Below are 57,671 nucleotides of genomic sequence, written 5' to 3' on the forward strand. Positions count from 1 at the left end.
GCACCGGAATGGAACCGCCGCGTTCCATTTCCACCTCGCGCGTAGTGACCGGCCCGCTTGCCACATCGGCCTGGCCCGCCGCGATGCCTTGCGTCATGGTCCAGGTGCCGGCCACCACGTTCCAGGTGCCCATATCGGCCAGCTGTTCGCGCGCGGTGGTGTTGTGGGCCAGCACGGTAAAGCCTTCGGGCGTGGCATCGCGCACCAGGATCGCCACCTGTACCGCTGCCTCGGGATCGGCAAAACGCCAGCTCACCGCATTGCCCGGCCAGGTCTGGTTGCGCTTGAGCGCAATGCCGCCCAGCCGCTCGCGCTGGAGCAGTTCGTTGGGCGCTTCCACCCGATCGGTCCACCAATGGCCCTGGGTATACATATACATGTGCTGCGCCTTGTCGGCGATGCCGGCGGCGTTGAGCGCTTCGAGCCAGGCGCGATCCCCGGTGGCATTCCACGCCTCGAACCGGGCGATATCGTTGCCGGCCTGCGCGGCTTTCAGCGTCGCCTCCTGCCATTCGCGGCGCTTGCCCAGCACGGTCAGCGCGTTTTCGTTGAGCTCTCCCAACGCCGAGAAATTGCCGGGCGTCAGGCGGCCCAGCACCGGGCGCAGGTATTTGTCATCGCCGGTAAAGCGCCAGGCCGCCCAGGCCGATTGCATCGGCAGGCTGGCGCCGCCGCCATCGCCGGCCCGCTCCGCATCGCTGTTCCAGCTGATATCGTTGGGAAAGCGCCACAGCCCATCGGCGCCCTGCTTGCCATGGGCGAGCAGACCATCGATCAACCCGGTAACCAAATGGCGCGCGGTGGGATCGGCATTGTACAGCCCGAGCAGCACCGGCGTGTGCATGATGACAAAGCCATAGGGTTTCTGCCAGGCCCAGGGCTCGTCGCGATAGATGTGCCGCCCGCCATACCAGCTTGACGAGATGTGCATGTGCCCGGCCGGATTGGTGCGGATCAGGCCGCCCAGCGCCTTGACCGTGGCCATCATCCGCTCGACCGCCTTGGGTTCTCCCCAATTGAGGTAGAGCCGCTCGGCATCGGAATTGATGCCTTCTTCATAGACGTGCAGTTCGTCGCTGGTGATATAGCTCAAGCCGTTGACGATCATGCCGTTCTTGTAGACCGCATCAGACAGCGCGCGCAGCGAGGCGTTGATCTTGTCGGGATCGACCCCCATCAGCGCCAGCCCCGGCCATTGCTGCGTCAGGTCGGTATCGTCGGAAATGCCGCCGCCGAAATCGCCATAGGGCACCTGGCGGTTGTCGATCCACCAATTGACGAACTGCCGCGCCAGCTTGAGGTCTTCGAGCTGGCGGAACGCCCACAGCGGCATGCCAGCGGGTGGCGTGGGCTGGACGAAGGGGGGCAACTGGTTGGCCGAATAGCCGATATCGGCCCAATAGCGCCGCGCCTCCAGGTTATCGGGATCGACCCGTAGCAGATCGCTGATATCGCCATAGAGCCGGCGATAGAGCGCGGCGCGTTTCGACGCGGTGTGCTCCTCCACCAGGAAGGCCCAGTTGTCTTTCACCTGGTTGAAGCGATCGGCCACGTGTTCCTTGAGCGCCGCGGCGCGATCCTTGAACACCAGCCGCACGCCCATGCCATCGAGCGTATCCGCCCCGAAATCGGGCGCGGCAGAGGCGATGGTGAGGTAGAGGCTGTCACCAGTGAGGATGCGATCGCGCAGATCGAGCCACAGCGTGCGCGCCTCTCCCGGCTTTACCGACACCTGCACGTCGATCATGTCGCGCTCGGGCCAGATCGGGTCTTTGACGCGGATATCGAGCGGGATCAGCCCCTGCGCGTTGGGCGTGGCGTGCAGCGCCGGCAGATCGAGTGCCACGCCATCCAGGCCATCGTGGCTGTTTTCCCAGCCATAGTTCCAGGCGCGCGCCAGCGGGCGCCCCGGCGGCGCATCGCCAAAGTTGGATGGGATCAGCACGTGCACCAGCGGCAGATGTGCGCCCGCCTCGCGCCGTGCCTCCGTGCCGCCAGCGGCACTGCCCGCACCCACTGCCGCACGCACGCCTTCGCTCGGCAAGGCAACCACCGTGGCCCGCTCTGCCAAGGGATAGCGCCCGGCGATGAAGGCATTGAGCGGCGCCAGCGCGCCCAGATCGGTGGCGGCCTGGCTGCGCACGGTATAGCGCAACTGGAACGTGCCATCCGGCACCGCGCCGGGCTTGATGTCATAGGCCCAGATTTCCTGGATCGGCTGTTCCTGCATCACATTGGTAAAGCGCAGCACGCCGCCCTGGCGCGGCGCCGTGTCGGTGAGCGAGCGCACCACGCCCTGTGGCCGGGCCGCCAGTTTCTGCCAGTTGCCCTGGCCATCGGCCGACCATTCCAGCGCGCCATAGGCCGCGCCGCGAATTTCCACGCGGTTGAAGGCGGCATCGGCCGGCACCGTCAGGCTATAGGCCTTGCCCCCTTCGACATAGACGTTCCAATCGGGCAGTTCGAAATAATCATCACGGCCGGGCAGGCGCGATCGGTTGTAAACGCCCGGCCAGGTGGTTTCGGCGATGCCGTCCACCCCTTTCCACATCCATTCCTTGAGATCCTTGGCATCGGCAAATTCCACCTTGCGCACGGTGGTGACCGGCGCGGCCAGCGGCGGCGGAGTCTGGCTGTCCCACCCGAAGCGGTGCAGCCAGGCGGTGCGCGGCGCGGAAACCGCCGGAGACGGGGCAGATGGCGGCGCATCGCCATGCGCGGCCAGCGCGGCCACGCCAGCGCCATCGAGCATGTGGTCATAGACGCGGATATCGTCGAGATCAGACCCGCGCATGAAGTTGTAGCGGCTTTGCACCTGGTGCGGGGCGATCACCCGGCCCGCCAGGCCGAACTGATCGAGCCCCATATCGAGATCGGCGGCCTGCGTCTTGGCCGCCACTTCGCGCCCGTCCCAGAACAGCTTGATGCCGCGCGCCTCGTCCCAGGCAAAGGCGATGTGGTGCCAGGCATCAGGCGCCGGAGCTTGCGGGATCGTCCAGCTGACGCGCACGCGCGAGAGATTGGCATCGGTGACGAAGGCGTCAAACCCATGGCCGTTCCAATCGATGCGCAGGAACGCCATGTCCCAGCTGGAATGATCGGCGGCGCCGGCGCGAAAGATCACGAACGGCGCTTCGCCCACCGGGGTATGGCTGCGCCAGAAGAATGCCAGCGTGCCGCGCTGGGCATCGATATTGCCCGGCGCATTCCACGCGACATAGCCGCCATCAGCCCAGCGCCCCGCCCCGCCCTGCGCGCCATCGGGCACGATCGCCACGTCGCTCTGGAAATTGGGCACGGCATCGCCGCCGGCCTGGGCAGCGGTGAAATCGCGATCGAGCGGGGCATGGAACAGCAGGCCATCGGCCGGTGCCGCACGCGCGGCGGTGGTGTTCGCTAGGCAAGCCAGGGCCAGCAACGAGGCACCACGCAAGAGCGGATGGGACACGGCAATTCTCCCAAGCAAATCCATATTCAATTTCACCGTCACCCCGGACTTGATCCGGGGTCCCGCTTCTTCGTGCGACCGAGCAGAAGCAAAGCGGGACCCCGGGTCAAGCCCGGGGTGACGAGAGCGGCAAGTGACTGTTTTTCTTCATCACGGCAGCACACGAAACCGGAAATCGCGAAAACGCGCCTCGCCCTTGCCTGCGGCATAGAGGCCGGGGCGCAGCATCAGGAAGCCGCCGCGCACGTTGTGGTGATAGCCCGAAACCTCCATCCCCCGGTCAAAGCGCTGCCAGGTCTGGCCATCGTCGCCGCTGGTGTGCAGCGAGACGATATGCCGATCGTTGCGCAAGCGCATGCGCAGGCGGCGGCCGTGCGGATTGGCGGGGCGGCCGCGCTCCATACCATATTGGTGGGTGACGAACGCCTTAGCGTCAAAGCCCAGCCCGCAATAGAGCGCCTGGTCATAAAACAGCAGCAGGCCGGCGGTGGTTTCGGGATCGATCTCGATCGTGCAGGCAAATTCATAGGCCTGGTCCCCGGCGATGAGCAGCAGCGGCGAGGAATCCGCCGGCGCCGTGCCGCGCGCGGCCAGATGCAGGCAGCAGTCGGCCACGCGAACCCGGCCCGCTTCGTCCGGCGCGGGTTTGAAGAAGTTCCACCGCTTGCCCAGCGCCAGCGTGGCGAAATCGTCTGACAGCGGCAGGCCGTGCGGTCCCGATGGGTGCCCGCCGCGTGGGCTGGGCAAGGGCATGGAGAGATCACCACCCTTCATGCGGAACCAGCCATCGGCGGTCCATTCCACCGGATCGAGCAGGGTCTGGCGGCCCAGCGTCCAGTAATCGCGTTCAAACCCGTGATAGACCGACCACCAATCGCCACCCGGCCCCGAAAACAGCGTGGCATGGCCGCGTGACCACCACGCCTCTTCCCGGCTGCGCGTGCGCACGATCGGGTTGTGCGGGCAGTTTTCCCAAGGCCCGTGGATGGAGCGGGAGCGCGCGGCGATAACCATGTGCCCGGTCGGCGGGCCGGCCGTGCCGCCCACTGCCGTAATCAGGTAGAACCAGCCACCATGGGCAACGATCTTGGGCCCCTCGGGCGAAAAGCCTTCGACTGGCCAGCGCTCTGCCGAGGCATCGGAATAGCGCCAGGGATCATAGACATGCTGTACCGCGCCGATCGTCGACAGGCCATCGGCAGCCAGCGCCACGCGGTCTCCGCCCGACAGGAACAGCCAGCGCGAGCCGTCTTCGCCCACGGCATGGCCAGGGTCGATATGGTCGGGCAGGCCCAGATTGATCGGCGCGCTCCATGGCCCGGCGACATGGTCCGCCCAGATCACATAAGTGGCGTTGGGCCGCGCCTTGGCGGCGAAATAGATGAAATAGCGCCCGGCGTGGCGGCACAGATCCGGCGCCCACACCGCGCCGACATTCTGCGTCAATGCGGCGGTGACCGGCTGCCAGTTGAGCAGGTCGCGCGAATGCCAAATGACCAGGCCCGGATAGGAATCGAAAGTGGAGAAGGTCATGTAGTAATCATCGCCATCCTTCAGGATCGAAGGATCGGGATGATCGCCGGCCATGATCGGATTGCGATAGGTACCATTGCCCTGATCGGCGACGCGCTGGCCATCGAACCCACGCGGGCGCGCGGCGGGCGCGGCCGTGGCGGGAAGGCTGGCAAGACCGGCGAGCCCCGCCGCACCCACCAGCGCGCCGCGCCGATCGACGCCGCCGCTCATGCTTCGATCCGCACCGGCGCCAGGCGCGGGCTGAGCGCGTGGACCACGGCCAGCGCCACCAGATAGGCGCTGGCGCAGATCGCGAAGAGCACTTCATAACTGTGCGTGGCATCGAGGATATAGCCGGCGAACAGCGCCATGCCCATGCCGCCGAATGCGCCCACGGTGCCACCGATACCCACGACAGACCCCACGGCGCCGCGCGGAAACACGTCTGACGGCAGGGTGTAGAGGTTGGCGGAAAAAGCCTGATGTGCGGCCGTGGCCAGGCCGATGATCAAGACCGCCCACCACATGCTGTCCACCCCTTGCACGAACCAAATCGGCAGGACGCAGATCGCGCAGATCAGCATGGTCAGCTTGCGCGCCACATTGGGCGTGCGCCCGGCCTTGATCAGGCGCGATGACAGCCAGCCACCTGCGATGCTGCCGAGATCGGAAATGAGGTAGATCGCCGCAAGCGGCAGGCCAAAGCTTTTGAGATCAAGGTTATAGCGCGTGAACAGATAGCCCGGTAGCCAGAACAGGAAGAACCACCAGATCGGGTCGATCAGGAACTTGCCCAGGGCATAGGCCCAGGTCTCCCGCACGGTCAGCAACCGCGCCCAGCCGATCGGCTGCACCGGATCGGCCGGATCCTGGCGAATCCAGGCGAGTTCGGCGGCGCTGAGCCGGCCGTGCTGTTCCGGGTGGCGATAGAGCAGCCACCACGCCACCATCCAGGCGATGCCGAACAGGCCGGTGACGAAAAACGCCATGCGCCAATCGAACCACAGCACCAGCAAGGGCACCAGCAGCGGCGTGATGATCGCGCCAACATTGGCGCCGGCATTGAACACGCCGATGGCAAAGGCCCGCTCGCGCTGGGGAAACCAATCGGTGACGGCGCGGATGCCGGCGGGGAAATTGCCGGATTCGCCAATGCCCAGGCCAAACCTGGCCAGCGCGAACGATACCAGGCCGGTGGCAAAGCCATGGGCCATGTGGCTGACCGTCCAGATAATGATGGCGATGGTATAGCCCAGCCGCGCGCCCAGCGCATCGACCACTTTGCCGAACGAGAGATAGCCGATCGCATAGGCAACCTGGAACCAGAACACGATCGCGGCAAAATCGGTTTCCGACCAATGGAAATTGGCGGCCAGCGTGGGCTTGAGCACGCCGATCATCTGCCGGTCGATATAGTTGATCGCCGTGGCGGCGAACAGCAGTGCCACCACCACCCAGCGAACGCGGCCCACCTTGGCCCCGACCTGGATATGCCCGGCCTGGTGTGGCCCAGTCTGCGCTTCCATTGCTTCAACTCCCGATAACGGCGGGCTTTTTGCCCTGCCGGTCTTGCCGCAGCGATCAGGCCCCGAAGGGCTCAGGCCGCCACGATCGTGCAGGCCACGTCGCCATGGCCAACAAAGCTGGCGCGCACCTGCTGCCCCGGCACGACCGGATGCACGCCGGTGACCGCGCCAGTGGAAATCCACAGCCCCCCTGCCGCCGCGATGCCACGGGACGCCAGGTTGCCCAGCAGGAACCGCACCGCGCCCAGCGGGCCATCGAGCATGGTGGCGGTGGTCGCCGCGCCAACGCCGACGCCATCGATCGCCATGCCCACGGGGATAGAGGCAAAATCAATATCTTGCCACCCAACCAACGGCGCACCCACGACCAGCCCATAGTTGTTGCCATAGTCTGACACGGTGACCGGCGGGCCATCATCGTTGATGCCGGGATAGGGAGAGGACGCAACCTCGATCCCGATGTGCACGCGATCGAGCAGGGCCCGGGTGGCCGCGTCATCGTCCGGCACCATGCCGTTCCAGCCTGCTGCCACATGCAGCAGGAATTCCGCCTCGGCCGCGGCAAAACCCTCGGCAAAGACCGGCATGGCGGGCACCTGGCCCGCGCCGGGCAGGACCACGCTATCGGCAAAGATCGGCCCGGCGAGGCGGTTGCTGGCCAGGCGCGCATCATCGGGCGGGTTGATCCGGCCCACTTTCCACCCCGCCACCGTGCGGCCATCGATGGCCAGCGCTGCGTCCTGGATGGCATAGGCCGTGGCCAGATCGGCCGGCATCTGCCCCGGATAGGTGGCCAGCGCGCGCTTTTCACGCCTGGCGGCCACGAATGCTGCGGCTACGGCGCCCGCCTGCGCCGGATCAGCCTGTGCCGCATCTGCCTGTTTCGTCAAACCCATCCCCAACCCATCCCGGGCGGATCGGGCCTTTCACGCGGCTGGAAACCGGTGTCAAAACCCGATACAACGCAATTGAACATGATCCGCCGCGCCCCGTTTATGGCGGGGCAGCATCAGCCTTGCGGCAAGGTAACCGGTGTCATCTTGCCTTTTGTCCCAGCCGAAGGCAAGTCTGAAAAATCGGCGCAGAGCGAGAGACAAGAAGGACACCGGATGGCCAAAGCGCAGAAACCCACGATCAACGATGTGGCGCGCCTGTCAGGGGTGTCGAAAAAGACCGTCAGCCGGGTGATCAACAAGTCTCCGCTGCTCAATCAGGCCACCCGCGAAAAGGTGGAAGCGGTGATCGCGCAGCTCGATTACGTGCCCAACCCACAGGCGCGGGCACTGGCGCTGCGGCGCAATTTCCTGATCGGCCTGATCCATGACAACCCCAACGCGCAGATGGTGCTGGGGGTGCAGGAAGGCATTCTCGATACGATTCGCAGCACCGAATTCGCGCTCGTGGTGCGCCCGGTGGATCGCCATTCGCCCACCCTGCTCGATGATATTCACCGCTTTATCGAGCAGCAGCGCCTCTATGGCGTGATGCTGCTGCCGCCGCTTTCGGAAAATGACGAGCTGGCCCGGCTGTGCCGTGATCTGGGCTGCACCGTAGTGCGCATGGGCTCGGCCCGGCTGGACGACGAGGCGCACCTGGTGGCGTCCAACGACCAGGAAGCGGTGAGCGAGGCCGTGGCCTGGCTCGCCGAATTGGGCCACACGCGAATCGGCTTCATCGCCGGGCCCGATGGCTTCCGCTCTGCCCGCGAGCGCGAACTGGGCTTCATCGCCGGCATGGGCCGCGCCGGCCTGACGATCGACCCCGCCCTGCTGGCGCGCGGCAACTATCAGTTCGAATCGGGGCATGCCGCCGGACAGCACCTGCTCGGCACCGCCACCCCGCCCACCGCGATCTTTGCCAGCAACGATGAAATGGCTGCCGGCGTCCTGCATGCGGCCTGCGAACGCGGCCTGCGCGTGCCGCACGACCTGTCGATCATCGGTTTCGACGATACCGCCATCGCCGCGCACATCTGGCCCCCGCTCACCACCGTGCGCTGGCCGATCCGGGCCATGGCGCGCACCGCCGCGCTCAAGCTGACACGCCCCGAAACCGCCGCGCGCGACGCTGCTTTCTTCCCGTCCGAACTGGTGCGCCGCGCCTCGGCCGTGCGCGCGCCGAGCTGATCATGCGATCGCGGCGCCGGGCGCAAAAGACGTTTGGCACCCTATTGACACCGGTTACCTAAAGCCGATACCACACCTCTCGGCAGCGAAAGGGAGAGTGCGCCATGTATGCCAAGACCTATCACGCGACGCATCCGGACATGATGGATGGCGTTTCGAACGACGCGCTGCGGGATCGCTATCTGGTTTCGGGCATGTTCGTGGCCGGAGAGATCAATCTCAACTATTCGCACAACGAACGCTTCGTGATCGGCGGCGCCGTGCCGGGCGCGCAACCCTTGCACCTGCCGCGCCAAACCGAGCCCAAGAGCGCGGCCGGACACACGCTGCTGGAACGGCGCGAGATGGGCGTGGTCAACATCGGCGGCCCCGGCTTCGTCACGGTGGACGGGCAGCGCTTTGCCATGGCCAACAAGGAATGCCTCTATGTGCCCATGGGCAGCGAAGAGGTGGTGTTCGAAGGCGAAGGCGCGCGGTTCTACCTGGCCTCCACCCCGGCGCACAAGGCCTTGCCGATCAAGCATATTCCGCTTGACCAGGCCAATCCGCTGGCGCGTGGCGACCTGGCCAATTCCAACCAGCGGACGATCTACCAGTTGGTGATCCCCGGCGTGTGCGACAGCGCCCAGCTGCTGCTCGGCCTGACCGTGCTGGAAGAAGGCAGCGTGTGGAACACGATGCCGCCGCACCTGCATGACCGCCGCAGCGAGATCTACCTCTACTTCGACCTGGCCGAAGAGAACGACCGCATCTTCCACTACATGGGCGAGCCTGACAGCATGCGCCACATCGTGATCGCCAACGAAGAGGCGGTGATCAGCCCGCCCTGGTCGATCCATATGGGTGCGGGCACCAAGAAGTATGCGTTCATCTGGGCCATGGGCGGGGAAAACCTCGACTATACCGACATGAACGCGCTCGATATCTGCCAACTGAAGTAAGCCACGATGGCGATTTCCTTCAGTCTTGCGGGCAAGACCGCGCTTGTTACCGGCGCCAACACCGGGATCGGCCAGGCGATTGCCGTGGGCCTGGCGCAGGCCGGGGCCGATGTCGCCCTGGCCGGGCGCTCTCATCCCGCCGAAACGCTGGACCTGATCGCCCAGGCCGGGCAGCGCGCGGTGAATATTACCGCTGATCTGGCCAGCACCGCGCCGGTGGCGCGCGTGGTGGACGAGGCCGTGGCGGCGCTGGGGCGGATCGATATCCTGGTCAACAACGCGGGGATCATTCGCCGCGACGATCTGCTGCAGTTCAGCGAGGCAGACTGGGACGCGGTGATCGATACCAATCTCAAGACGCTGTTTTTCCTGAGCCAGGCCGCGGCGCGCGGCATGGTGGCGCAGGGCGGCGGCAAGATCATCAACATTGCCTCGCTGCTGACTTTCCAGGGCGGCATCCGCGTGCCGAGCTATGCCGCGGCCAAATCCGGCGTGGGCGGCGTGACCAAGGCCATGGCCAACGAACTGGCGCCACACGGCGTGCAGGTCAACGCCATCGCGCCCGGCTATATCGCCACCAACAATACCGCCGCCTTGCAGGCTGACCCGACGCGCAACCGCCAGATTCTGGAGCGGATTCCGGCCGGGCGCTGGGGCGATCCCAGCGATATTGCCGGGGCTGCGGTGTTCCTCGCTTCGCCTGCATCCAACTATGTCACGGGCCACGTGCTGGCTGTTGATGGCGGGTGGCTGGCGCGGTGACCGGGCGTTCGGGCCATATCGTCTGCTTTGGCGAGGTCTTGCTGCGCCTGGCAACGCCTGGGCACCGCCTGATGACGCAGGCCGAAAGCCTGGACCTGGTGGTGGGCGGGGCAGAGGCCAATGTCGCCGCCGGCCTCGCTGCGCTGGGCCATCATGCCGTGCTGCTCACCCGCCTGCCCGCCAGCCCGCTGGGTGACAAGGCGCGCGCAGCGCTGGGCGCGGCGGGGGTGGATACCCGCCATGTCGGGCGGGGCACGGGGCGCATGGGCCTCTATTTCCTGGAAAGCGGCGCGGGGCTGCGCCCGGCGACGATCACCTATGATCGCGCCGGCAGTGTGTTTGCCCAGTCCGCGCCCGGCGATTTCGATTTTGCCCGCGCGCTCGATGGTGCCGCCTTGCTGCACCTGTCGGGCATCACGCCTGCGCTGGGGCCGGGCGGCGTGGCGCTGGCGCAAGCGGCGGTGGCTGCGGCCGATGCGGCGGGCGTGCCGATCTGCTTTGACGGCAATTACCGCGCGATGCTGTGGGACGCGTGGGACAGCGACCCGCGCGCGATCCTGACCGATCTGATGCAATCGGCCAGCATCATGATCGGCAACCACCGCGATATCGCGCTGTTGCTGGCCCAGCCCTTTTCCGGCGACGGGGCGGAGCGGCGGCGCGAGGCGGCCCAGGCCGCCTTTTCCGCGTTCCCGCGCCTGACCCTGATCGCCTCGACCGCGCGGCACATCGCCGGCCCCGATCACCACCGCATCGCCGCGCGGGTGGATGCGCGCGACGGCGCACACCAGACCGCCGAGGTGGACGTGACCGGCATCGTCGACCGGATCGGCACGGGCGATGCCTTTGCCGCCGGCGTGCTGCACCAGTGGCTCCAGGGCGGAAACGTGGCGGCGATGGCCCAAGCAGGCCTGGCCTATACCGCGCTCAAACACAGCCAGCCCGGCGATATGTGCACCATCGGCCGGGCCGAACTCGAAGCGTTTTCCGCCAGTGGTGGCGATGTCAGGCGCTGAACGCGCCAAAGCTTAGTAACGACAAAACAAGCGGGAGTGGCAGGATGGACCGGATGACCCGGCGCGGCCTGATGCATGGCGCGGGCGCCTTGGCGGTGATCACCGCGCCACTGGGCGCAGGCGCGCGGGCGCGCACTGCGCCGCTGGCCCAGCCCCGCGTGGGGCGCTATCGCGGTCTGCGCGAGGGCGGCGTCATGGCGTTCAAAGGCATCCGTTATGGCCGGGCGGCGCGCTTTGCCCGCGCCGTGCCCGAACCGTTTGACGGGCCAGAGCAAGACGCCACGCAATTTGGCCCGCTCTGCCCGCAGCGCGGCATGGCCGGGGCGCCGCAGAGCGAGGATTGCCTGTTCCTCAACCTGTGGACGCCCGATGCCCATCCGGCCGCGCGCCGCGCGGTGATGGTCTATTTCCACGGTGGTGCCTATGCCAATGGCTCGGTCACCGATCCGCTGACGCATGGTTCGCACCTGGCCGCTGGTGGCGATGTGGTGGTGGTGAGCGTCAACCATCGCCTGGGGCCACTCGGCTATGCCTGGCTGCGCCCGCTGGACGCGCAGGCGGCCGATAGCGGCAACCTGGGGCAGCTGGACCTGATCCTGGCGCTGCAATGGGTGCGCGATCACATTGCCGCGTTTGGCGGCGATCCCGCGCGGGTGATGGTGTTTGGCCAGTCGGGCGGGGGCGCCAAGATCGCCACGCTGATGGCGATGCCGGCCGCGCGCGGCCTGTTCCATGCCGCCGCGACGATGAGTGGACAGCAGGTGCAGGCCAGTGGCCCCGGCCATGCCCTGGCCCGCACGCGCGCATGGATGGCGCGCCTGGGATTGGGCGACGATGGGGTTGCGGCCCTGCGCGCCATGCCGATTGCGCGCCTGATCGACGCGCTCGACACCCCCGACCCGATCATGGGCGGAAGCCTCTATTTCGGGCCGGTGCTGGATATGACCAACCTGCCGCGCCATCCGTTCTGGCCCGATGCGGCGCCGCAATCGCTGGATATTCCGATGATCCTGGGCAACGTGCGCGATGAAACGCGCGCGTTTCTCGATCCGCGTGGGCCAAAGCTTGCTGGCCTGACCTGGGGCAACCTGCCGCAACGCATCGCGGCCGAGGTCAAGATCGATCTCGACCCGCAATGGGTGGTGGCGCAATACCGCGCGCACGCCCCGCAGTCGAGCGCAGAGCAGATCTATTACGCGGCCACCACCGCCGGGCGATCGTGGCCCGGCCAAGTGATCGAGGCCGACGCGCGCGCCGCCGCCAGCGCGCAGGCCACCTGGGTCTACCAGCTCGACCGCCCCTCTCCGCGCGATCCGCTGCGCGGCGCGGCGCATACCGATGATATCCCTTATGTGTTCGGCACGTTGGATGCGCCGGGCAGCTATTCCGGCACCGACGCGCAGGCCCGTGCGCTGAGCGCGACAATGATGGCGGCCTTTTCCGGGCTGGCACGCAACGGCCGGCCGGGCCTGGCAGACTGGGCGCCCTATCGCCTGCCGGCGCGCGCGACGATGGTGTTCGACGCGGCCCCGCACATGGCCGACGATCCGCGCGGCTGGCAACGCCGGCTATGGGCCACCGCGCCCTATGTGCAGCCGGGGTCATGACCGGCGAATCAGCGCCATGCTGCAGGCCCAAGCGCGCAGCATGATGCGGCAAAATGCGCCGCGAGGTGGGCGGAATTTCAGTTTATAACACTGATTTATATATGTATTTTTTGATCGTCTAGCAGGCAACCGGGTTCTTGACAGGGGAAAGATCGTGCTGCAAAACATATCGTAATGACACCGGTTACCTTTCGCGGCACATAAGGCCGGGAAGGTAGCAAAAGACAACAAGCCCGCCCGATGGCGCGGGCGATCCGCCGTGTGCGGATGGGAGTAGTGTTGCCGGATCGATGCAAGCCATTGCGTGCATTGTTGACACCGGTATCATCCAGCCTCACGGGCTGAGAGGGGATGTGACGATGCGCAAGAATATTTCCCGAGTTTCCACGCTCAAGATCGCCCTGTTCACCGGCAGCGCGCTGGCCCTGCCGCATGGCGCGATGGCCCAGGCCGCCCCGCAGGATACCGCCACACCGGCCACCGACGCGGCTGCTGCGGCCCCGGGCACCGGCGATGACCAGACCCCGGCCATCATCGTGACCGGCTTCCGCCAGTCGCTTCAGGCCGCGCTCAACGTCAAGCGCAACTCGGTTTCGGCAGTCGATGCCGTGGTGGCCGAAGACATTGCCAAGTTCCCCGACCAGAACATTGCCGAATCCCTGCAGCGCATTCCCGGCATCTCGATCCAGAAGGACGGCGGCGAAGGCCGCGCGATCACCGTGCGCGGCTTGGGCGCCCAGTTCACCCGCGTGCGCGTCAACGGCCTGGAAACGATCACGACCTCGTCCGACGGCGCCTCGGCCAACCGCGATCGCTCGTTCGATTTCAACGTCTTCGCCTCGGAACTGTTCAGCAGCCTGGTGGTCCACAAGACCGCCGAGGCGAGCCTGGACGAAGGCTCGCTGGGCGCAGTGGTCGATCTCAACACCGGCAATCCGCTGGCCGGCAAGACCGGGCTGACCGCCGTGCTCAACGTGCAGGGTTCGTATAACGACCTGTCGAAGAATGTCGGGCCGCGCGTTGCCGGGCTGCTGTCGTGGAAGAACGATGCCGGCACGCTGGGCGTCAATCTCTCGGCCGCCTATTCGCACACCGATACGCTGGAAACCGGCAACAATACGGTGCGCTGGTCGCAGGCCTATTTCAATTCGGTGGGCGGCACGCCGTGCTTCTATTCGGTCGCCGGCGCCAGCGGCGGCAATGCAGTGAACAGCGGCGGGTTCTATCGCCCCTCGGCCGCGTGCGATGCCGCTGCGCTCTCGTTCCACCCGCGCATTCCACGCTATGGCGTGGTCGAACACGATCGCCGCCGCTTGGGCCTGACCGGCTCGATCCAGTTCGAACCCAGCACCCACACCAAGATCTCGATCGACGCGCTCTATTCCTCGTTCAAGGAAGACCGCAAGGAAAAGTGGCTGGAAGTACTGGCCCGCTCCAACGAGCGCAGCTTCAACGTGGTCAACCCGGCGTACGACAGCAATGGCAACATGGTCAGCGGCACGTTCAACAATGCCTATGTCCGCACCGAAAGCTATCTGCGCCAGTCCAATACCAAGTTCTACCAGGTGGGCGCCACCTGGGACCAGGACGTATCGGACAGCCTGCGCTTCACCCTGCTGGGCGGCATTTCGCAGTCTGACGCGGATATCCCGGTGGAAAGCACGATCGCCTACGACAGCAAGGGCGCCAACGGCTTCGCGTTCGATTACAGCAACATGAAAGCGCCGGTGCTGAGCTATGGCATCGACGTGACCAACCCGGCCAATTTCCAGCTGGCCGAAATCCGCGATCGCCCGTCTTATGTCACCAACAAGTTCAAGACAGTGCAACTGCGCACCGAATGGGATGTGACCAAGGGCTTTACCGTCAAGCTGGGCGGCGTGTGGCGCCGCTACAACTTCCAGACCCAGCTGTGGACGCGCGACACGGTGGCCTGTTCGGGTAACGGCAAGCCCGACCTGATCCTGGGCACCACCACCTGCTCGTCCAGCGTCTATGGCCTGCCTGTCACGTCGAGCATTTCCGATCTCGTCAGCCTGGGCGATGCCGGGCAACCGGGTGGCACCACCTCGCAGTTCCTGGCGGCCAACATCGGCTCGGCCGCTGCCTATACCAATCTCTATGGCCGCACCCAGGTCGAAGATCTCGGCTCCAACCGCCAGGTGCAGGAAACCACGTCGGGCGGCTATCTGCAGTTTGACGTGAAGGGTGATCTGTTCGGGCTGGAATATGCCGGCAACGCGGGCATCCGCTATGCCCACACCGATCAGCGGTCCACCGGCTATACCGCCGGCGTCGCCGCCACGGTGGGCCGCACCTACAACGACTGGCTGCCCTCGTTCAACATCGCGTTCTATCCGCACCGCGACGTGATCCTGCGCGGCGCCATCGCCAAGGTCATCACCCGGCCTTCGCTGGGCAATCTCAATCCCGGCGGCTCGGTCGACGGGTTCAACTATCGCGTTACCTTCGGCAACCCGTTCCTCAACCCCTATCGTGCCACCAATTTCGACGTGTCGGCCGAATGGTATTTCGCGCCGCAGGCGCTGCTGTCGGTGGCCGGCTTCATCAAGCAGATCCAGAGCTTCCCGGTCTCGGGCACTTATACCGCCACGCTGCCGCAGCTCGGGCTCGATCGCTCGGTGCTCACGCCCAGCTCGCCCGCCTACATCAACTATGACCCGACGCAGGAATATATCGTGTCCTCGCAGGTCAACGGCGCGGGGGCCACGCTCAAGGGCATCGAAGTGGCTTTGCAGCTGCCCTTCACGTTCCTGCCCAGCTTCCTCAGCCACACCGGGTTCCAGGGCAATGCCACGCTGATCAAGAGCGACGCTGATTACACCATCACCGGCCCGGCGGTGAGCGCCTGCACCCGCAATGCGTCCGGTGCCTGCACGCTGGCAGGGGTTTCGGCGATCTATAACCAGACCCTGCTCAACGTCTCGAAGCGGGCGTGGAACGCCACGCTCTATTATGACGATGGCAAGTTCAGCATTCGCGGCTCGGTCAGCTATCGCGGGCCCTTCGTTGACGGCACCAGCGCCACGGGCAACGTGTTCGAAGGCTATGGCGCCTATACCAGCGTGGATGCGGCGGTGCGCTACAAGATCCGGCCGTGGCTGGAACTGTCGATCGATGGCAACAACCTGACCGACGCCTATCGCTATCGCTTCACCGACGAAACGGCGCAGCGCAATTACGAGAACAACCACTTTGGCCGCACCATCCTGTTTGGCGCCCGCGCCAAGCTGTGAGGGTTAGCCCGCGTGCCTGAACGACGCTTCCCCCCGCCCACGTCATCCCGGACTTGATCCGGGGTGGCGTGGGCATCCCACTTCTGAAACTGAGGAAACTCTGCCCATGACCCTTGATCGTCGCGCTCTGGTGGCCCGGACGCTGGCGATCGGGGCCTGGGCCGCAGCCCGGCCGGCGCTGGGGCAAACCCCGCCACCGGCCGGGCCGCGTGGCACGCCGCCCGGATTGCCGCAGCCGGCCGAAACGATCGACCTATGGCCGGGCGGCGCGCCTGGCCTGCCCAGCGGCACAGGGGCCCATGCGCTGGTGGAAACGGTCAACGAACGATCTACCGACAGCCTGGTCAACGACCGCGCCGTGCTCGGCATCACGCGGCCGCGCCTGGCGGTGTTCCGCCCCGATCGGCCTAATGGCGCGGCGGTAATGATCACGCCAGGCGGCGGCTATCGCTGGGTCGTGGTGGACAAGGAAGGCTATGAAATCGGCCGCTGGCTGGCCGCGCGCGGGTTTACCGCGTTCGTCCTGTTCTATCGCCTGCCCGGCGATGGCTGGGCATCGGGCGCCGATACCCCGCTGGCCGATGCGCAGCGGGCGATGCGCCTGATCCGCCACCGCGCGCGCGATTATGCGATCGATCCCGAACGCGTGGCGGCCATGGGCTTTTCCGCCGGCGGCCATGTCTGCGCCGACCTGGCCGCGCGCTTTGCCGTGCCGGTCTATACCCCGCGCGATGCCGCAGACGCGTTGTCGGCCCGGCCGCACAGCGCCGCGCCGATCTATCCCGTGGTCAGCATGGACCCGGCCATTGCCCATCCTGGATCGCGGCAGCTGCTGCTGGGTGATCATCCCTCCCTGGCCGCGCAGGTGGCGCATTCGCCCGATCGCTGCGTGCCGGCAGACGCCCCGCCGCATTTCCTCTGCCATGCCGAGGACGATGACGTGGTGCCGGTGGAAAACACCGTGCGCCTGCGGGCGGCGCTCAAGGCGCGGGGCATCCCGCTGGAAATGCATCTCTTTGCCAATGGCGGCCACGGCTTTGGCCTGAGCCGCGCGATCGGCAAGCCGGCGGCGGCCTGGCCCGATCTGTGGCGGGCCTGGGCGGCCACGGTGGGACTGGCGTGAGCGCGCCATATCTGCGCATAGAACAGGGGCATGACCGACCGCCCTGCCCCCTTTCCGGAAAGCGCGCCCGCCGCTGACCATCCGCGCCACGGCGAACCGACGATCGAGGACGTGGCCGCCGCCGCCGGGGTTTCGATCCGCACCGTCTCGCGCGTGCTCAACAAGTCACCCAAGGTCAACGCGCAGACGCGTGAACGGATCGAGGCGGCCATTGCCGCCCTGCAGTTTCGCCCCAGCCTGCGCGCCCGCGCCCTGGCGATGGGGCGCTCGTTCCTCATCGGGTTGATCCACAACGATCGCAACGCGCTGGTGCTCGATTCCATCCAGCGCGGCATCGTCTCGGTCAGTTCGGCACACGGCTACGAACTGATCGTCCATTCCACCCCGCGCGAGGGTGAGGCGGCGATTGCCGATACCCTGGCCTTTGCCGGGCGTTCGCGCGTCGACGGGTTGATCGTGCTGCCGCCGATCTCGGGCGTGGCGGGCCTGGCGCAGGCGCTGGACGCGGCCAAGGTGCCGGCCGTGGCGGTTTCGGCCGTGCCGCTCGATGGGTTTGCCGGGGTGGTGTTGAGCGACGAGCGCGGCGCCGGCGCGCAAGTGGCGCGCCATCTGCTGGGACTGGGCCATCGCCGCCTGGGCCTGGTCAACGGGCCGGAAGACATGGCCTCTGCCCGCGAGCGCCGCGCCGGTTTCCTGGCGGAAATCGCCACGGTGCCCGATGCGCGGGTGGCCGAAGCGGCAGGCGACTATGGCTTTGCCGCCGGCATCGCGGCGGCAGAGGCCCTGCTGGCCGCACCCGACGCGCCCACCGCGATCTTTGCCGCGAACGACATCATGGCCGCCGGTGTGCTCAAGGTGGCGGCGCGGCGCGGCATTGCCGTGCCGGGGCAGCTTTCCGTAGTGGGCTTTGACGGCAGCATGCTGGCGCAGATGGTCAGCCCCGCGCTCACCTCGGTCACCCGGCCGTTCGGCGCGATAGCTGCGGCGGCCACCGGCGACCTGATCGCGCGGATCGAGGGCGGCAGCCCGCCGCCCCCGTTTCATCCCGAACTCATGCTGACCCCGGCCGAGAGCAGCGGGCCGGTGCCAGGCTAAACAGGTTCCAGCTGGCCGGCGGCCAGCGCGGCATGCGCCTTGGCCACCGCATCGAAAAGCTGCGCATCCTGGCCCAGCGTGCCGAACACCGCTGGCATGGCCAGCACAGCGCGCCAATCGCTGGCCCGCGCCAGCAGGTCTGCCGCCAAGGGATCGGTGATCGCGGTGCCGCTGCGTGCGGCCCGCTCCAGAAAGCGCAGCCAGGCGGCAATCGGCACGGCCAGCCGGGTGATCGGCCGGCCTGCTTCCAGCGCCTCGCGCACTGTGCCAAGCAGGCGGTAGGGCAGCTTTTGCGAGCCATCCCAGGCGATCTGCGACAGCAGGTGGCGGATCGCCGGATTGGCAAAGCGCGCCAACACATCGGCAATATAGCGCGACAGGTCCAGCCCCGGCGGCGCCATGACCGATGGCGCGATATCCTCGCGCATCAGGCGTTCGACAAACCTGGCAAGGGCAGCGTCCTGCATCGCCTGGGCCACGGTTTCATGGCCGAGCCCCAGCCCGACATAGGCCAGCGTCGAATGCGCACCATTGAGCAGGCGCAGCTTGGCCATCTCGAACGGGCGCACATCGGCGGCGAACGTCACCCCGGCCAGATCGAGCGCCGGGCGCTCTCCGGCAAAGCGATCCTCGATCACCCACTGGGTAAAGCCTTCGCGCTGGATCGGCCAGGCATCCTCCAGACCGGTCGCGGCGGCCACTTGCGCGCGCAAGGCATCGTCGGTGGCCGGCGTGATCGAATCGACCATGGCATTGGGAAAGCACACCTGATCGACGATCCATGCCGCGGTCTGCGGGTCCACCTGCTGGGCCAGGGCCAAGGTGGCGGCCTCCAGCTTGCGGCCATTGTCGGTCAGGTTGTCGCACGACAGCACGGTCAGGCCAGGCAAGCCGGCGCGGCGCCGTGCGCCCAGGCCGCAGACCAGCCAGCCGATGAAGCTTTGCGGCACCCAGCTGTCGTTCCCGGCCCCGGTGAGGTCGGCAGCGATCGCGGGGTGGGTGGTATCGAGCGCGCCATCGGCGCCCAGGCAATAGCCCTTTTCGGTCACCGTGGCGCTGATGATCCGGGTATCGGCATGGGCCATGGCGCCAAGGATTGCCTGCGGCGCCTTGCCGGTCAGCACCTGGCCAATGCTGCCGATCACGCGATAGCGCGTCTGCCTATCCAGCAAGGCCAGCGTATAAAGCCCGCCCTGCGGCCCCAGCGCCTGGGCCACCCCTTGCGAATGCAGGCTGATGCCAGTGATGCCCCAGCGCGGATCGTGCGCCAGCAGCGTGTCGAACGCGGCGGCCTGGTGCGCGCGGTGAAACGCGCCGGGCCCGAAATGAACCACGCCAGCGCGCATGGCGCCGCGATCATAGGTGGGCCGCGCCACATCGCCGGGCAACAGCGCCAGCGTTTCGGGCGAAAGCCGCGTCATGCCGGCACCGGCAGGCCATAGGCGCGGCGCACCAGGCCCGTGGTCAATTCCACGATCAGATCGGCCGCTTCCCAATCGGCCAGGCGGTGTTCGGCCACCAGCCGGGCCAGGAAACCGCAATCGATCCGCCGGGCCACATCGTGCCGCGCCGGGATCGACAGGAAGGCGCGAGTGTCGTCGTTAAAGCCCACGGTATTGTAGAACCCGGCGGTTTCGGTCGTCATCTCGCGGAAGCGGCGCATCCCTTCGGGGCTGTCGTGGAACCACCAGGCCGGCCCCAGCTTGAGGCAGGGATAATGCCCAGCGAGCGGCGCCAGTTCGCGGGCATAGGTCGTTTCGTCCAGCGTGAAGAGGATGATCTTGAGCGCCGGCTCGTTGCCGAACAGGTCGAGCATCGGGCGCAGCGCCTCGACATATTCGGTGGCGCGGGGAATGTCGGCGCCCTTGTCGCGGCCGTGGCTGGCAAACAGCTGCGCATTGTGGTTGCGCGTGGCGCCGGGATGGATCTGCATCGTCATGCCATCGTCCAGGCTCATCCGCGCCATCTCGGTCAGCATCTGGGCCCGGAACAGCTCGGCCTCGGCCGCGTCGGCCTTGCCGCCGATCACCTTGGCAAACAGTGCCTCGCATTCCGCGCGCGAGAGGTTGGCCGTGCGCGGGGTGAGGAAGCCATGGTCGGTGGCGGTGGCACCCATCGCGCGGAAATCGGCGCGACGGCGGCGGTGCGCGGCCAGATAACCAGCCCACGTCGTCACGTCCTCGCCGCTCAGGTCGGCAAAGCGCACCATGTCGCGGGCAAAGGCATCATGTTCGGGGTCGATCACCGAGTCCGGGCGATAGGTCGTCACCACATTGCCCTGCCAGCCCGAGGCGCGGATCGCCTGGTGGTGGGCAAGATCGTCGGCCGCGCCTTCGGTGGTGGCGAGCAGTTCGATGTTGAACCGCTCGAACAGCGCACGCGGGCGGAACGCCGGGCTCGCCAGCGCCGCGCCAATTGCATCATAATAATGATCGGCACTCGTTTCATCGAGCGTCTGGTCGATACCGAACACCTCGGCAAAAACGTGGTTCAGCCACATCGCCGAAGGGGTGCCGCGGAACAGGTGCCAATGCGCGGCAAACGTGCGCCAGGCCTCGCGCGGATCGGTAGCGGGCAGCGCCCCGCCCTGGCGCGGCACGCCCAGCGCATCGAGCGGCACACCTTGCGAATAGAGCATGCGGAACAGGTAATGATCGGGCGCCAGCAGCAGCTGCGTGGCATTGTCCCACGGCGCATCGCTGGCAAACCATTCCGGGTCGGTATGGCCGTGCGGGCTGATGATCGGCGCCTGGGCAACCGTGGCATAGAGCGCGCGGGCAATTGCGCGGGTGTCCGGATCGGCGGGAAACAGGCGATCGGGATGAAGAACCAATCTGGGCATCGACAACAGGCCTCTTGCAGGATCGCTGGCGGGTCTAGTGGATTGTGCCAGCGCTGGCAACGGTGTATCGCAAGCCTATGACCGAGGCCATTTACACCCTTCCCGACGCGCTTAAGATCGCGCCCAACGACGATGTTGCCGTGGCCTTGCAGCTACTTGCCGCCGGGCAGCAGGTGATGATCGAGGGCAGCGCGGTCACGCTGCGCCAGGCGATCCCGGCCGGGCACAAGTTTGCCCTGGCCGCGCTGTCCCCGGGCGCTGCGGTGCATCGCTATGGCGCGCAGATCGGCCTGGCCACCGCGCCGATCGCGGCCGGTGATCACGTGCACAGCCACAACCTGCAGACCGCGCTGGGCGGCGAACTGGCCTATGCCTTTGCCGCGCCGGCCAAGCCGCAGCGCGCGCAGGATGATCAGGCGCCGCAGTTCATGGGCTATGCCCGCGCTGATGGCCGCGTGGGCACGCGCAACGAGGTGTGGATCCTGCCCACGGTGGGCTGCGTCGGCCGGTTGGGCGAGCGGCTGGCACAGCGCGGCCAGGCCATGGCCGCCGCCATACCGGGCGCGGCGATCGATGGCGTCCACGCGTTCAACCATCCATTCGGCTGCTCACAGCTTGGCGCCGATCTTGATGGCACGGCCGCGATCCTGGCCGCGCTGGCCTGCAATCCCAATGCGGGTGGCGTGCTGCTGCTTGGCCTGGGCTGCGAATCCAACCAACTCGATGCGCTGCTGGCGCGCATTCCCGCCAGCCGGCGCGATCGGCTGCGGGTGCTGCGCGCGCAATCGGAAAGTGATGAGTTCGCCGCCGGGGAAGCGCATCTGGCCGATCTGCTCGGCCTGATGGCCCAGGACCGGCGCAGCCCTGCGCCGCTGTCCGCGCTGCGCCTCGGCGTCAAATGCGGGGGATCGGATGCGATGAGCGGGCTGACTGCCAACCCGCTGATCGGGCGGATGACCGACGCGGTGACGCAAGCTGGCGGCACTGCCATCCTTACCGAAATTCCCGAGATATTCGGCGCGGAAACCCTGCTCCTTGGCCGCACCACCAGCCCCGAGGTGTTCGATCGGCTCTCTACCTTGGTCAACCGCTTCAAGCGCTATTTCCTCGACCATGGGGAGCCGGTTTCGGAAAACCCCAGCCCCGGCAACATCGCCGGCGGCATCACCACGCTGGAGGAAAAGTCGCTGGGCGCGGTGCAAAAGGGCGGCCAGGCCTTGGTGACCGACGTGATCGACTATGGCGGGCAGGTCAGCCAGGGCGGGCTCACCGTGCTGGAAGCGCCGGGCAACGACGCTGTTTCCACCACTGCGCTGGCGGCGGCGGGCGCCACGCTCACGCTGTTTTCCACCGGGCGCGGCACGCCGCTGGGCAGCCCGGTGCCCACGGTCAAGATCGCCTCGAACAGCGCGCTGGCGCGGCACAAACCGGGCTGGATCGATTTCGATGCCGGCCAGGCGCTCGATATCGGCATGGACACCGCAGCCCAGGCGCTGCTGACGCGCATCCTCGCCATTGCCAGTGGCACCCCGGCGCGCAACGAAGCCAATGACGAACGCGCCATCGGCATCTGGAAACGCGGCGTGACGCTTTAAAAGATCGGGCGAGTCAGCTTGAGCAGCGCCGCTGCATCACGCACGTGGCGTTCCCAGGTGCTGCCGGCATAGGGCGCACAGGCAAAGCTGACGGTCAGGCGGTCATCGCGCATACCATCGACCCAGCGCAGCGCAACGTTGCCGCCCGCATCGCCCGTGGCGGTGCAACCCTCGGTGCCGGAAATCGCCTTGACGCCCAGCGGGCGATCGCCGGCCAGCGCAGCGATGAACGCGTCGGCGTTCTGCCCCCGCGTCTTGGTCGGGGTGCGGCGATAGACCCATTTCTGGTGCACGATATCCCAGCTGCCACGCTCGATCAGCACTTCGCCAGTGGGCGACACCGACAGCCTGACCGTCTCGCAATCCTTGCAGGCGGTGGGCGGTGACACAGTGACGATCAGCGTGGAAATGGCGACCGGCGGGGGTGGCGGCGGCGGAGGTGGAGGCGGGGGCGGCGGCTCTGGCGCGTGGTTGACGACGATCGGCGGCGCCTCCGGCTCGGGCGCCGGGGGCGGAGGAGGAGGAGGCGGTGGTGGCGGAGCGACCGGCATGACCTTTGCTGGTGCCGGTGCAGGCGGCTCTTCGGTGTGGGGGATCACGTCGGCGATCGGGCCAGCGTCGGGCGCGGGCGCCGCCTCGCTCTGCGCTGGCGGAGTTGGGGCCGGCTGCGGCGTGGGTGTAACGGCGGGCGGCACCGGTGCAGGCTCGGCAACCGGTGCAGTCGCCGCGGGCGCAACCGGTTCGGCCGGCGCCGGGCGGCTGGGCGCAGCAGGCTTCTCCACCGGCCGGCCCAGGCGGGCGGCGGCGGCGTGGGGGTGAAGCAGCGCGGGGCCGCAACCCTCCAGCGTGAGCAGCGCGCCACAGGCCACACCAGCCAAGACGAGACGCCTCATCGAAACCTGCATCATCACCATCCCGACCAAGAACCACGCGTCAGGCGGAAAGCCCCTGTTCCCGCGCGCATGCTCTTATCCTGCCGGATCGGCGCAGAATATCCCCCTGATGCAATTTTTCAATGTGTGGCGAAGGCTTGCGCCGCCCGGGTTGGGCCAGTGCCGGCTCAGGCCGCCAGCCCGGCATAGCGATCGAGCTTGGCCAACGGCTCTTCCGGCCAGCGCGAGAGCAGGACCAGCCGCTTGTGCCCGTGGCCGATCGCCAGTTCGTCAGTCACGCCCATGCCGCCATGGAACTGGATCATGTCGTGCCCCAGGCTGAGCGACACATCGCTGATAAAGGCGCGGGCGCCGGCCACGGCCTGGGCGAAATCACGCTCTGCCCCGCCGACCAGCGCCAGGTTGAGCAGCGCGCGCGATTGCTCGAGCGCGCAATAGTGCGCCACCATGCGGTGCTGGATCGCCTGGAAGCGGCCCAGCGGCGTGTTGAACTGGCTGCGCGTGCGCAGGTATTCCAGCGTCTCGTCAAAAATCCGCTGCATCACCCCCACCGCCTCTGCCGCGCGGGCCAGATCGGCCAGCGGCATGATCTGGTCGAGCAGATCCAGCCCGCCCGCCAGGCGATGCGACGCTGGCACTACCACGTTATCGAGCGTCAGGTGCACCGCCACGCTGCCGTCGATCAAGCGCCAGGGGGTGATCGTCAGGCCCGGCGCATCGGCGGACACGAGGTAGAACGCGATGCCATCGGCGCCAGTGCCGCCATCATTGGCGCGCGCGCTCACCAGAAACGCGTCGGCGCCCTGCCCGGCTGGCACGCAGTGCTTCACGCCAGTCAGACGCACGCCCTCTGCCCCTGCCTGGCTGCGGGTTTCCACCCAGGCGCGGTTGCCGCGCTGCCCCGGCTCGGCATGGGCCAGGGCCACGCGCTGCGCCCCGCTCGCCAGTCCCTCGCGCCAGGCATCGGCCAGGCTGTCGGCCGCACCGGCCAGCAACAGCCGCGCGCCCACCAACACGCTTTCGGCCAGCGGCTCTACCACCAGGCCGCGCCCCAATGCGGCAAACAGCGCCACGATCGCGCCCGGCTCAAGCTCCATGCCGCCATCGGCTTGCGCCAGGGGCGCTGCCATCAGCCCGCACTCGGCGAGCAAATCCCAGTTTTCCCTAGAGAAACCCTGCGCCTCGGCCAGGTAGGCGCGGCGCCGTTCGATATCATAGCGATCGGCCACGAACCGGTCGGCCAGGCCCGCGAGCATGGTTTCTTCTTCGCTCAGCTCAAAATTCATGGGTGTTGCTCCCTCCCGGTTCGATCTAGCACTACCGACAGGCCAACCACGCTGCGAAAAAGGTTAGGATGGCCGCCAACGCCCGCTCAAAAGAAGGCACAAGCACATGGTCCTGGAGATGGATGCCCCAAGCCTGGAATGGGTCGATGCCGTTCGCATAACGGCGCCCGACGAGATTCGCCGCGCCGCCCAGGCGCTTGATGCCATTGCCCGCAATTGCGGCATGCAGGCCGCGCCCGCGCACAACATCGCCGACAAGCGCACGCCGATGGATGTGGATGGCAACGTGCTCGCGCGCGACGTGTTCGGGTGGACCAGCGAAAAGGCCTGGTGGCACAATCCGCGCATTGCGCTCGATTCGCCGATCACCACCGCCTGCCGCTTTGAAGCCGAACCGTTCTGGGTAAATGAAAAGGGCTGCCACACCCGCGCGCCCAACCGCTATCTGGCGGCAATCGACCTGACCAACTTTGAAGCCCGCGCGATGACCCGTGCGGCGATTGTCGTGCCGGTGCACCTGCCGTTCGGCCAGATCGGCGCGGTGTCGTTCAACCCGCTGGATCAGTCGCTGACCGACCTGGGCGCATTGTTTGCGCGCTATGGCGATATCTTCGGGTTGGTCGGGCGCACATTCATCACCAGCTATGTCAACACGATGGGCTCGGCCCAGGCGCTGCCGCCCGGATCGCGCCTGTCCAAGCGCGAGGTCGAGTGCCTGCGCTGGGCCGCGATCGGCAAGACCGACCTGGAAATCAGCATGATCATCGGGCGCAGCCGCGCCACGGTACGGTTCCACATCCACAACGCCTCGATCAAGCTGGACGCGGTCAACCGCAGCCAGACCGTGTTCAAGGCAGCCCAGCTTGGCTACATCTCGCTGCAGAAGTGATCCCGCGCAGCATGGCCGCAGCATTGGCGGCACCAGGCGCCTCTCCCAACGGGCAGGGGCGCCTTGCCGTGCGCGTGCAACCGCCAGGCACCAGCCCGTCTTTTGTGCAGGCCTAGCGTTTTGAAGAGTCGCCATGAGGGGGGTGGGCGCGCTTTATCGGGAACAGCGGAATCGCCAATGGTTCCGCGCCTGATATGGAAGAGGAAGACCTTGGCCCAAGCCGCTGCCCTGTTCATGCCTGATGCGCCCTTGCGGCTGATGGGCGGGCGCGCACGGGCAGAGCGGCCAGACGCCGGGCGCATCGTCTTCCCGCATCCCGGCACCAGCGATTTCGATACCGTTGCGCTCGGCACCCAGGGCACGCTGTGGTCTTATACCATCCAGCGTTTCCCCCCCAAGGCGCCGCCCTATGCCGGCCCGGCCGCGTTCAAGCCCTGGGCGCTGGGCTATGTCGATCTGCCCGGCGAAGTGATCGTGCAGGCGCGCCTGGTGGGCATGGCGTTTGATGCCATCCGCATTGGCATGCCGCTGCAACTCACCCGCGTGGCGCTGGATGACAGCGCCGACGATCCGCTGTGGCTGCCCGCCTTTGCCCCGGCAGAGGCCCCCTTGGCGGAGAACGCAGCATGAGCGCGGGCGTGCATATCGTCGGCATCGGCATCCACCCCTTCGGCCGCACGCCGGGGCTCTCTGGCCTGGAACAGGGCGTGCACGCGGTGCGCGCGGCGCTGGCCGATGCCGGGGTGAACTGGGGCGATATCCAGTTTGCCTATGGCGGATCGGACGCGGCGGGCAATCCTGACAGCATGGTATCGCACCTGGGGTTGACCGGCGTGCAGTTCATCAATGTGCGCAATGGCTGTGCCACCGGCGGTTCGGCACTGTTTTCCGCGCAGATGGCGATCCGTTCCGGCGAGTTCGAGCTGGGCCTGGCGCTGGGTTTCGACAAGCATCCGCGCGGTGCCTTCGATGCCAAGCCGGCGGAATACAACCTGCCCGAATGGTATGGCGCGGCCGGCTACATGGTCACCACCCAATTCTTTGCCGCCAAGATCATGCGCTACATGCACCTGCACGGCATTTCGCGCCGCACGCTGGGGCTGGTGGCGCAAAAGGCCTTTGCCAACGGCGTGCACGCGCCGCACGCCTGGCGGCGCGAGCCGGTGGCGCTCGACACCATTCTCAATGCGCCGATGGTCTCTGACCCCTTCACCAAGTTCATGTTCTGCTCGCCAGGCGAAGGCGCGGTGGCGCTGGTTCTGGCGAGCGAGCGCATGGCCCGCCGGCTGGGCGCCACGCCGATCCGCCTGGCCGCCGCCACGATGCGCACCCGCCCACCCGGCAGCTTCGAGGTTTTTGCCCCCAGCATCGACAGCGGCGGCGGCACGGCCACCGCCACACGGCTGGCCTCTGCCGCCGCGTTCGAGGCAGCCGGCATCGGCCCGGCCGATATTGCCGTGGCGCAATTGCAGGATACAGAAGCCGGCGCGGAAATCATGCACATGGCCGAAAACGGCTTTTGCGCCGATGGCGAGCAGGAAGCCTGGCTGGCGCAAGGACGCACGCAGATCGGCGGCGCGCTGCCGGTCAACACCGATGGCGGGTGCCTGGCCTGTGGCGAGCCCATCGGCGCTTCGGGCCTGCGCCAGGTCTATGAAAATGTCGTGCAGCTGCGGGGTGCCGGCGGCGGCCGCCAAGTGCCCGGCAATCCGCGCACGGCCTACAGCCACGTCTATGGCGCGCCCGGCGTTTCGGCCGTCACCATCCTTCAGAAATAGCCCGATATGGACCTCGATCTCTCTCCCCAAGACCTGGCCTTCCGCGACGAAGTGCGCGCGTTCCTGGCCGAAAACCTCACTGCCGAAATCCGCGATGGTGCGGCCGCCACGCCATCGGTCTTCGTCGAACCCGAGATTGGCCAGGCATGGAACGCGGTGCTCCACCGCAAGGGCTGGCTCGCCTATCAATGGCCGCGCGAATATGGCGGCACGGGGTGGAGCCCGGTACAGCGCTATATCTTTGAAAAGGAATGTGCCGAGGCCGGCGCGCCCAATCTTACCGTGCTGGGGCTGAAGCTTGTCGCGCCAGTGATCTATGCCTTCGGCACGCCCGAACAAAAGGCGCACTACCTGCCGCGCATTCTCTCGGGAGAAGACTATTGGTGCCAGGGCTTTTCCGAGCCGGCCAGCGGATCGGACCTGGCCAGCCTGCAATGCCGCGCGGTGCGCGTCAGCGACGAACGCGGCGAGCGCTATGTCGTCAATGGCTCCAAGATCTGGACCACCCACGCCCACTGGGCCAACCGCATGTTCTGCCTGGCGCGCACCGATGCCAGCGCGCACAAGAACGCCGGCATCTCGTTCCTGCTGGTGGACATGAACCAGCCCGGCATCTCGGTGCGCCCGATCCTGACCCTGGCCGGCGATCATGAGGTCAACCAGGTGTTCCTGGAAGACGTGCAAGTGCCGGTGAGCGACCGCGTCGGCGCCGAGGGCGACGGCTGGAAGCTGGCCAAGTTCCTGCTTGAAAACGAACGCGGCGGATCATGCCACGCGCCCAAGCTGGCCTATGACCTGCGCCGGATCGAGGCCGATGCCACTGCCCAGCCCGATGGCCACGGCGGCACCATGGCCGGCAATGCCGAATGGCGCCGCCGCGTGGCGCGCATCCGCCTGGGGGTGGAATCGCTGGAAATGATCGAATTGAAGATCCTGTCCGAAATCGCCCACGGGCAAAAGCCGGGGCCGCAGACCTCGCTGGTCAAGCTGCTCGCGTCCAACCTGCGGCAGGATATCGACCTGCTGGCGATGGACCTGCTGGGCGTGGCGGGGCTGGAACTGGAACGGCAGCGCCCGCTCTATGGCGCGCAGGCGCCGCAGGCGGTGCATGGCCTGCCCAGCCAGGTTGCCGCCGCCCGCTATCTCAACAGCCGCGCCTGGACCATCTTTGGCGGCACCAACGAAGTGCAGGCGGGCATCATCGCCAAGACCGTGCTGCATCTTTAAACCACAGTCAGCCAGAACAGAATCCGTCGGGAGTTAGGGAATGCAATTGAGCCGCGAAGCCCTGCTGAACGCCTATCGCGCGATGAAGACCATCCGCGAGTTCGAGGAAAGGCTGCACGTCGAAATCCAGACCGGCGAGATCGCCGGCTTCACCCACCTCTATTGCGGGCAGGAAGCCGTGGCCGTGGGGGTGTGCGAGCATCTCGGCACGCAAGACCGCATCGTGTCCACCCACCGCGGCCATGGCCATTGCCTGGCCAAGGGCTGTGACGTGGACGGGATGATGAAAGAGATCTGGGGCAGCCGCGAGGGCCTGTGCAAGGGCAAGGGCGGTTCGATGCACATTGCCGACATCGACAAGGGCATGCTGGGCGCCAACGGCATCGTCGGCGCCGGCGCGCCGATCGCGGTGGGCGCGGCGCTGGCCAGCCGGGCCGATGGGCCGGGGCCCGATGGCATGAAAGTGGCGATCGCCTTTTCCGGCGATGGCGCCTGCAACCAGGGCACCACGTTCGAGGCCATGAACCTGGCGGTGGTGACCCAGGCCCCGTGCATTTTCGTGTTCGAAAACAACCACTATTCCGAACACACCGGCGTGTCCTATGCCGTGGGCACCAATCGCGACATTGCCAGCCGCGCCGAAGCGTTTGGCATGAAGGCCTGGCGCGCCGATGGCACCGATTTCTTTGCCGTGCACGAGACCATGCGCGAAGTGCTGGACCACGTGCGCGGCGGTGGCGGCCCGGCGGCGGTAGAGTTCGATACCGAACGCTTCTTCGGCCATTTCGAGGGCGATCCACAGCGCTATCGCGGCCCTGGCGAGATCGAGCGCATTCGCGCCGAGCGCGACTGCCTGACGCGGTTTCGCAACGCGGTGACCGCCGCCGGCCTGCTCGACCATGCCGATATCGACGCGCTCGACGCGCAAGTGCTGGGCACGATCGAGGCGGCCGTGGCCGCCGCGCGCGCCGCGCCACGCCCCACGGCCGACGATGTCCTGGCCGACGTCTACATCAGCTACTGATCGCGGGAAGAGACGCAACGATGACCAAGATGATGTACCGCGACGCCGTGCTCTCCACGATCATGGAGGAAATGGCACGCGACCCCGATGTGGTCGTGCTGGGCGAAGACGTAGTGGGTGGCATGGGCACGGCCGGCGGGCCCGAGGCGATTGGCGGGATCTGGTCCACCTCCACCGGGCTATATGATCGCTTTGGCCCCGGCCGGGTGATCGACACGCCGATTTCGGAAAGCGCGATCATGGGCGCGGCGGCCGGCCTGGCTTTGTCGGGCAAGCGGCCGGTGGCCGAACTGATGTTTGCCGATTTCATCGGCGTCAGCCTTGACCAGCTGTGGAACCAGATCGCCAAGTTCCGCTATATGTTCGGCGGGAAGACACGGTGCCCGGCGGTGATCCGCATGGCCTATGGCGCCGGGTTCAACGCCGCCGCGCAGCACAGCCAGTCGGTCCACCATATCCTCACCGGGATGCCCGGCCTCAAGGTGGTGATACCCTCCACCCCGGCCGACGTGAAAGGCCTTTTGCGCACCGCGATCCGCGATGATGATCCGGTGATCGTCCTGGAACACAAGGCGCTCTATGCCACCAGCGGCGAAGTGCCCGACGACCCGGATTTCATGATCCCGTTCGGCCACGCGCGCCTCTCCCGCGCCGGTGGCGATGTGACGCTGGTATCGTCCGGCCTGCTGCTCGGCATGTGCGAGGCCGTGGCCGATCGCCTGGCCGCCGAGGGGATCGGCTGCGATGTGATCGACCTGCGCACCACCAGCCCGCTGGACGAGGAAACCATTCTCGACAGCGTGGAAGTGACCGGGCGAGTGGTCGTGGTCGATGAAGCGCCGCCGCGCTGCGGCCTGGCTGCAGACTTGTGCGCGCTGGTGGCGGAAAAGGCGTTTTCCAGCCTCAAGGCGCCGCCGCAGCAGGTGACCCCGCCGCACACCCCCATCCCGTTCGCGCGCGAGCTGGAAAGCGCGTACCTGCCCTCGGTCGACAAGATCGAGGCGGCCGTGCGCCGCGTCCTGGCCTGGCGCTGAAGGAGAGAGCGATGCCCGACATCCGCCCTTTCTGCATGCCCAAGTGGGGCATCGAAATGACCGAGGGAACCCTCGCCGAGTGGAAGCTGGAGGAAGGCGCGAGCTTTTCCCGCGGCCAGTTGCTGTGCCTGATCGAGACCGCCAAGATCACCAACGAGGTTGAAGCCGAATGGGACGGCGTGCTCGCCCGCGTGCTGGTCCCGGCCGGCGGTGACGCGCAGCCGGTGGGCGCGCTGCTGGCAGTGCTGGCCCAGCCGGGCACCAGCGATGCTGATATCGACGCGTTCATCGCCGGCTTCCGCCCCGCCGATGCCAGCGTCGCGGCGCGCGGCGGCAGTGCGCCGGCGCCAGAAGCAACGCCTGCGCCTGCATCGGCTCCGCCCGCGCCAAAGCCCTTGCTCACCAACCGCGCGATCAGTCCCGAGGCGCGCAAGCTGGCCGAGGCGAGCGGCCTGGATATCGAGCCGATCACCGGTTCGGGTCGCGATGGCCGCATCACCCTGCAAGACGTGCAGCAGGCGCTGCGCCCGGCGGCCACGCCTGCCCTGGCGGGCGCGCTGCCCGCGCCGCAGGACGAGCTGGCCGATGGGGCCAAGGTATTCGCCTCTCCCCTCGCCCGGCGCCTGGCCGCGCGGCACGGTATTGCCCTGGCCGGCATCACTGGGACCGGCCCACGCGGGCGTATTTCCAAGGCTGACGTGCTGGCGCTGGTGCCTGCCCCTGCTGCCCCGCCGGCCGGCATGGCGCCGTTCGTGCCCGTGCCCAACCTGCCCACGGTCGTGCCGTTCGACCGGGTGCGCAAGGTGGTGGCGCAGCGGCTGACCCAGGCCAAGCAGGACATTCCACATTTCTACCTGCGCACCAGTGCGCGGCTGGATGAACTGCTCGCCCTGCGCCAGACGGCCAACCTGGTCTTGGGCATCAAGGCCTCGATCAACGATTACCTGGTGCGCGCCACCGCGCTTACCCTGGCCCAGCACGGCGATGTCAACGTGCAGGTGCACGGGGACAGCGTGCACCGCTTTGCCCATGCCGATATCGCCATTGCCGTGGCCAGCCCCAAGGGCCTGGTCACGCCGATCGTGCGCCAGGCCGATCGCCTGGGCATGCCCGGCATTGCCGCCGCCACCCGCGCCCTGATCGACAAGGCGCAGGCCGGCAAGCTGGGCTATGACGACATGGAAGGCGGCACCTTTTCCATCTCCAACCTGGGGATGTTCGGGGTGGAAGAGTTTGCCGCGATCATCAATCCGCCCCAGGCCGCGATCCTTGCGGTGGGTGCGGCAGCCCGCACCCCATGCGAGTTGCCGGGCGGCGCCGTGGGCTTTGAAACGCGGTTGGCGCTGACGCTGTCGGTCGATCATCGCGCCGTCGATGGCGCGGCCGCCGCCGCGTTCCTCGCCACGCTCAAGGGCCTGCTCGAAGCGCCCGAGCGCCTGTTTGCCTGATAGTCTGACGGAGCACACCATGTCCCAGCGCGGCCCCCTCACCCAGTTTGGCCCCATCTTCCAGATGGCCTACCTGCCCGCCGATTTCGATGCGGCGATCGACTATTGGACCAGGGTGGTCGGCGCCGGTCCGTTCTTCCTGATGGAAGGCATCACGCTGGCCGACATGACCTATCTGGGCGAGCCGAGCAACGCGCGCTTTTCGGCGGCCTGGGGCTATTGGGGCGATATGCAGATCGAATTGATCCGCGCGGAAAACGATGCGCCGTCGATCTATACCGGCCCCTATGCCGTGACCGACCGGCTGCACCATGTGTGTGTCGAGGTGGATGATCTGGAACCGGTGCGCGCCGCGCTCGCACAGGCCGGCGCCACCATCCTGATCGAAGGCAAGGTGGGCGAAACCGGCGGGGTGATCTATGCCGATGCCGGCGCCGGGCCTGGCGGCGTGATCGAATATGTCAAGCTGATGGAAGGTGGCGCTGGGCTGTTTGCCATGATGCGCGAGGCCGCGCGCGATTGGGATGGCAGCGATCCGCTGCGCAAGCTGGGCTGACCGGCGGTTGCAAGCGCCGTTGGCCGATCCCATGTAGCAGGGCCCGCTGACAAAACGGAAACACCAACGCCATGCAACCGCAAACCACCCTCGTCCTGACCAGCCAGGCGCACGAAGACGGCAAGATCATCGCCGCGCTCACCGAAATGCCCCTGCCCGAACCGGCCGAGAACGAACTGGTGATCGCGGTGGAGGCCGCGCCGATCAACCCGTCTGACCTGGGCCTGCTGTTCAGCTCTGCCCGCGTCGACCAGGCAACGTTTGCCCCCGGGCGTGTGGAAGCCCCGCTCTCACCAGCCGGCCTGGCCGCGCTGTCGGGCCGCCTGGGCGAAGTCATGCCGGTGGGCAACGAAGGCGCAGGCACGGTGATTGCGGCGGGCAGCAGCCCGCGCGCGCAGGCCCTGATCGGACGCCGCGTGGCGACCTTTGCCGGTGGCATGTATGCCCGCCATCGCGTTGTCCCGATCGAGGCGTGCATGGTCCTGCCCGAAGGCACGAGCGCCCAGGATGGCGCGGCGGCTTTCGTCAACCCGTTGACCGCGCTGGGCTTTGTCGAAACCCTGCGCGCCGTGGGTGGCAAGGGCATCGTCCACACCGCGGCCGCGTCCAACCTCGGGCAGATGCTGGTGCGCCTGTGCGCGGCCGAAGGCGTGCCGCTGGTCAACGTGGTGCGCAAGCCCGAACAGGCCGATCTGCTGCGCGGCCTCGGCGCGGCCCACGTGGTTGACAGCTCCAGCCCCGATTTCGCGGCCGACCTGCGCCAGGCCCTGGAAGCAACCGGTGCCGACACCGTGTTCGACGCTATCGGTGGCGGCCCGCTGCTGGGCACGATCCTCTCCACCATGGAACAGGTTGGCCGCGCGGCCGCCGGCGCCTATTCGCGCTATGGCTCCACCGCCAAGAAGCGGGCCTATGTCTATGGCATGCTCGATACCGGGCCGATCACCCTGCCACGCGACATCGGCTTTGTCTGGGATGTTTCGGGCTGGCTGCTCGGCCCGACGATGGAAGCCCTGGGGCCAGAGGTGCGCGCCCGCATGACGGCCCGCGTCGGCCAGCACCTGACCACGCTGTTCGCCTCCAGCTACAAGGCGCAGGTGCCGCTCTCGCGCGTGCTCGATGCCGACGTGGTGGCCGACTACAACCGCCGCGCGACGGGCGCCAAGTATCTGATCCTGCCGCAGGAATGAAAAACACGACTGGGCTTTCCGCCAATGGCGGGACGCCCAGTCGGTTCGCTCGGTCCAGCCGGCGTCACCACGCGATCGGCCCGTGGGTGGTGCCACTGCCGGCTAGCGAGCACGAAATCCCAAATCGCCGCCTCAATTATCGCGCTTTGCATCACCGCACGATAATTCCAGCGACTGCGGGGCCATAGCCAACATGATTTGGTTGTATTGGGCGGCGTATCTTTTCATGGCGCCATCGCATTCATCAATTATCTCATAATGCTGTTCATCGCCGAAGCTAGGACTCCCCAAGTTTCTGATACGATTAGCATCAGAGTCATCGCCACTGAATTTGCATTTTTTTACACCCGGTACATAATAATAAAATGCAACTCCGTTACTTGCAGCTTTGAACAAACGGAAATCACCACGCGAAATTGCGGATTGAACTTCACGAAATGCATCACTTTGATTGAATTCTTTTACGCAGGATCGACTATCCAAGATTTGCTTTTGCAAAATCATCTTGGACTCTCGATATCCAGGAGCCTCAAATTCCTTCACTGCGTTCGGTCCAGTGAGCCGCAGCTGCGACCGCACAAACTCGGCATCTTCTTGAGACAATAATTCCAGCGTATTTCTCGGCGGCGGCGGCGGCGGTTTATGTTGCTTTGAACAACCACAGGCCAAGCTAAGCAGCAATACGATGGCAATTTTCTGCATGTGCTATTCCCGCCAACTGCCTGCCGCACGAGAAACGAAGTTAGCGGTTTTCCATTGCGCCTCAATAGCAAATTATCGCTTTCCGTAATGTGTCGTGGCCAATCCAAAGCCGAACGGAAACAGCGGATCGGCGCTGTCATCGCCCACCGCCGGGTTCTGCCGTTCCACCGCCGCCATCGTGCGCGGCAGTTCGAACGGCAGGCGCCCGCGCGCGATTTCCTTGCCGGTAACCACGTCGAGCAGGCCCTCGTCGCTCACCCCGAAATTGCCCAGCACGGCGCGGGTCTTGGGCAGGATCTCGGTGAGGATCGCCGGGCGATCGAGGAACACGGCGAGCACCACCGGCACTGTGGCCGCCACTTGCGCCACGGCATCGTAATCGGCGTTGCCGGGACGGAAATCGAGGCGGCCCTCGTTCTGGCGGCTGCCGAAGAAGTTGTTGGGGTGCAGCCGCTCGAACGGCGTGGTGGCGCGCATCAGCGCCACTTGCGCGTCTTGTGGGCGCTCCACCACCACCAGGCCATGGGCGCGGGCCTGTGCCGCGTCGATGCCGTTGAGATAGACACGCGTGCCGGCCGCCAGCGGCAAGATGGCGCCTTCGTTGCGCAGCATGACTTGCGCCTGGGCCTGGGCCTTGCGCCCTTCGGCGAGCGCGACTGGCGTTACCACATCGCGCGCAGCGGCCGGATCGACCAGCGGGTTGTCGAACAGGCCCATGGCGAACTTGAGCGTCATGATCCGCGCCACGGCAGCGTTGACGCGGGCGATCGGAATGGTGCCGGCCTTCACGTCGCGGATGATCCATTCCGGCTCGGTCACGCCGCCGAACTGGTCGATCCCGGCGCGGGTTGCCTTGGCATAGCGCTGCGCCGGGGTCAGGTCTTCCACGCCCCAGGGCATGGCAATCTCGTTGGGCGTCTGCGGCTGGGTTGGCGCACGGCAGGCCTGGCTGCAATCGCGGGTGATGCCCCAGTCCGACAGGACCAGGCCCTTGAAACCATAGTCCTTGCGCAAGAGGCCGAGCAGTTGCGCATTGTAGCCGGCGGCCACCGGCTCAAGCGGCTTGCCGGCAACATGGGGCCCGGAAATGATATCGTAGGTGGGCATCACGCCCGCCACGCCCGCGGCAAAGGCGCCCAGGAACGGACGAATATGCGTCTTGAGCGTGGCATCGTCGTGCACGGCCATGCGCCCGTAATAGTTGTGCCCGTCAAACCCTTGCGGATTGGCGCCATAGCCCACCCAGTGCTTGACCACGGTGGCCACGCCATCGCGCGCCAGCATGTGGGGGTTGCCCTGGAAGCCGATGACATAGGCTTCCACCATGGTGCGGGCGAGATCGGCATTGGCCCCGAACGTGCCGGTGCCACGCGGCCAGCGTGGGTCGGTAAACAGGTCTGCCTGGGGCGAGAGCGCCATGTGGATGCCCGTGGCACGGTATTCGCGCCGCGCCACATCACCGAAATGGCGCATCAAGGTGGCATCCCCCAGCGCGGCAAAGCCCAGCGTTTCAGGCCATTGCGAATAGCCCTGGGCGGCGCCGCTGGCCCCCACGGTCACCTGGAAATGGTGGCGCGGATCGGTGCTGATGGTCAGCGGAATGCCCAGCCGGGTCTGCGCCGCCAGTTGCTGGATCGCGTTGTTTTCCTGCGCCATGCGCTCGGGCGATACGGCCAGGCGGGTGATGAAGCTGGTAATGTGCTGGCCTGCGATCGCCTGCTGCGCCGCACCGCGATCATAGCCTTGCGAGGAGGCGCCCACCGCGCTGTCGGGCGTAACCAGCGAGCCGTGCATCATCGCCCCGGCCTTTTCGGCCAGAGTCATCCGCCCGACCAGATCGGCCACGCGCTGCGCCACCGGCAGGCGCCAATCCTCGTAGGGATCAAGCCGGCCGTTGCGGTTGAGATCGCGAAAGCGCTGCTTGCCCACGGTTAGCACCGGCCCGGCATCAGCCGGGATCACCGGCTGTTGCGGTGCGGCCTGCCGGGCCGGTGCTGCGGCGCCCAACGGGTGTGGAGACGCCGCGAGGGACGCGGTGGAAAGCTGGGCCAGCAAGGGGGCGACAATCAGGGCGGCGGCTCGGTTCATCGAAGGTTTTCCCACTTTTCCTGGTCCACATGGCCTCGCACCTGCTGGCACGATCCGGTCTGATTGATCGTGCGCGCTCACCCGCGCTGGTGCTGGCGTTGACCTACTTTTCCTATTTTTGGACAAAGTCTTGGCCATGCCAGACGCCGCCCGTCGAAATTTAAGTAGCGATCAAATTAACGCGGGTAAACCCGGATTGGCCCGACAGATGAAGGTCACGGCGTGGCGCTGAATGCCGCCCGGCGGTGCTGGCGCGCGCGAAGCTGCCGGTTCAGCCAGCCACGGATCGGCCGGTCCCACGCCACATCGGCCAGCCAGGCCACCGCCACAAGCAATGGCACCAGGCCCAGGCCGATCACCAGCATCCGCTCGGGCGTGGGGTGGGCCTTGGCGACATAGTTCATCCACACGTAAAGGAACGGGAAATGGGTGATATAGATCGGGTATGACAGCCTTCCGCAGGCGCGCACCAGCCAACCGGTGATCGGCCCGGCTGCCGAATGGCAGCCGGCCACGATGATCGCGGGAAACAGCAGGATGACGCAAGCCGCCTCGTAAACGCCGTTGAGCTTGATGCCGCCCACCTCTGGCCAGATCGGCAGCAGCATGGCGCCGACCATGATCGCCGAAAGCAGCGGCCAGCCCAGCCGGATGCGCGGCAGCCGGGCGCGCATGCGATAGAGCCACAGCCCGGTGACAAAGGGGAAGCACAGGCGCACTGGCGCCATCCACAGCGTTTCCCAATACGATCCCTGGTCCAGCGAACCCAGCGCGATGCCGCTGGCGGCCAGCCCCACGCCGCTGATCACTGCGAGCACGCCCAGCGCGCGCGTGGACCAGTGGCGCAGCACCAGGGCATAGGCCAGGTTGCCCAGGTATTCCTGCAGCAGGCTCCAGCATGGGCCGTTGAGCGGGTGGGTATCGGTCCAGCGGTTGGGCAAGGGCCAGGTAGGGATCAGCGCCAGCCCCATGACGAGCGCCACGACCACGCGCGACAGCGCGATTGCCTGTTCCGGCGCGCCCAGGGGATCGAGGAGGTAGCTGGCGAACCCCAGCAGCACGCCCAGGATCACCAACGGATGCAGCCGCACCAGACGCAGGCGCAGGAACTGGCCCACGCTCATCCGCGGCCAGCGGTCATCATAGGCATAGCCGATGACAAAGCCCGACAGCGCAAAGAAGAAATCCACCGCCAGCGGGGCATGGTGCAACACCACCTTGTCCCCCTGCCACAGCACGGTGATGCCCTGGATGTGAAACAGCACCACCATCAATGCCGCCGTGCCGCGCAGGCCATCGAGCACAGCAAAATGCGCCTTGCCGGTGGCAGTGGTATCGGCGTGTTCCTGGCGCATCGCGTCTTGTTCCCCCGGCGGTGTTCAGGCCAGCAGCGCTGGCGGCAGGATGACGGTGTTGAGCGAATCCGCCTCCATCGGCAAGGCCAGCGCCTTGTCCCCGACGCGATAGGTGACGGTCGAGGGCTGCGACACGGGATTGCTGGCAACCAGCACCACCGTGCCATCGAGATTGCGGAACGCCAGCTGATCGACATAGCCCAGGAAGCTGTCGACCGGCACCATGCGCGCGCCGGGCCGCACATGCGCGGAAAGATGGCGCACCAGCCAGTAATCCTCGCCCATGCGGAACGTGCCGGCCTGCGTATCGACCACCAGCAGGCTGTTCTGCGGCCAGCCCCAGCCGCTCATCCCGCCTTCGGGCATGACCATGTTCCAATAGGTCCAGGCCGTGGCGCCATGCTCGAAATAGCGTTTGATCGTCTGCCAGCCATAGCGGGCATAGCGCCAATCGTTGGTGCCCACGCCGCATTCCTGCTCCGATCCCCACAGCTCCAGCGCGGGATAGCGTTCGCGCAAGGCCGGCAGCGCATCCTTGCCCGCCCATTGCACGCCGATGCCCTTGATCGCGGCGGCGGCATCGGGATGGGCCATGACACGGTCGAACAGATCGATATTGCCGCGCTCCAGCGTGCCGAAAAATACGCGCACGCCCACCTTGCCCATTTCCTGGGCTAGGAACGGGATGAATCGCGCCAGCCCTTCTGGCGTCCAGCAGCAGCTGGGAAAGGGCTGCGCGGAGTTGAATTCGTTCTGCGGCATCACCGTGTCGATGCGGATGCCGGCCTTGGCATATTCCTCCACATAGCAGCGAAAATAGCGGGCATAGGCAGCCAGTGTGCGATCATCGAGGAGGAAGGAATCGTAGCCCTCCTGGCCCAGTTGCGCCGGGGTGATGCCGTTGGATGGCTGCCCCGGCCAGGCCGGCGCCTGGGCATAGTGGCCGCCTTTCTTCATCCACGTCGGCGGTGACCAGGGTGACGCCCAGACCTTGAGATCGGGGCGCAGCGCCTGGGCTGCCTGGATGAATGGGATCAGCGTCTCGCGATCGTTGGCGATGGAAAAATGCGCCATGTCGTAATCGCCGGGCGTTTCATCATAGCTGTACCACCGGCGCGAAATGTCGTTGGCGCCGATCGGCGTGCGGCAATGGTTGAACGCGCAGCCATCATCGCCAAACAGCGCCGCCAGCGCGCGGGCGCGCTGTGCCTGCGGCAGCGCCGCCAGGGCCTGCCAGCCCTTTTCCGAAAAGGCGCCGCCGAACCCGGCGATCGTCTGGCGCGGCGCATCAAGCCGCACTTGCGCGCCCGTGGCAAAGGGATCGGCCGGCACGGCTCCAGGCGCAGGCAGGCTGCGCGCCTGCCATGGCCGCCCGGCAACGGTAGCAAACCAGGCTGCGCCCGGCGGCGTGCTCGCGGCCGGCGCGGCAGCCCGTGCTGCGGCAGGCATGCCTTGCACACCTGCCGCAGCCGCCCCCATGCCGATCAAGGCCATCGCCTGGCGGCGGTCCATCGCCTCAATCCTTCCAGCTGCGCGCGGGCAGCTTGACGGTCACCACTTGCCCCAGATCGGCCGCGCTGCGCCCCAGGGCAAAGCCATAGTCGCCGGCCGGCATGGTCCAGCGCCCATCCTTCCAATCGGCCAGGAGGCGCGGATCGAAGGTTACCGTGGCGCTCTGGTTCGCGCCCGCAGCCAGGCTCATCCGCTTGAAGCCGACCAGGCGTTGCAGCGGCTGGCCATTGCGGCTCACGAGATAGACTTGGCCCACGTCATCGCCGGCGCGCTGACCGGTATTGGCCAGGGTAAAGCTGGCAGACATTCCCGAAACTTTCAGGTCGCGCGCGGCAAAGCTGGTGTAGCTCAGGCCAAAGCCGAACGGGAACAGCGGCTTGTATCCCTTGCGGGCAAACCAGCGATAGCCCACGTCAGACCCTTCGATGTCATAATCGGCGTGCAGTTGGTCCTTGCCCGGGGCCGGATCGCCCCCGAAATTGGGCTCCACCCAATCCGCGCCATCCAGCTTGGGCCGGGGCAACTGATCGAGGCTGACGGGAAACGTGACGGGCAGGCGCCCGCCCGGGTTGGTGTCGCCGAACAGGACCGAGGCGATCGCCTCGCCCCCGCGCGCGCCGGGATACCACGCCTCCACCACGCCGGCCACCTTGTCGAGCCAGGGCATCATCACCGGGCCGCCGGTTTCCAGCACGACGATGGTGTTGGGATTGGCCGCCGCCACGGCAGCGATCAGCGCATCCTGGCCATCGGGCAGCGACAGGTCGGGCTGGTCGGCCCCTTCCGTGCGCCATTCGGTGGCAAACACGATCGCCACCTGGGCCTGGCGCGCCTTGGCAACGGCGTCGGCGATATAGCGCCCGTCGCGGAACGTGATGGTAGCCTTGGGCGCCAGGGCCTGGATCGCCTTGAGCGGGCTGGAGCGGTGATAGCTTTGCTGCATCAGCGCGGCAAACGGCCCGTCTCCGCCAAGCGAGCGCGTCGCGGCCGGGCCTCCTTCGCCCATGACCAGGCTCGAGCCCGAGCCGGCCAGCACGCCGCTGTCGGCATATCCGCCGATCACCGCGATGGAGGCGGCCGTCTTGGCCAGCGGCAGCGCGCCATTGTTCTTGAGCAGCACGATACCCTGCCGCGCGACGTCTTCGGCCACCTGGGCATGGGCAGCAAAATCGATCGCGCCGCCCGGCTGGGCCGGATGCTTGTCGATGCCCGTGGCATAGATCGCGGTCAGTACGCGGCGGTTCATGTCATCGAGGCGGGCGGCATAGGCCTTGTCCGCCCCGGCCTTGGCCTTGAGCACGTCAGCAAAATAGAGCGCCTTGTCCAGCTCTGCGCCGGATTGCTGATCCAGCCCGCCCAGCGCCGCTTCAACCCCGGGCACCGCGCCCCAGTCAGACATGACGAAGCCCTTGTAGCCCCAAGAGCCCTTGAGCACCTTGTTGAGCGCCCAGTCGCTGGCGCAGGCCTGCGCCCCACCAATGCGGTTGTAGGCACACATCACCGCGCCAGGCTGGCCCTTTTCGATGCCGATCTGAAACGCCAGCAGATCGCTTTCCCGCGCCGCGCCCTCGGCAATCTTGACATCGACATACTTGCGCCCGGTTTCCTGGCCGTTGAGCGCGAAGTGCTTGATCGTCGAAATGATGTGGTTCGACTGGATACCGGCAATCGCCGCGCCCACCAGATCGCCCGAGAGCAGCGGGTCTTCGGCCAGGTATTCGAACGTGCGGCCATTGCGCGGATCGCGCATCAGGTTGACGCCGCCAGCCAGCAGCACGTTGAAGCCCTTGGCCCGCGCCTCTGCCCCGATCATCGCCCCGCCGCGATAGAGCAGATCAGGGTTCCAGCTTGCCGCCTGGGCCAGGCCCGATGGCAGGGCGGTGGCGCCATCCTTGCGCAAGCCGCCCACCCAGGCAACGCCCAGGCTGGCATCGGTTTCGGTCAAGGCCGGCACGCCCAGCCGCGGAATCCCGGCGACATAGCCAGCGCCGAAAATCGCCCCAGCCGGGATCTTGGCCCCCGGCAGGAACGGCAGCGGCATCACGCCGTGGGTGAGGATCACCTTGTCGTCGGCGCTCATCTTGGCAAGCGTGGCGTCGGCGCGGGCCTGCGCCGCCGCCATGTCGACCGCGGGCGCCTGCTGGGCGCGGGCACCGCTGCCAAGCGCCAGGGCGGCGCAGCCGAGCACGAAGGGCAAATGGCGTTTCATCGCTGGGATCCTTGCTGGAACGAAAAAGAAAAAAGCGGGCCGCGCGCACGCACCAGGCGGCGCGCGGCCCGCAGCAGGGTAGACCGATGTTAGAACTTGACCCCGGCGCGCACGCCGAAGGTGCGCGGATCGCTCATCGTCAGGCTGGTGGCGTTGCCGGTCACCAGCGAGACCTTGTTCTCGATGTTCTTGATGAAGGCCGAGGCATACCAGGTGTCGTTCGGCGCATTGTAGGTCAGGCTCGCCTGGGTGCGCGAGCGCGACGGCGTCCACAGCTTGAGCCAGTAAGACCCGGTATCGCCAAACACCGTCACCGAATAGGCCGACGAATAGCGCGAATAGACCGAAGCGACGACATTGCCCGAACCGACCGGCACGGTGTAGTTCACCCCGCCATAAATGACGGTCGCGGGGGTGCGATCAAGCTTTTGCCCGGCATAGTTGATGGCGCAGGTGCCGTTGACCACGCCCGAGGGGCAGAACTGCGTATAATGCCCGTCGGTAAGATCGACGCCGAGCGTGAGGTTGAGATCGCGCATCGGGAAGAACTGCGTCTCGAATTCCCAGCCCAGCACGCGCGCCTTGCCCGCATTGGTCGTCACGGTCTGGTTGGCGCCATTGATCGGGATCACCGCGCTTAGCTGCATGTTCTTGTAATCATACAGGAACAGGTTGGTATCGATCTTCATCCACGGCGCCACGCGGCCACGGAAGCCCAGTTCATAGTCGGTCAGGGTTTCCGGCTCGTAATAGATGGCATGCTGATCGGCATACTTGAGCGAACCGGGCGTTGCCCCCGGCGTGGAATAATCGCAGCGTTCCCCTTGCGAGGTGACCAGCGACTGGCCAGCGCCACCGGTGGAACAGCCATCGCCAAAGCCGCCAACCTTGTAGCCGGTGGCGATCGAGCCATAGAGCAGCCCGCCCAGCACATCGGCATCAAAGCCCAGGCGCCAGGTGACCTTGCGGCCCTTGACCGAGGCATCGTTGACATAGCTGCGCCCGCTGCCCACGGTCGGGCCACCCGGCGCTGCGGGCGTGTTGGGATCGATGGAATACTGCCCGCCCACCAGCGGCTGGCCGCCCAGCGTGTTGAGGTGCACGGTGTGGCCATAGCGCGAGAGATCGTCGGCGGTATAGCGGATGCCCGCCGTGACGCGCAGCGCATCGGTCACCTTGTAGGTGCCCTGGGTGAACGCGCCCTTGGTGGACGAGATCGTGTGCTGCGGGAAGCCGTAGATGAACGTGTTGCCAAACGCGAAGGGCACCAGGTTGTAGATGAAGAACGCGATCCGCGATTCTTCGCGGAAGTAATAGAGGCCGCCCTGGATCTTGAGCGGGCCATCGCCGCTCGACGCCAGGCGCAACTCGTGGCTCTGCTGCGTGTAATCGCCGTTGAACGTGCCGGGCAGGTTGACGCCACCCGAAAGCACGTTGCTGTTTTCCTTGGCTTCGTATTGGCGGATCGAGCCAAGGTACGTCGCCTTCACGCCGCCGAAATCATAGTTGAACTCGCCGTCGAGATTATAGGCGATGTCATGCACGTTGGGCTTGAACGAAGACTGATCCCCGCCGCCATACTGGTGCGCCGACAGCCCCGAGGTATAGGTCTGGCCATCGACCGGGTTCACATAGGTGAGCGGCGCGTTGAAATTGGCGCTGGCGAGCGGCGTGGTGAGCGACTGGCGGGTATCGCCGATCGGTGCCCACACGGCAAAGCGCCCGCCGCTGGGATTGTTGCCAACCTGATAGAAATTGCTGAACGGCACCGAGGAATCGCGTGATCCGGTCAGCCGTGAATAGCCGCCGCGCAGCAGCAATTCGCCGCGATCGCCCAGCTTGAACAGGCCTTGCAGGCGGGCGGAAATATTGGTGCGGAACTTGTTGTTGTAATTGGGATCATTCGCCACGCCCTTGACGAAATTGTCGCGCGTGTCGAAATTGAGCGAGAGGCGGAACGCGGCCCAGTCGTTGACCGGCAGGTTGAAGGCCGCGTCGGCGTTATAGGCGTTGTAATTGCCCACGCCGGCATTGGCTTCCACGCTGGCCCGCTCGAAATTGGGGCGCTTGGTGATCACGTTGATCACGCCGGCCGTGGTATTACGGCCATAGAGCGTGCCCTGCGGCCCTTTGAGCACTTCGACGTGGTCCACGTCCATGAAGCTCACGTCGGCCTGCTGCGGCCGCGCCAGATAGACGCCATCGGCCAGGAAGGCGGCCGAAGGGTTACCCTTTTCGGTGCCGTCGGTGCTGGTCACGCCGCGAATGGTAATCTGCAGGCCATTGGTGCGGTCGATCGACAGGCCGGGCACCTGGTCACCCAGCGCGGTGGGATTGGTCACGCCCTTGGAACGCAGGCCATCGCCGGTGATCGCGGTCAACGCGATCGGCGTTTTCGACAGCAGCGTCTTGTCGCGCGTGGCGGTGACGACGATATCGGGCATCGACACATCGTCGCTGGCGGTCTTGGCCGCATCTTGCGCCGGTTCCGGCGCGGGCGTGCTCTGGGCATAGGCTGGCGCGGCCAGGGCCACCGCCGAAATCAGGCATGCTGTCTGGATCAGCTTCATGTCTTCCCTCCCTTTTTGTTCCCGCGTGCACGTGCGCCGCGGGTAGTGCTCCCGTTCGCGGCCACGCCCTGCCTGGCTTGCGCGCGTGGCGCAGACAGGCACTGCCCGGGCAATGGCCGCATGCCGAAATGGGGAAGAAACGGGCCGCAAAGGCCCAACGCCCGAAGCCATGCTTCGAACCGCAATCGATATCCTCTCCATCGGCGGCAAGTTTTCGATCTTGCTTAGCCATGGTTTGAAATGAATCAGTCAGCGCTGTCAAGACTGCGCTGTCAGAATTTCGCGTGACCTTCCGAAAGAAATAGCCATAATGGTTGACATGGAGAGGCACCCGTCGGCCAAAACGCCACAATCCCCATCTGACCCCGCCGCCCTTGCCGGCCCCCCTTCCCGCCCCGCTGGCGCCAAGGAACGCGCCACGATGGAGGACGTCGCCCGGCTCGCCGGGGTCTCGCTCAAAAGCGTGTCGCGCGTGGTTAACCGCGAGCCGCATGTGTCAGACGGCCTGCGCGCCAAGGTGGAGGCCGCGATCGCCGCGCTGGCCTTCGTTCCCGACGCCGCAGCGCGATCGCTGGCCGGATCGCGCACTTTCATCGTCGGGCTGCTGTTCGACAACCCGAGTCCCAACTACACCATCAAGATCCAGTCGGGCGTTTATCGCGCCTGTGTCGAGCAGCAGTACCACCTGCGCATCGACAATATCGCCTCAGACCTGCCCCGCGCCGAGGTGGAGGCCCAGCTTGATGCAATAGTGCGCAACAGCCGCTGCGACGGGTTCATCCTCACCCCGCCGCTGACCGACAACGTGCAGGTCCTGGCCTTTCTGGAGCGGCGCGGCGTCCGCTATGCCCGCATCGCGCCCAACAGCGAGCTGGGCCGCTCTCCCTGCGTGGCGATCGACGATGCCGCCGCCGGTGCGCTGGTCGCCCGCCACCTGTGGGCGCTGGGCCATCGCCGCCTGGGCGTGGTCACCGGCCCGCCCTTGCACCGCGCCGGCGATCGGCGCCGCACCGGTTTCCTGGCGGCGATCCGCCAGCTCGATCCCGATCTGGTGGTGGCAGAGGCAGATGGCCTGTTCTCGTTCGAAAGCGGGATTGCCGCCGGCATGGACTTGCTGGCACGCGACCCGCGTCCTACCGCGATCTTTGCCACCAACGATGATTCCGCCGCCGGGGTCATGGTCGCCTGCGCCCGCGCCGGGCTGCGCGTGCCGCACGATATCTCGCTGTGCGGCTTCGATGACAGCTGGGTGGCCAAGTCGGTCTGGCCCTATCTCACCACGATTTACCAGCCGATCGAGGAAATGGGCTATGCCGCGGCGAGCCTGCTGCTCGATCGCGGCGAGACCGGCGATCGCCAGGTCATGCTCGATTTTCACCTGGTAGAGCGGGATTCACTGGCGCCGCCACCCTGAGGCAGCGGCACCAGCAAACCAGGCACGTGATCAATCGAGCAAGTCGAAGCGGTCTGCGTTCATCACCTTGGTCCAGGCGGCGATGAAATCGTCCACGAACTTGTCTTCTGCATCCAGCCCGGCATAGACCTCGCACACCCCGCGCAACTGGGCATTGGCCCCGAACACGAGGTCGACGCGCGTGGCCGTCCAGCGCGGCGCGCCGCTGGCGCGATCCTTGCCCACGTAGGTTTCCGCTTCATCGCCGGCCGGCGCCCAGGCCGTGGCCATGTCGAGCAGGTTGACCACGAAATCGTTGGTCAACTGGCCCGGCCGCGCCGTCAGCACGCCATGCGCCGCGCCGCCATGGTTGGCACCCAGCACGCGCAGCCCGGCAACCAGCACGGTCATTTCCGCCACGCCCAGGCCCAGCAACTGCGCCCGGTCGATCAGCAGCTCCTCGGCGTTCACATCGGTCGGCCCGGCCAGATAGTTGCGGAAACCATCGGCATGCGGCTCGAGCCAGGCAAAGCTTTCGGCGTCGGTCTGCTGCGCCGTGGCATCGGTGCGGCCCGGGGTGAACGGCACGTCCACCGTGCGGCCGGCGGCCTTGGCGGCCAGTTCGATGCCCACGCCACCGCCCAGCACGATCAGATCGGCCAGCGACACCTTCTTGCCACCACTGGCCGCACCATCGAACTGCGCCTTGATGCCGGCATAGACGTCCAGCACGCGCGCCAGCTTCTCCGGCTCGTTCACCGCCCATTGGCGCTGCGGCTCCAACGCGATGCGCGCGCCATTGGCGCCGCCGCGCCGGTCCGATCCGCGATAGGTGGCCGCAGAGGCCCAGGCCGTGCCGACCAGTTCAGCCACCGACAGTCCTGAGCCGGCGATCGCGGTCTTGAGCGTGGCCACATCGGCGGCATCGATCAGCGGATAATCGCGCGCGGGAATGGGATCTTGCCAGATCAGGTCTTCGGCCGGCACGTCTGGCCCGAGATAGCGCGCCTTGGGCCCCATGTCGCGGTGGGTCAGCTTGAACCAAGCGCGGGCAAAGCTGTCGGCAAAATAGGCCGGATCGGCACGGAAACGGTCCATCACCGCGCGATAGGCCGGATCGACCTTCATCGCCATGTCGGCCGTGGTCATCATCGTGGGCACCTTGACGCCCGGCGTATGCGCCTTGGGGGCCAGGGTCTCTTCGGGGTTGCCCACCGGTTGCCACTGGTGCGCGCCGGCCGGGCTGCGCACCAGTTCGTATTCGTGGTCGAGCAGCATGTCGAAATAGGTCATGTCCCACTGCGTGGGCGTGGGCGTCCACGATCCCTCGATGCCCGAGGTGATCGTGTCATCGCCCATCCCGGTGCCGTGGGTGGAGGTCCAGCCAAAGCCCATCTGGGCAATGTCGGCCCCTTCGGGCGCGGCCCCCACCAGCGCGGCATCGCCGCCGCCATGGGCCTTGCCAAAGGTGTGCCCGCCGGCGGTGAGCGCGGCAGTTTCGGTATCGTCCATGCCCATGCGGTGGAAGGTTTCGCGAATGTCGCGCGCCGAGGCCATGGGATCGGGCACGCCGCCCGGTCCTTCGGGGTTCACATAGATCAGCCCCATCTGGATCGCGGCGAGCGGACCCTCGATCTTGAGGCCGGCCTCCTCGTCGATCCGGGTCTGGTTCTGCGGGTCACCCACCCAGGTTTCTTCCATGCCCCAGAACACATCGAGGGCCGGTTCATGAATATCCGCGCGGCCGCCGCCAAAGCCGAAGATCGGGCCGCCCATCGACTCGATCGCAACATTGCCGGCCATGATGAACAGGTCAGCCCAGCTCAGCGCCGCGCCATACTTGCGCTTGATCGGCCAGAGCAGGCGCCGTGCCTTGTCGAGGTTGCCGTTGTCGGGCCAGGAATTGAGCGGCGCAAACCGCTGCGAACCCGATGACGAACCGCCACGCCCATCGCCGCTGCGATAGCTGCCAGCAGAATGCCAGGCCATGCGGATGAAGAACGGGCCATAATGGCCGTAGTCGGCCGGCCACCACGATTGGCTGTCGGTCATCAGGGCATGCAGATCGGCCTTCACCGCCGCATAATCGAGCCCCTTGAACGCGGCGCGATAATCGAACCCTTGCGGATAGGGGCTGGCCGATTGTCCATGCTGCGCGAGGATCGCCAGCGGCAGGGCCTTGGGCCACCAGTCCTGGTTCGTCCGTCCCAACAGGGGCCGCTTTTTGCCCTCGCCGCCGCCCATCGGGCACTTCGTCGTTACCGCATCCATGTCACTCTCCATTGCTTGGCCGAATCCGGTATCGGCCGTGAGCAGGACGCGACGATCCTGTCATGAAGCCATGACAGGAAAAAGCGCCTCTTGGTTCACTGCGCACATGTTTCAGAGGCTTGCAGCCGTCGCGCGCACGGCGTCGAGGATAACGCCCGCCACCGCCTCGGGCTGCGACAGCAGGCTCAGGTGCCCCGCCGCCACTTCGCTGGTCTGCGCGTTCATCGCCGCGGCCAGTTCGCGCTCCAGCGCCACGCTGACAATGCGATCCTGCGCGGAAACGATGTACCAGGTCGGGCGGGTTTCCCACGCGGCCTGCTCCACCTTGTCGCCAAAGGTACTGGCGGCGAGCGGCGGCTGCGTGGCGCAGAGCACGCGCGCCTCGGTCTCGGGCAGGTCCTGCGCCACGTCCTCGATCCAGCCTGCCGCGCTCAGCGTCAGGAAACCGGCGCCATCGTCTATGATCTTGCCCAGCGCCGGCGGGGCTTCGTGGCGGCCGACCTGATCGCCCACGGTTTCACCGGCCTTGGGCGCAAATGCGGCGACATAGACCAGCGCCTTGACCTTGGGATCGTTGCCGGCCTGGGTGATCACCGCCCCGCCCCAGCTATGCCCGACCAGCACCACTGGCCCGGCAACAGTGGCCAGCGTGCGCGCGGTGGCGGCCACGTCGTCGGCCAGCGAGGTCGTCGGGTTCTGCACCGCCACCACCGGCACGTCGGCCGCGAGCAACAGGGGAATGACCCGCTGCCAGCTCGATCCATCGGCCCAGGCGCCATGGACGAGAACGACGGTCGGCGTGGTGGGGGACGCGGTCATGACGGTTGGCTCCGATCAGGAGAGAGGGATGCCCGCAGGCCTGCAATGTTTTGCAAAACCACGCGTGCCGACAAAACCCCCGATCGGGTGAATCTCAACGCCCCAACCGGGGCTTGGGCTGACGGCCCCAGATTATGCCCAGCTGGCGGCCAGCCGGCCCCAACTTGCCACCAGTGCCGGGTCCAGCGCCTGGCCGCCGCCCACCAGACCCAGCCGACGGCGGAAATCATAGCCGGCCAGCGGCACCGCCACCACGCCATCGCCGGCCAGGCTCACCGGCCCGGTGGTCACCGCCAGCCCTTGCCGCACCAGATCCATGCAGCGTTCCTCGTTAGCGCTGCGCAGCAGGAAATGCGGCCGCACGCCCTGGGCGGTGAAGAAGCGGCTGGTTTCGCCCAGGATCTCGCAGCTGCGCCGCGCCACCATGATATCGGCCGCCAGGTCCAGCGCGCTGACCATGGTGCGCGCGGCCAGCGCGTGGCCCTGCGGCAGCAACATGGCATAGCTTTCTTCCACCACCGCTCCTTCCGCTGGCGCGCCATGCAGCAGGGTGAGAATGGCATCGAGTTGCCCTTCGCCCAGGCGGCGGCGCAGATCGGCATCGCTGCCTTCCAGCAGCACCAGCGGGCGCGTGCCCTGCATATCGTGCGCCAGTTGCACCAGCGCCCGGCCGGGCAAGGAGGCCAACACGCCCAGGCGCAGCGGCGCGGCCACCGGGGCCAGGTCCTGCGCCGGGGTTTCGGCCAGGCGAAACTCCCGCTCGATCGTGCGGGCATGGGCGAGCAGCCGCGTGCCCGCCGCCGTCAGGCGGATCTGCTTGCGATCGCGCATCAGCAAGGGCGCCCCCACCAGCCGCTCCAGTTCGGCAAGGCCGGCCGACAGCGTCGGCTGGCTCAGGTTCAGCCGCCGCGCGGCCGCGCTGATACCGCCGGTTTCGACGATGGCCAGGAACTGGCGCAGGTGGTTGCGTTTCAACATAGGTTTTTTCTATGGAAATCCGCTACGAAAATCAATTTCCTGCACAGCCAGCGGCGCGGTATCATGGCCACAGAAAACAGTGGGCGGGAAGAGGAGACAAAGCCGTGCGTGCAACCCCCGAACTCGATTTCGGCCTGGATGAAAACGCCCAGATGATCCGCGAGGCCGCCGGCCGCTTTGCCGACGAGCAGATCGCCCCGCTGGCCGCCGCGATCGACGCCGAAGACCGCTTTCCCCGCGAATTGTGGGAGCCGATGGGCGCGCTCGGCCTGCATGGCGTGACCGTGGAGGAGGAATTCGGCGGACTGGGCCTGGGCTATCTTCACCATGTCATCGCGGTGGAAGAAGTCAGCCGCGCCTCGGGCGCCGTGGGCTTGTCCTATGGCGCGCATTCCAACTTGTGCGTCAACCAGATCCGCCGCTGGGGCAATGCCGCGCAAAAGGCCAAGTACCTGCCCAAGCTGGTTTCGGGCGAACACGTCGGCAGCCTGGCGATGTCGGAAGCCGGCGCCGGTTCGGATGTTGTGGCGATGAAGCTGCGTGCCGATGCAGTCGATGGTGGCTTCCGCCTTAACGGCACCAAGTTCTGGATCACCAACGGCACGTATGCCGATACCCTGGTGGTCTATGCCAAGACCGCGCCCGATGCCGGCGCCAAGGGCATCACCGCGTTCCTGATCGAGCGCGGCATGCCGGGCTTCTCGATCGGGCAAAAGATCGACAAGATGGGCCTGCGCGGCAGCCCCACGTGCGAGCTGGTGTTTGAGGATTGCTTCGTGCCGGCCGAAAACGTCATGGGGCCCGTCAATGGCGGCGTGGGCGTGCTGATGAGCGGCCTGGATTACGAGCGCGTGGTTTTGGCGGGCATGCAGATCGGCATCATGCAGGCCTGCCTCGACACCGTCATCCCCTACGTCCGTGAACGCCAGCAGTTCGGCAAGGCGATCGGGACGTTTCAGCTGATGCAGGCCAAAGTGGCCGATATGTATGTCGCGCTGCAATCGGCACGCGCCTATGTCTATACCGTCGCGCGCGCCTGCGATGCCGGGCAGACCACGCGGTTCGACGCCGCCGGCGCGATCCTGCTCGCCAGCGAAAGCGCGTTCCGCGTGGCGGGCGAAGCGATCCAGGCGCTGGGTGGCGCCGGCTATACCAAGGACTGGCCGGTGGAACGCTATCTGCGCGACGCCAAGCTGCTCGATATCGGCGCGGGCACCAACGAAATCCGCCGCATGTTGATCGGCCGCGAACTGATCGGGATCAAGGGATGAGCGCGCCCGTCCTGCCCACGGCCATCGACCTCGCCAGCCCCGAAGCGCAGGCGCGCGCCGCGCACAACCGCGCCCTGGCCGAAGACTTGCGCGCCCGCGTCGCCAAGGCAGCCCTGGGCGGCGATGAACGCGCACGCGCCCGCCACACCGCGCGGGGCAAGCTCTTGCCGCGTGACCGGGTAGAGCGGCTGCTCGATCCTGGCTCGCCATTTCTCGAAGTGGGCCAGCTGGCGGCCAATGGCCTCTATAACGATGAAGTGCCCGGCGCGGGCATCATCGCCGGGATTGGCCGCGTTTCCGGGCGGCAGTGCATGGTCTTTGCCAACGATGCCACGGTCAAGGGCGGCACCTATTTCCCGATGACGGTGAAAAAGCATCTGCGCGCCCAGGAAATCGCGCAGGAAAACCGCCTGCCCTGCGTCTATCTGGTGGACTCGGGTGGCGCCAACTTGCCCAACCAGGCAGAGGTGTTTCCCGATCGCGATCACTTTGGCCGGTTCTTCTACAATCAGGCGCGGATGAGCGCGGCCGGCATTGCCCAGATCGCCGCCGTGATGGGATCGTGCACCGCCGGCGGCGCCTATGTCCCGGCGATGAGCGACGAGACCGTGATCGTGAAGGACCAGGGCACGATCTTCCTGGCCGGCCCGCCGCTGGTGAAGGCTGCCACGGGCGAGGAAATCTCGGCCGAAGACCTCGGCGGCGGCGATCTCCACGCGCGCCAGTCGGGCGTGGTCGATCACCTTGCTGAAAACGACGAACATGCCCTGTCGATCGTGCGCGATATCGTCTCGCACCTGGGCGCGCCCGATCGCGCGCGGGTAGAACGCCGCGAGAGCCGCCCGCCGCTGCACGATCCGCAGGGGCTGTACGGCGTGATCCCGCAAGACGTGCGCGCGCCCTACGATGTGCGCGAAGTGATCGCGCGGATCGTCGATGGCAGCGAGTTTCACGAATTCAAGGCGCTGTTCGGCACCACGCTGGTCTGCGGCTTTGCCCACATCCACGGACTGCCGGTGGCGATCCTGGCCAACAACGGCGTGCTGTTTTCGCAGAGCGCGCAAAAGGGCGCCCATTTCATCGAGTTGGCCTGCCAGCGCGGCATTCCGCTGCTGTTCCTGCAGAACATCTCGGGCTTCATGGTCGGCGGCAAGTATGAAGCCGAAGGTATCGCCAAGCATGGCGCCAAGCTGGTGACGGCTGTCGCCACCGCGCAAGTGCCCAAGATCACCGTGCTGATCGGCGGCAGCTTTGGCGCGGGCAACTATGGGATGTGCGGGCGTGCCTATGGCCCACGCTTCCTGTTCACCTGGCCCAATGCGCGCATTTCGGTGATGGGCGGGGAACAGGCGGCCAGCGTGCTCGCCACCGTGCACCGCGACGCCGCGAGTTGGACGCCCGAGCAGGCCGAAGCGTTCAAGGCGCCGATCCGCCAGAAATACGAAGACGAAGGCAATCCCTATTACGCTACCGCCCGCCTGTGGGACGACGGCGTGATCGATCCGGTGCAGACCCGCGACGTGGTCGGCCTGGCGCTGGAAGCCTGCCTGGAAGCCCCCTTTGCCGATCGTCCGTCCTTCGGCGTGTTCCGGATGTAAGCGCGCATGATCCAATCCATCCTTGTCGCCAACCGTGGCGAAATCGCCTGCCGGATCATCCGCACCGCCCGTCGCTTGGGCCTGCGCACGGTGGCTGTCTATTCGGAAGCAGACGCCCAAGCCATGCACGTGGCCCAAGCCGACCAGGCCGTGGCCATCGGCCCGGCCGCGGCGCGCGAATCCTATCTGGTGGGTGAGCGGATCATCGCCGCCGCGCTGGAAACCGGCGCCCAGGCGATCCACCCCGGCTATGGCTTCCTTTCGGAAAACGCTGCCTTTGCGCAAGCCGTGCTCGACGCCGGGCTGGTGTGGATCGGCCCGCCGCCCGCCGCGATTTCGGCGATGGGCCTCAAGGACGCGGCCAAGGCACTGATGCAGCAGGCCGGCGTGCCGACCACGCCGGGTTATCTGGGCGAAAACCAGGATGCCGAATTCCTGGCGGCCGAAGCAGCCAAGGTCGGCTATCCGGTCCTGATCAAGGCCGTGGCCGGCGGCGGTGGCAAGGGCATGCGCTTGGTCGAACAGCCGCAGGACTTTGCCGACGCGCTCGCCTCGTGCCAGCGCGAGGCGGCGGCATCGTTCGGCAATGCCCATGTGCTGATCGAGAAATACATCCTCTCGCCGCGCCATATCGAAGTGCAGGTGTTCGGCGACGCGCACGGCAATGTCGTGCATTTGTTCGAGCGCGATTGCTCGCTGCAACGCCGCCACCAGAAGGTGATCGAGGAAGCCCCGGCGCCGGGCATGGACGCAGCCACGCGGGCCGCCGTATGCCAGGCGGCGGTGCGCGCGGCGCAAGCCGTGGGTTACCAGGGCGCCGGCACGATCGAATTCATCGCCGATGGTTCGGAAGGCCTGCGCGCCGATCGCATCTGGTTCATGGAAATGAACACCCGGCTCCAGGTGGAACACCCGGTGACCGAGGCGATCACCGGCCAGGATCTGGTCGAATGGCAGATTCGCGTCGCCAGCGGCGAACCGCTGCCATGCCGTCAGGACGAGCTTTCGATCCAGGGCTGGGCGATGGAGGCGCGGCTCTATGCCGAAGACCCGGCCAAGGGCTTCCTGCCCTCGATCGGCCGGCTCGACCATCTGCACTTCGGGATGGTTGAAGGCGGGCGCATCGATACCGGCGTGGCGCAGGGTGATACGATCAGCCCGTTCTACGATCCGATGGTCGCCAAAGTCATCGCCCATGGTCCCAGCCGCGAAGACGCGCGCCAGCGCCTCGCCGCGATGCTCGACGAGACGGCGGTTTGGCCGGTGCGCACCAATGCCGCGTTCCTCGCGCGCCTGCTGCACCATCCGCAGTTTGTCGTCGGCGACGTTGATACCGGCCTGATCGGCCGCGACGGCGCCGCTCTGGCAGAGCCGCTTGCCCCCTCGGCTGCGGCCCTCGCCAAGGCCGCTGCGCGCCTAGCGGCGCCCAGCCTGGCGCCAGGCCTGCGCCTCAATGCCGCGCCCGTTCGCAGCGGGCATTTCCTGCTCGATGGCGCGCCCATTGAAATCGCCTTCGCTGGTGCCGCAACCAATCCGGCGCCTTTCACCCTGGTCTGCGAACACGGGCAGGTGTGGCGGCTCGAACCCTGGCACCACAAGCCGACCGACGGCGCCACTGCCGGCGATGGCGCGATCCTGGCGCCCATGCCCGGCCGCGTCATCGCGGTGTCCGTCGCGCAAGGGGAAACCGTTACCAAGGGCCAAAAGCTCTTGACCCTCGAAGCGATGAAGATGGAACACACGCTGGTTGCCCCGTTCGATGGCGTGGTCGACGCGCTCGAAACCCAGGCGGGCGCGCAAGTACAAGTCGATGCGCTGCTGGCGCGCATCACCCAGCAGGACGATTGAACCATGACCGGGCGCTTTTTCGATGCATGGGCCGTGGGTGACCGGATCGAACACCCGATCCGCCGCACCGTGACCGAGACCGACAACCTCATGTTTTCGTGCATGACGCACAATCCGCAGCCGCTGCACCTCGATGCTGAGGCCGCGCGCGCCAGCGAGTTTGGCCAGATCCTGGTCAACGGCACTTTCACGTTCGCGCTGATGGTCGGGCTGTCGGTGGGCGAAACCACGCTCGGCACGCTGGTGGCCAACCTCGGCTATGACGCGGTGACGATGCCCAAGCCGGTGTTCATCGGCGATACGCTCCACGCCACCAGCGAGGTGCTGGAAACGCGCCCCTCCCGCTCGCGTCCGGGCGCCGGCATCGTCACGTTCGCGCATGAACTGATCAACCAGCGCGGCGAGGTCGTGTGCCGCTGCAAGCGCAGTGCGCTCATCGCCGGAACGCCCGCATGAACCTGCGCTCCCTGCTGTTCGTACCGGCCGATCGGCCCGAACGCTTTTCAAAGGCAGCGGCGAGCGGCGCCGATGCGGTGATCCTTGACCTGGAAGACTCGGTAGCGCTCGCCGCCAAGGATGGGGCACGCGACGCCGTCGCCGAGTATCTGGCCGGCCCGCGCCCCTGCCCGGTCTTCGTGCGAATCAATCCGGTGGACAGTGGAATGGCCGCTGCCGATCTGGCGGCGGCGCTGCCTGGCCGACCCGATGGGATCATGCTGCCCAAGGCCGAAGGCGCGGAAACCGTCGGCACGCTTCTGGCCATGATGGGCGCGCAGGCCGTGCCGATCCTGCCGATTGCCACCGAAACGCCGGCCGCCGTGTTCGAACTGGGCACCTATGGCGATGTGCGCGCGGCGCTGTGCGGGCTGACCTGGGGCGCGGAAGACCTGCCCGCCGCGATCGGCGCTGCCACCGCGCGCGAAGACGATGGCCGCTATACCGCGCCCTACGAACTGGTGCGCAGCCTGACCCTGTTCGGCGCGCACAAGGCCGGCGTGGCCCCGATCGAAACGGTCTTTCCCGCGCTGGCGGACCTCGATGGGCTGGCGCGCTATGCCGCGCGGGCGCGCCGCGATGGCTTTACCGGGATGATGGCGCTGCACCCCGCGCAAGTGCCAGTGATCAATCAGGCTTTCACCCCCACCCCGGCCGAGATCGACCACGCCCGCCGCGTCGTCGCGCTGTTTGCTGCCGATCCCGCGCTGGGCGTGGTGCAACTCGATGGCCGGATGGTCGATCGCCCCCACCTCAAGCAGGCAGAGGCGATCCTGGCGCTGGCAGCGCGCAGCCAGCGGTAACGAAACCCTGGCGTGCCAGGTTCAGCCGACCGTCACGCCTGCCACCTGCCACGCGCCATCGACGTGTTCCAGCGTGACCGTCTCCACCACCTCGCCCTTCTTGGCAAAGTGGCTACGGAATTTCACCACTTCATAGCCGTTGGGGGGTGCAGGCAGGTTCTGTTCGCTGAGCAATTGGCGCGATTGCGCCATGCCCAGGTCGGCATGGACCTTTTCCGAAACGTTCGCCCAGACCTGCTGCGTGTTGGCCTTGCGGAAACGCAGCGTGGTCATGCGATAGGTCTGGGCCCAGTCGTGCTGGTCGGCAAGCTCGAGGAAACGGCGCGCCGTGGCGATAATCGCGGGATCGCTGGTTTCGACCGTGGCGGCGGGTTGCGGATCTGACGATGCATTCATTAGCGGCAGCGCCACAAGCGCGGCCAGTCCCATCAGCAATGACATGGCGATACTTCCTGTCTTGATCCAGCCGCGACGAGATATACGTTCGGCCAGGCCAGGCTGTTCCATATCGCCGGGGTGCGGGGCTTCCCCCAATTCGCTGTCCCCTGAATTTTTGGGGGGCTCTCCCTCGGCATCGAAAAGCAACCGCGCCGCTTCCCGGCTGCTCGACACCGCAAGCTTGCGCCGTGCATCACGCAGGCGTTCGTTGATCGTGTGCACCGAAAGATTGAGGCGGCAGGCGATCGATTTGGCATCGTGCCCGCGCACCATCAGACGCAACACCTGCCTTTCCTTTTCGGTCAGCGAGTCAACGGCGTGGGTGATCGGCGTGGTCATGGTCGGGCCACGACTATGGCACGCGATCCGCGCCAACCACCCCTAAATTCTTGTACTGCAGTTCCCGCGTGCAACCATTGGCGATCCGGGCGCGCGGGAAGGTTCAGGCGAGGAACCCGCCCAGCCGCCCACGGATGACGTCCTCGGCCTCGGCCACCATGCGGCTCAGCAGCTGCGCGCAAGTCGGGATATCGTGAATGAGGCCCTGCACTTGCCCGGCCCAGACCAGTCCGGCCTCGACATTGCCGGTTTCCAGCGCCTCGCGCCCCTTGGCGCCTGACACCAGCGGGCGGATGTCCTCGAACACCGCCTCGGGCCGGGCAGAGATGTCGACCACGCGATCAGACACCGGCGTTGCCGCCACGCGCCCGGTGTTGTGAAACCGGCGGAAGATCAGGCGCGTATCGCGCTCGCTGTTGGCCACCAGCAACTGCTTGATCGCGTCATGGATCGGCGCTTCCACCGTGGCGCAGAACCGCGTGCCCATGTTCACCCCTTCGGCGCCCAGCGCCAGCGCGGCGGCCAGCCCGCGCCCGTCACCAATGCCGCCGCTGGCCAGCATCGGAATGCTGATCTGGTCGGCTGCGGCGGGGATCAGGATCAGGCCGGGGATATCATCCTCGCCGGGGTGGCCGGCGCATTCAAAGCCATCGATGCTGATCACGTCCACGCCCATTTTCTGCGCAGAAACGGCATGGCGCACGGCGGTGCACTTGTGCAGCACGGTCACGCCGTGGCTTTTGAAATCCTCGATGTGCTCGCGCGGGTTGTGCCCGGCGGTTTCCACGATCTTGATCCCGCTAT

Annotated in this window: 43 protein-coding genes (2 of these 43 running past the window's edge); 24 read left to right on the top strand and 19 right to left on the bottom strand. The window is 66.7% G+C overall.

The genetic code is table 11. The features are described 5' to 3' along the window. From IP65_RS08050 to IP65_RS08065, 4 genes are all read right to left on the bottom strand, one after another. Positions 1-3,448, bottom strand: the 5' portion of a protein-coding gene (locus tag IP65_RS08050; protein WP_231627611.1) for a LamG domain-containing protein. Its footprint begins 383 nt before the window's first position; only the first 3,448 of its 3,831 coding nucleotides appear in the window; it begins with the start codon at positions 3,446-3,448; its stop codon lies beyond the left edge, outside the window. Positions 3,449-3,598: 150 nt separating this feature from the next. Next, a complete protein-coding gene (locus IP65_RS08055; RefSeq protein ID WP_054131361.1) occupies positions 3,599-5,194 on the bottom strand; it encodes a family 43 glycosylhydrolase in 1,596 nt (531 codons plus the stop codon). Then, positions 5,191-6,489, bottom strand: a complete 1,299-nt coding sequence (locus IP65_RS08060; protein ID WP_022677924.1) for an MFS transporter — start codon at positions 6,487-6,489, stop codon at positions 5,191-5,193. Before IP65_RS08060 ends, IP65_RS08055 begins: the two co-directional genes overlap by 4 nt. 71 nt (positions 6,490-6,560) lie before the next feature. Further along, complete coding sequence (locus IP65_RS08065) at positions 6,561-7,385, bottom strand: 2-keto-4-pentenoate hydratase (RefSeq protein WP_054131362.1); 825 nt, start codon at positions 7,383-7,385, stop codon at positions 6,561-6,563. A gap of 213 nt (positions 7,386-7,598) precedes the next feature. Here IP65_RS08065 and IP65_RS08070 point away from each other — a divergent pair, with 213 nt between their 5' ends. From IP65_RS08070 to IP65_RS08105, 8 genes are all read left to right on the top strand, one after another. Continuing rightward, positions 7,599-8,615: a LacI family DNA-binding transcriptional regulator gene (locus tag IP65_RS08070; protein ID WP_022677926.1), complete on the top strand. Its 1,017-nt coding sequence runs from the start codon at positions 7,599-7,601 to the stop codon at positions 8,613-8,615. A 104-nt stretch (positions 8,616-8,719) separates the two neighbouring features. Continuing rightward, positions 8,720-9,556: a 5-dehydro-4-deoxy-D-glucuronate isomerase gene (gene kduI, locus IP65_RS08075; RefSeq protein WP_022677927.1), complete on the top strand. Its 837-nt coding sequence runs from the start codon at positions 8,720-8,722 to the stop codon at positions 9,554-9,556. A 6-nt stretch (positions 9,557-9,562) separates the two neighbouring features. Continuing rightward, positions 9,563-10,318 (top strand): 2-dehydro-3-deoxy-D-gluconate 5-dehydrogenase KduD, encoded by a 756-nt coding sequence (gene kduD, locus IP65_RS08080; protein WP_054131363.1) that lies wholly within the window; start codon positions 9,563-9,565, stop codon positions 10,316-10,318. Continuing rightward, positions 10,315-11,334 carry a sugar kinase gene (locus IP65_RS08085; protein ID WP_171794822.1) on the top strand — a complete coding sequence of 340 codons (1,020 nt, stop codon included), beginning with the start codon at positions 10,315-10,317 and terminating at the stop codon, positions 11,332-11,334. The genes kduD and IP65_RS08085 overlap by 4 nt, the downstream gene beginning before the upstream one ends. A gap of 44 nt (positions 11,335-11,378) precedes the next feature. Then, complete coding sequence (locus IP65_RS08090) at positions 11,379-12,941, top strand: carboxylesterase/lipase family protein (protein WP_054131364.1); 1,563 nt, start codon at positions 11,379-11,381, stop codon at positions 12,939-12,941. Positions 12,942-13,300: 359 nt separating this feature from the next. Further along, positions 13,301-16,198 (top strand): TonB-dependent receptor, encoded by a 2,898-nt coding sequence (locus IP65_RS08095; RefSeq protein WP_054131365.1) that lies wholly within the window; start codon positions 13,301-13,303, stop codon positions 16,196-16,198. 106 nt (positions 16,199-16,304) lie between these two features. Further along, complete coding sequence (locus IP65_RS08100; protein WP_054131366.1) at positions 16,305-17,321, top strand: alpha/beta hydrolase; 1,017 nt, start codon at positions 16,305-16,307, stop codon at positions 17,319-17,321. Positions 17,322-17,351: 30 nt separating this feature from the next. Beyond that, positions 17,352-18,416 carry a LacI family DNA-binding transcriptional regulator gene (locus tag IP65_RS08105; protein WP_054131367.1) on the top strand — a complete coding sequence of 355 codons (1,065 nt, stop codon included), beginning with the start codon at positions 17,352-17,354 and terminating at the stop codon, positions 18,414-18,416. Here the strand turns inward: IP65_RS08105 and IP65_RS08110 are convergent. Together IP65_RS08110 and uxaC are read right to left on the bottom strand one after the other, a co-directional pair. After that, positions 18,413-19,837, bottom strand: coding sequence for a mannitol dehydrogenase family protein (locus IP65_RS08110; protein WP_054131368.1), 1,425 nt, complete (start codon positions 19,835-19,837; stop codon positions 18,413-18,415). The two genes, IP65_RS08105 and IP65_RS08110, sit on opposite strands and share 4 nt — an antisense overlap. Further along, positions 19,834-21,258 (bottom strand): glucuronate isomerase, encoded by a 1,425-nt coding sequence (uxaC, locus tag IP65_RS08115; RefSeq protein ID WP_054131369.1) that lies wholly within the window; start codon positions 21,256-21,258, stop codon positions 19,834-19,836. Before uxaC ends, IP65_RS08110 begins: the two co-directional genes overlap by 4 nt. Positions 21,259-21,335: 77 nt before the next feature. Between uxaC and IP65_RS08120 the strand changes: the two genes are divergently transcribed. Next, the gene (locus IP65_RS08120; RefSeq protein WP_054131370.1) at positions 21,336-22,853 is read left to right on the top strand and encodes a UxaA family hydrolase; all 1,518 of its coding nucleotides are present in this window, start codon (positions 21,336-21,338) and stop codon (positions 22,851-22,853) included. Here IP65_RS08120 and IP65_RS21285 read toward each other — a convergent pair. Both IP65_RS21285 and IP65_RS08130 read right to left on the bottom strand, forming a co-directional pair. Next, positions 22,850-23,746 carry a hypothetical protein gene (locus tag IP65_RS21285; protein WP_156306480.1) on the bottom strand — a complete coding sequence of 299 codons (897 nt, stop codon included), beginning with the start codon at positions 23,744-23,746 and terminating at the stop codon, positions 22,850-22,852. The genes IP65_RS08120 and IP65_RS21285 overlap by 4 nt on opposite strands. A 167-nt stretch (positions 23,747-23,913) precedes the next feature. Further along, positions 23,914-25,032: an acyl-CoA dehydrogenase family protein gene (locus IP65_RS08130; protein WP_054131372.1), complete on the bottom strand. Its 1,119-nt coding sequence runs from the start codon at positions 25,030-25,032 to the stop codon at positions 23,914-23,916. Positions 25,033-25,150: 118 nt separating this feature from the next. Between IP65_RS08130 and IP65_RS08135 the strand changes: the two genes are divergently transcribed. The 9 genes from IP65_RS08135 to IP65_RS08175 all read left to right on the top strand — a co-directional run bounded on the left by IP65_RS08135 (position 25,151) and on the right by IP65_RS08175 (position 34,178). After that, positions 25,151-25,921, top strand: coding sequence for a LuxR C-terminal-related transcriptional regulator (locus IP65_RS08135; protein WP_028658247.1), 771 nt, complete (start codon positions 25,151-25,153; stop codon positions 25,919-25,921). A 234-nt stretch (positions 25,922-26,155) separates the two neighbouring features. Continuing rightward, positions 26,156-26,551: a Zn-ribbon domain-containing OB-fold protein gene (locus IP65_RS08140; protein ID WP_054131373.1), complete on the top strand. Its 396-nt coding sequence runs from the start codon at positions 26,156-26,158 to the stop codon at positions 26,549-26,551. Further along, positions 26,548-27,699, top strand: coding sequence for a thiolase family protein (locus IP65_RS08145; protein ID WP_054131374.1), 1,152 nt, complete (start codon positions 26,548-26,550; stop codon positions 27,697-27,699). The genes IP65_RS08140 and IP65_RS08145 overlap by 4 nt, the downstream gene beginning before the upstream one ends. 6 nt (positions 27,700-27,705) lie before the next feature. Further along, complete coding sequence (locus IP65_RS08150; RefSeq protein ID WP_054131375.1) at positions 27,706-28,926, top strand: acyl-CoA dehydrogenase family protein; 1,221 nt, start codon at positions 27,706-27,708, stop codon at positions 28,924-28,926. A 40-nt stretch (positions 28,927-28,966) separates the two neighbouring features. Beyond that, positions 28,967-29,950 (top strand): thiamine pyrophosphate-dependent dehydrogenase E1 component subunit alpha, encoded by a 984-nt coding sequence (locus IP65_RS08155; RefSeq protein ID WP_054131376.1) that lies wholly within the window; start codon positions 28,967-28,969, stop codon positions 29,948-29,950. 20 nt (positions 29,951-29,970) lie between these two features. Next, positions 29,971-30,984 (top strand): alpha-ketoacid dehydrogenase subunit beta, encoded by a 1,014-nt coding sequence (locus IP65_RS08160; protein WP_054131377.1) that lies wholly within the window; start codon positions 29,971-29,973, stop codon positions 30,982-30,984. An 11-nt stretch (positions 30,985-30,995) separates the two neighbouring features. Next, on the top strand, positions 30,996-32,432 hold the full coding sequence (locus IP65_RS08165; RefSeq protein WP_054131378.1) for a 2-oxo acid dehydrogenase subunit E2: 1,437 nt from the start codon (positions 30,996-30,998) through the stop codon (positions 32,430-32,432). Between the two features lie 19 nt (positions 32,433-32,451). Then, positions 32,452-32,988: a VOC family protein gene (locus IP65_RS08170; protein WP_054131379.1), complete on the top strand. Its 537-nt coding sequence runs from the start codon at positions 32,452-32,454 to the stop codon at positions 32,986-32,988. A 71-nt stretch (positions 32,989-33,059) separates the two neighbouring features. Next, the gene (locus IP65_RS08175) at positions 33,060-34,178 is read left to right on the top strand and encodes a zinc-binding dehydrogenase (RefSeq protein ID WP_054131380.1); all 1,119 of its coding nucleotides are present in this window, start codon (positions 33,060-33,062) and stop codon (positions 34,176-34,178) included. A 132-nt stretch (positions 34,179-34,310) separates the two neighbouring features. Here IP65_RS08175 and IP65_RS21290 read toward each other — a convergent pair whose 3' ends face one another. From IP65_RS21290 to IP65_RS08200, 6 genes are all read right to left on the bottom strand, one after another. Beyond that, positions 34,311-34,880 carry a hypothetical protein gene (locus IP65_RS21290; RefSeq protein WP_156306482.1) on the bottom strand — a complete coding sequence of 190 codons (570 nt, stop codon included), beginning with the start codon at positions 34,878-34,880 and terminating at the stop codon, positions 34,311-34,313. Positions 34,881-34,952: 72 nt separating this feature from the next. After that, the gene (locus IP65_RS08180) at positions 34,953-36,968 is read right to left on the bottom strand and encodes a glycoside hydrolase family 3 protein (protein ID WP_082349943.1); all 2,016 of its coding nucleotides are present in this window, start codon (positions 36,966-36,968) and stop codon (positions 34,953-34,955) included. 215 nt (positions 36,969-37,183) lie between these two features. Then, on the bottom strand, positions 37,184-38,323 hold the full coding sequence (locus IP65_RS08185) for an acyltransferase (protein ID WP_054131381.1): 1,140 nt from the start codon (positions 38,321-38,323) through the stop codon (positions 37,184-37,186). Positions 38,324-38,347: 24 nt separating this feature from the next. Further along, positions 38,348-39,835 (bottom strand): hypothetical protein, encoded by a 1,488-nt coding sequence (locus IP65_RS08190; protein ID WP_197279235.1) that lies wholly within the window; start codon positions 39,833-39,835, stop codon positions 38,348-38,350. Between the two features lie 4 nt (positions 39,836-39,839). After that, positions 39,840-42,044: a glycoside hydrolase family 3 protein gene (locus IP65_RS08195; RefSeq protein WP_054131382.1), complete on the bottom strand. Its 2,205-nt coding sequence runs from the start codon at positions 42,042-42,044 to the stop codon at positions 39,840-39,842. A gap of 89 nt (positions 42,045-42,133) precedes the next feature. Continuing rightward, on the bottom strand, positions 42,134-44,614 hold the full coding sequence (locus IP65_RS08200; RefSeq protein ID WP_054131383.1) for a TonB-dependent receptor: 2,481 nt from the start codon (positions 44,612-44,614) through the stop codon (positions 42,134-42,136). Between the two features lie 421 nt (positions 44,615-45,035). Here IP65_RS08200 and IP65_RS08205 point away from each other — a divergent pair, with 421 nt between their 5' ends. Then, positions 45,036-46,028: a LacI family DNA-binding transcriptional regulator gene (locus IP65_RS08205; RefSeq protein ID WP_054131384.1), complete on the top strand. Its 993-nt coding sequence runs from the start codon at positions 45,036-45,038 to the stop codon at positions 46,026-46,028. A 30-nt stretch (positions 46,029-46,058) separates the two neighbouring features. On the opposite strand, the gene katG is transcribed toward IP65_RS08205, so the two are convergent. The 3 genes from katG to IP65_RS08220 form a co-directional block, all read right to left on the bottom strand. Continuing rightward, entirely contained in the window at positions 46,059-48,278 is a 2,220-nt protein-coding gene (gene katG / locus IP65_RS08210) for a catalase/peroxidase HPI (protein WP_054131385.1), read from the bottom strand. Positions 48,279-48,389: 111 nt separating this feature from the next. Continuing rightward, the gene (locus IP65_RS08215) at positions 48,390-49,097 is read right to left on the bottom strand and encodes an alpha/beta fold hydrolase (RefSeq protein ID WP_054131386.1); all 708 of its coding nucleotides are present in this window, start codon (positions 49,095-49,097) and stop codon (positions 48,390-48,392) included. Positions 49,098-49,229: 132 nt separating this feature from the next. Further along, a complete protein-coding gene (locus tag IP65_RS08220; protein ID WP_054131387.1) occupies positions 49,230-50,075 on the bottom strand; it encodes a LysR family transcriptional regulator in 846 nt (281 codons plus the stop codon). Positions 50,076-50,179: 104 nt separating this feature from the next. Here IP65_RS08220 and IP65_RS08225 point away from each other — a divergent pair, with 104 nt between their 5' ends. From IP65_RS08225 to IP65_RS08245, 5 genes are read left to right on the top strand one after another with little or no spacing between them, the layout of a single operon-like run. Continuing rightward, positions 50,180-51,346 (top strand): isovaleryl-CoA dehydrogenase, encoded by a 1,167-nt coding sequence (locus IP65_RS08225; protein ID WP_054131388.1) that lies wholly within the window; start codon positions 50,180-50,182, stop codon positions 51,344-51,346. Continuing rightward, positions 51,343-52,944 (top strand): carboxyl transferase domain-containing protein, encoded by a 1,602-nt coding sequence (locus tag IP65_RS08230; protein WP_054131389.1) that lies wholly within the window; start codon positions 51,343-51,345, stop codon positions 52,942-52,944. The genes IP65_RS08225 and IP65_RS08230 overlap by 4 nt, the downstream gene beginning before the upstream one ends. Positions 52,945-52,950: 6 nt before the next feature. After that, a complete protein-coding gene (locus IP65_RS08235; RefSeq protein WP_054131390.1) occupies positions 52,951-54,792 on the top strand; it encodes an acetyl/propionyl/methylcrotonyl-CoA carboxylase subunit alpha in 1,842 nt (613 codons plus the stop codon). Between the two features lie 3 nt (positions 54,793-54,795). Then, the gene (locus IP65_RS08240) at positions 54,796-55,248 is read left to right on the top strand and encodes a MaoC family dehydratase (RefSeq protein WP_022678325.1); all 453 of its coding nucleotides are present in this window, start codon (positions 54,796-54,798) and stop codon (positions 55,246-55,248) included. Beyond that, the gene (locus tag IP65_RS08245) at positions 55,245-56,090 is read left to right on the top strand and encodes a CoA ester lyase (protein ID WP_022678326.1); all 846 of its coding nucleotides are present in this window, start codon (positions 55,245-55,247) and stop codon (positions 56,088-56,090) included. Before IP65_RS08240 ends, IP65_RS08245 begins: the two co-directional genes overlap by 4 nt. A 21-nt stretch (positions 56,091-56,111) precedes the next feature. On the opposite strand, the gene IP65_RS08250 is transcribed toward IP65_RS08245, so the two are convergent. Together IP65_RS08250 and IP65_RS08255 are read right to left on the bottom strand one after the other, a co-directional pair. Continuing rightward, positions 56,112-56,867 carry a DUF4019 domain-containing protein gene (locus IP65_RS08250; protein WP_022678327.1) on the bottom strand — a complete coding sequence of 252 codons (756 nt, stop codon included), beginning with the start codon at positions 56,865-56,867 and terminating at the stop codon, positions 56,112-56,114. A gap of 103 nt (positions 56,868-56,970) precedes the next feature. Further along, a protein-coding gene (locus IP65_RS08255; protein ID WP_022678328.1) for a nitronate monooxygenase family protein crosses the window boundary here: on the bottom strand, positions 56,971-57,671 show its 3' portion. The gene runs 277 nt beyond the window's last position; the window shows 701 of its 978 coding nt (coding positions 278-978); its start codon lies off the right edge, out of view — the gene reads right to left on this strand; it ends in the stop codon at positions 56,971-56,973.

Source organism: Novosphingobium sp. AAP1 (assembly GCF_001295765.1).
Taxonomy (GTDB): Bacteria; Pseudomonadota; Alphaproteobacteria; order Sphingomonadales; family Sphingomonadaceae; genus Novosphingobium; species Novosphingobium capsulatum.

Coding starts and splice junctions, on each gene's coding strand:
- IP65_RS08055 (WP_054131361.1), bottom strand. CDS start 5,194: ATGAGCGGCGGCGTCGATCGGCGCGGCGCGCTGGTGGGTGCGGCGGGG.
- IP65_RS08060 (WP_022677924.1), bottom strand. CDS start 6,489: ATGGAAGCGCAGACTGGGCCACACCAGGCCGGGCATATCCAGGTCGGG.
- IP65_RS08065 (WP_054131362.1), bottom strand. CDS start 7,385: ATGGGTTTGACGAAACAGGCAGATGCGGCACAGGCTGATCCGGCGCAG.
- IP65_RS08070 (WP_022677926.1), top strand. CDS start 7,599: ATGGCCAAAGCGCAGAAACCCACGATCAACGATGTGGCGCGCCTGTCA.
- kduI (WP_022677927.1), top strand. CDS start 8,720: ATGTATGCCAAGACCTATCACGCGACGCATCCGGACATGATGGATGGC.
- kduD (WP_054131363.1), top strand. CDS start 9,563: ATGGCGATTTCCTTCAGTCTTGCGGGCAAGACCGCGCTTGTTACCGGC.
- IP65_RS08090 (WP_054131364.1), top strand. CDS start 11,379: ATGGACCGGATGACCCGGCGCGGCCTGATGCATGGCGCGGGCGCCTTG.
- IP65_RS08095 (WP_054131365.1), top strand. CDS start 13,301: ATGCGCAAGAATATTTCCCGAGTTTCCACGCTCAAGATCGCCCTGTTC.
- IP65_RS08100 (WP_054131366.1), top strand. CDS start 16,305: ATGACCCTTGATCGTCGCGCTCTGGTGGCCCGGACGCTGGCGATCGGG.
- IP65_RS08105 (WP_054131367.1), top strand. CDS start 17,352: ATGACCGACCGCCCTGCCCCCTTTCCGGAAAGCGCGCCCGCCGCTGAC.
- IP65_RS08110 (WP_054131368.1), bottom strand. CDS start 19,837: ATGACGCGGCTTTCGCCCGAAACGCTGGCGCTGTTGCCCGGCGATGTG.
- uxaC (WP_054131369.1), bottom strand. CDS start 21,258: ATGCCCAGATTGGTTCTTCATCCCGATCGCCTGTTTCCCGCCGATCCG.
- IP65_RS08120 (WP_054131370.1), top strand. CDS start 21,336: ATGACCGAGGCCATTTACACCCTTCCCGACGCGCTTAAGATCGCGCCC.
- IP65_RS21285 (WP_156306480.1), bottom strand. CDS start 23,746: ATGAGGCGTCTCGTCTTGGCTGGTGTGGCCTGTGGCGCGCTGCTCACG.
- IP65_RS08130 (WP_054131372.1), bottom strand. CDS start 25,032: ATGAATTTTGAGCTGAGCGAAGAAGAAACCATGCTCGCGGGCCTGGCC.
- IP65_RS08135 (WP_028658247.1), top strand. CDS start 25,151: ATGGATGCCCCAAGCCTGGAATGGGTCGATGCCGTTCGCATAACGGCG.
- IP65_RS08140 (WP_054131373.1), top strand. CDS start 26,156: ATGCCTGATGCGCCCTTGCGGCTGATGGGCGGGCGCGCACGGGCAGAG.
- IP65_RS08145 (WP_054131374.1), top strand. CDS start 26,548: ATGAGCGCGGGCGTGCATATCGTCGGCATCGGCATCCACCCCTTCGGC.
- IP65_RS08150 (WP_054131375.1), top strand. CDS start 27,706: ATGGACCTCGATCTCTCTCCCCAAGACCTGGCCTTCCGCGACGAAGTG.
- IP65_RS08155 (WP_054131376.1), top strand. CDS start 28,967: ATGCAATTGAGCCGCGAAGCCCTGCTGAACGCCTATCGCGCGATGAAG.
- IP65_RS08160 (WP_054131377.1), top strand. CDS start 29,971: ATGACCAAGATGATGTACCGCGACGCCGTGCTCTCCACGATCATGGAG.
- IP65_RS08165 (WP_054131378.1), top strand. CDS start 30,996: ATGCCCGACATCCGCCCTTTCTGCATGCCCAAGTGGGGCATCGAAATG.
- IP65_RS08170 (WP_054131379.1), top strand. CDS start 32,452: ATGTCCCAGCGCGGCCCCCTCACCCAGTTTGGCCCCATCTTCCAGATG.
- IP65_RS08175 (WP_054131380.1), top strand. CDS start 33,060: ATGCAACCGCAAACCACCCTCGTCCTGACCAGCCAGGCGCACGAAGAC.
- IP65_RS21290 (WP_156306482.1), bottom strand. CDS start 34,880: ATGCAGAAAATTGCCATCGTATTGCTGCTTAGCTTGGCCTGTGGTTGT.
- IP65_RS08180 (WP_082349943.1), bottom strand. CDS start 36,968: ATGAACCGAGCCGCCGCCCTGATTGTCGCCCCCTTGCTGGCCCAGCTT.
- IP65_RS08185 (WP_054131381.1), bottom strand. CDS start 38,323: ATGCGCCAGGAACACGCCGATACCACTGCCACCGGCAAGGCGCATTTT.
- IP65_RS08190 (WP_197279235.1), bottom strand. CDS start 39,835: ATGGACCGCCGCCAGGCGATGGCCTTGATCGGCATGGGGGCGGCTGCG.
- IP65_RS08195 (WP_054131382.1), bottom strand. CDS start 42,044: ATGAAACGCCATTTGCCCTTCGTGCTCGGCTGCGCCGCCCTGGCGCTT.
- IP65_RS08200 (WP_054131383.1), bottom strand. CDS start 44,614: ATGAAGCTGATCCAGACAGCATGCCTGATTTCGGCGGTGGCCCTGGCC.
- IP65_RS08205 (WP_054131384.1), top strand. CDS start 45,036: ATGGAGGACGTCGCCCGGCTCGCCGGGGTCTCGCTCAAAAGCGTGTCG.
- katG (WP_054131385.1), bottom strand. CDS start 48,278: ATGGATGCGGTAACGACGAAGTGCCCGATGGGCGGCGGCGAGGGCAAA.
- IP65_RS08215 (WP_054131386.1), bottom strand. CDS start 49,097: ATGACCGCGTCCCCCACCACGCCGACCGTCGTTCTCGTCCATGGCGCC.
- IP65_RS08220 (WP_054131387.1), bottom strand. CDS start 50,075: ATGTTGAAACGCAACCACCTGCGCCAGTTCCTGGCCATCGTCGAAACC.
- IP65_RS08230 (WP_054131389.1), top strand. CDS start 51,343: ATGAGCGCGCCCGTCCTGCCCACGGCCATCGACCTCGCCAGCCCCGAA.
- IP65_RS08235 (WP_054131390.1), top strand. CDS start 52,951: ATGATCCAATCCATCCTTGTCGCCAACCGTGGCGAAATCGCCTGCCGG.
- IP65_RS08240 (WP_022678325.1), top strand. CDS start 54,796: ATGACCGGGCGCTTTTTCGATGCATGGGCCGTGGGTGACCGGATCGAA.
- IP65_RS08245 (WP_022678326.1), top strand. CDS start 55,245: ATGAACCTGCGCTCCCTGCTGTTCGTACCGGCCGATCGGCCCGAACGC.
- IP65_RS08250 (WP_022678327.1), bottom strand. CDS start 56,867: ATGACCACGCCGATCACCCACGCCGTTGACTCGCTGACCGAAAAGGAA.